48 protein-coding genes, 1 rRNA gene and 1 pseudogene (1 of these 50 running past the window's edge) are annotated in these 57,671 nt (G+C 45.1%); 19 read left to right on the top strand and 31 right to left on the bottom strand.

Features of this window, described 5'->3' with window-relative positions; translation table 11 throughout:
- Positions 1-2,184, top strand: the 3' portion of a protein-coding gene (locus ACYTPF_RS18380) for a hybrid sensor histidine kinase/response regulator (protein ID WP_461853215.1). Its footprint begins 936 nt before the window's first position; 2,184 of the gene's 3,120 nt are visible here — the last part of the coding sequence; its start codon lies off the left edge, out of view; it ends in the stop codon at positions 2,182-2,184.
- A gap of 29 nt (positions 2,185-2,213) precedes the next feature.
- Here ACYTPF_RS18380 and ACYTPF_RS18375 read toward each other — a convergent pair whose 3' ends face one another.
- The 3 genes from ACYTPF_RS18375 to ACYTPF_RS18365 form a co-directional block, all read right to left on the bottom strand.
- Positions 2,214-2,921: a DUF2982 domain-containing protein gene (locus tag ACYTPF_RS18375; RefSeq protein WP_461853214.1), complete on the bottom strand. Its 708-nt coding sequence runs from the start codon at positions 2,919-2,921 to the stop codon at positions 2,214-2,216.
- A gap of 164 nt (positions 2,922-3,085) precedes the next feature.
- Positions 3,086-6,232 (bottom strand): efflux RND transporter permease subunit, encoded by a 3,147-nt coding sequence (locus tag ACYTPF_RS18370; protein ID WP_461853213.1) that lies wholly within the window; start codon positions 6,230-6,232, stop codon positions 3,086-3,088.
- Positions 6,232-7,371: an efflux RND transporter periplasmic adaptor subunit gene (locus ACYTPF_RS18365; RefSeq protein WP_461853212.1), complete on the bottom strand. Its 1,140-nt coding sequence runs from the start codon at positions 7,369-7,371 to the stop codon at positions 6,232-6,234. The genes ACYTPF_RS18370 and ACYTPF_RS18365 overlap by 1 nt, the downstream gene beginning before the upstream one ends.
- 129 nt (positions 7,372-7,500) lie before the next feature.
- On the opposite strand from ACYTPF_RS18365, the gene ACYTPF_RS18360 reads away from it, so the two are divergent.
- The 4 genes from ACYTPF_RS18360 to ACYTPF_RS18345 all read left to right on the top strand — a co-directional run bounded on the left by ACYTPF_RS18360 (position 7,501) and on the right by ACYTPF_RS18345 (position 11,846).
- Positions 7,501-8,154 carry a TetR/AcrR family transcriptional regulator gene (locus tag ACYTPF_RS18360; RefSeq protein ID WP_461853211.1) on the top strand — a complete coding sequence of 218 codons (654 nt, stop codon included), beginning with the start codon at positions 7,501-7,503 and terminating at the stop codon, positions 8,152-8,154.
- A 150-nt stretch (positions 8,155-8,304) separates the two neighbouring features.
- Entirely contained in the window at positions 8,305-9,318 is a 1,014-nt protein-coding gene (locus ACYTPF_RS18355; protein WP_179985120.1) for an aspartate carbamoyltransferase, read from the top strand.
- A gap of 4 nt (positions 9,319-9,322) precedes the next feature.
- Entirely contained in the window at positions 9,323-10,603 is a 1,281-nt protein-coding gene (hemL, locus tag ACYTPF_RS18350) for a glutamate-1-semialdehyde 2,1-aminomutase (RefSeq protein ID WP_461853210.1), read from the top strand.
- Positions 10,604-10,769: 166 nt separating this feature from the next.
- Entirely contained in the window at positions 10,770-11,846 is a 1,077-nt protein-coding gene (locus ACYTPF_RS18345; protein WP_179982139.1) for an adenylate/guanylate cyclase domain-containing protein, read from the top strand.
- Between the two features lie 87 nt (positions 11,847-11,933).
- Here the strand turns inward: ACYTPF_RS18345 and ACYTPF_RS18340 are convergent, their stop codons facing one another.
- From ACYTPF_RS18340 to glnK, 4 genes are all read right to left on the bottom strand, one after another.
- On the bottom strand, positions 11,934-12,860 hold the full coding sequence (locus tag ACYTPF_RS18340; RefSeq protein WP_179982138.1) for a Dyp-type peroxidase: 927 nt from the start codon (positions 12,858-12,860) through the stop codon (positions 11,934-11,936).
- Between the two features lie 182 nt (positions 12,861-13,042).
- The gene (gene ggt, locus ACYTPF_RS18335) at positions 13,043-14,734 is read right to left on the bottom strand and encodes a gamma-glutamyltransferase (protein ID WP_461853209.1); all 1,692 of its coding nucleotides are present in this window, start codon (positions 14,732-14,734) and stop codon (positions 13,043-13,045) included.
- Positions 14,735-14,953: 219 nt separating this feature from the next.
- A complete protein-coding gene (locus ACYTPF_RS18330; RefSeq protein WP_118490503.1) occupies positions 14,954-16,201 on the bottom strand; it encodes an ammonium transporter in 1,248 nt (415 codons plus the stop codon).
- Between the two features lie 32 nt (positions 16,202-16,233).
- Positions 16,234-16,572 carry a P-II family nitrogen regulator gene (gene glnK / locus ACYTPF_RS18325; RefSeq protein WP_012516988.1) on the bottom strand — a complete coding sequence of 113 codons (339 nt, stop codon included), beginning with the start codon at positions 16,570-16,572 and terminating at the stop codon, positions 16,234-16,236.
- 215 nt (positions 16,573-16,787) lie between these two features.
- Between glnK and ACYTPF_RS18320 the strand changes: the two genes are divergently transcribed.
- A complete protein-coding gene (locus tag ACYTPF_RS18320) occupies positions 16,788-17,657 on the top strand; it encodes a hypothetical protein (RefSeq protein WP_461853208.1) in 870 nt (289 codons plus the stop codon).
- A gap of 72 nt (positions 17,658-17,729) precedes the next feature.
- Here ACYTPF_RS18320 and ACYTPF_RS18315 read toward each other — a convergent pair whose 3' ends face one another.
- The gene (locus ACYTPF_RS18315; RefSeq protein ID WP_461853207.1) at positions 17,730-18,509 is read right to left on the bottom strand and encodes a helix-turn-helix domain-containing protein; all 780 of its coding nucleotides are present in this window, start codon (positions 18,507-18,509) and stop codon (positions 17,730-17,732) included.
- Positions 18,510-18,637: 128 nt separating this feature from the next.
- On the opposite strand from ACYTPF_RS18315, the gene ACYTPF_RS18310 reads away from it, so the two are divergent.
- Together ACYTPF_RS18310 and ACYTPF_RS18305 are read left to right on the top strand one after the other, a co-directional pair.
- Positions 18,638-19,561, top strand: coding sequence for a DUF808 domain-containing protein (locus ACYTPF_RS18310; protein ID WP_461853206.1), 924 nt, complete (start codon positions 18,638-18,640; stop codon positions 19,559-19,561).
- 413 nt (positions 19,562-19,974) lie between these two features.
- On the top strand, positions 19,975-20,259 hold the full coding sequence (locus ACYTPF_RS18305) for a hypothetical protein (protein WP_269918149.1): 285 nt from the start codon (positions 19,975-19,977) through the stop codon (positions 20,257-20,259).
- A gap of 283 nt (positions 20,260-20,542) precedes the next feature.
- On the opposite strand, the gene mrcB is transcribed toward ACYTPF_RS18305, so the two are convergent.
- On the bottom strand, positions 20,543-22,894 hold the full coding sequence (mrcB, locus tag ACYTPF_RS18300) for a penicillin-binding protein 1B (RefSeq protein ID WP_461853205.1): 2,352 nt from the start codon (positions 22,892-22,894) through the stop codon (positions 20,543-20,545).
- 268 nt (positions 22,895-23,162) lie between these two features.
- On the opposite strand from mrcB, the gene ACYTPF_RS18295 reads away from it, so the two are divergent.
- Positions 23,163-24,437, top strand: coding sequence for a lytic murein transglycosylase (locus ACYTPF_RS18295; protein WP_461853204.1), 1,275 nt, complete (start codon positions 23,163-23,165; stop codon positions 24,435-24,437).
- Positions 24,438-24,525: 88 nt separating this feature from the next.
- On the opposite strand, the gene ACYTPF_RS18290 is transcribed toward ACYTPF_RS18295, so the two are convergent.
- Positions 24,526-25,338 (bottom strand): DUF4198 domain-containing protein, encoded by an 813-nt coding sequence (locus tag ACYTPF_RS18290; RefSeq protein ID WP_461853203.1) that lies wholly within the window; start codon positions 25,336-25,338, stop codon positions 24,526-24,528.
- 179 nt (positions 25,339-25,517) lie between these two features.
- Positions 25,518-28,241, bottom strand: coding sequence for an ATP-dependent RNA helicase (locus ACYTPF_RS18285; protein WP_461853202.1), 2,724 nt, complete (start codon positions 28,239-28,241; stop codon positions 25,518-25,520).
- Positions 28,242-28,426: 185 nt separating this feature from the next.
- On the opposite strand from ACYTPF_RS18285, the gene thpR reads away from it, so the two are divergent.
- The gene (thpR, locus tag ACYTPF_RS18280) at positions 28,427-29,080 is read left to right on the top strand and encodes an RNA 2',3'-cyclic phosphodiesterase (protein ID WP_461853201.1); all 654 of its coding nucleotides are present in this window, start codon (positions 28,427-28,429) and stop codon (positions 29,078-29,080) included.
- Between the two features lie 224 nt (positions 29,081-29,304).
- Entirely contained in the window at positions 29,305-30,159 is an 855-nt protein-coding gene (gene purU / locus ACYTPF_RS18275) for a formyltetrahydrofolate deformylase (protein ID WP_179982126.1), read from the top strand.
- A 77-nt stretch (positions 30,160-30,236) separates the two neighbouring features.
- Here purU and ACYTPF_RS18270 read toward each other — a convergent pair whose 3' ends face one another.
- Together ACYTPF_RS18270 and ACYTPF_RS18265 are read right to left on the bottom strand one after the other, a co-directional pair.
- Positions 30,237-30,674: a hypothetical protein gene (locus ACYTPF_RS18270; protein ID WP_461853200.1), complete on the bottom strand. Its 438-nt coding sequence runs from the start codon at positions 30,672-30,674 to the stop codon at positions 30,237-30,239.
- 105 nt (positions 30,675-30,779) lie between these two features.
- Positions 30,780-31,298, bottom strand: a complete 519-nt coding sequence (locus ACYTPF_RS18265) for a YgjV family protein (RefSeq protein WP_179982124.1) — start codon at positions 31,296-31,298, stop codon at positions 30,780-30,782.
- Between the two features lie 255 nt (positions 31,299-31,553).
- On the opposite strand from ACYTPF_RS18265, the gene ACYTPF_RS18260 reads away from it, so the two are divergent.
- Positions 31,554-33,743 (top strand): M3 family metallopeptidase, encoded by a 2,190-nt coding sequence (locus tag ACYTPF_RS18260; RefSeq protein WP_461853199.1) that lies wholly within the window; start codon positions 31,554-31,556, stop codon positions 33,741-33,743.
- A gap of 361 nt (positions 33,744-34,104) precedes the next feature.
- Complete coding sequence (locus tag ACYTPF_RS18255) at positions 34,105-36,015, top strand: methyl-accepting chemotaxis protein (RefSeq protein ID WP_461853198.1); 1,911 nt, start codon at positions 34,105-34,107, stop codon at positions 36,013-36,015.
- Positions 36,016-36,070: 55 nt separating this feature from the next.
- Here ACYTPF_RS18255 and ACYTPF_RS18250 read toward each other — a convergent pair whose 3' ends face one another.
- Both ACYTPF_RS18250 and ACYTPF_RS18245 read right to left on the bottom strand, forming a co-directional pair.
- Complete coding sequence (locus tag ACYTPF_RS18250) at positions 36,071-36,658, bottom strand: hypothetical protein (protein WP_179982121.1); 588 nt, start codon at positions 36,656-36,658, stop codon at positions 36,071-36,073.
- A gap of 189 nt (positions 36,659-36,847) precedes the next feature.
- The gene (locus ACYTPF_RS18245; protein ID WP_461853197.1) at positions 36,848-37,702 is read right to left on the bottom strand and encodes a hypothetical protein; all 855 of its coding nucleotides are present in this window, start codon (positions 37,700-37,702) and stop codon (positions 36,848-36,850) included.
- A 213-nt stretch (positions 37,703-37,915) separates the two neighbouring features.
- Here ACYTPF_RS18245 and ACYTPF_RS18240 point away from each other — a divergent pair, with 213 nt between their 5' ends.
- Positions 37,916-39,724 (top strand): cation:proton antiporter, encoded by a 1,809-nt coding sequence (locus ACYTPF_RS18240; RefSeq protein ID WP_461853196.1) that lies wholly within the window; start codon positions 37,916-37,918, stop codon positions 39,722-39,724.
- A 273-nt stretch (positions 39,725-39,997) separates the two neighbouring features.
- Here the strand turns inward: ACYTPF_RS18240 and ACYTPF_RS18235 are convergent, their stop codons facing one another.
- Entirely contained in the window at positions 39,998-41,308 is a 1,311-nt protein-coding gene (locus ACYTPF_RS18235; protein WP_461853195.1) for a 3-deoxy-D-manno-octulosonic acid transferase, read from the bottom strand.
- Positions 41,309-41,437: 129 nt separating this feature from the next.
- Between ACYTPF_RS18235 and ACYTPF_RS18230 the strand changes: the two genes are divergently transcribed.
- Together ACYTPF_RS18230 and ACYTPF_RS18225 are read left to right on the top strand one after the other, a co-directional pair.
- On the top strand, positions 41,438-42,511 hold the full coding sequence (locus ACYTPF_RS18230; RefSeq protein WP_461853194.1) for a glycosyltransferase family 9 protein: 1,074 nt from the start codon (positions 41,438-41,440) through the stop codon (positions 42,509-42,511).
- A 1-nt stretch (position 42,512) separates the two neighbouring features.
- Positions 42,513-43,619, top strand: a complete 1,107-nt coding sequence (locus ACYTPF_RS18225) for a glycosyltransferase family 4 protein (RefSeq protein ID WP_461853193.1) — start codon at positions 42,513-42,515, stop codon at positions 43,617-43,619.
- Positions 43,620-43,651: 32 nt separating this feature from the next.
- Here ACYTPF_RS18225 and ACYTPF_RS18220 read toward each other — a convergent pair.
- From ACYTPF_RS18220 to rpsJ, 12 genes and pseudogenes are all read right to left on the bottom strand, one after another.
- A pseudogene (locus ACYTPF_RS18220) lies at positions 43,652-43,987 on the bottom strand (IS3 family transposase); the annotation flags it as partial.
- A 111-nt stretch (positions 43,988-44,098) separates the two neighbouring features.
- Positions 44,099-44,356 (bottom strand): 30S ribosomal protein S17, encoded by a 258-nt coding sequence (gene rpsQ / locus ACYTPF_RS18215; protein ID WP_012516966.1) that lies wholly within the window; start codon positions 44,354-44,356, stop codon positions 44,099-44,101.
- Positions 44,356-44,547 (bottom strand): 50S ribosomal protein L29, encoded by a 192-nt coding sequence (gene rpmC / locus ACYTPF_RS18210; RefSeq protein WP_012516965.1) that lies wholly within the window; start codon positions 44,545-44,547, stop codon positions 44,356-44,358. The genes rpsQ and rpmC overlap by 1 nt, the downstream gene beginning before the upstream one ends.
- Complete coding sequence (rplP, locus tag ACYTPF_RS18205; protein WP_012516964.1) at positions 44,547-44,957, bottom strand: 50S ribosomal protein L16; 411 nt, start codon at positions 44,955-44,957, stop codon at positions 44,547-44,549. The genes rpmC and rplP overlap by 1 nt, the downstream gene beginning before the upstream one ends.
- Before the next feature lie 2 nt (positions 44,958-44,959).
- Positions 44,960-45,664 (bottom strand): 30S ribosomal protein S3, encoded by a 705-nt coding sequence (gene rpsC, locus ACYTPF_RS18200; protein ID WP_014947978.1) that lies wholly within the window; start codon positions 45,662-45,664, stop codon positions 44,960-44,962.
- A gap of 9 nt (positions 45,665-45,673) precedes the next feature.
- Positions 45,674-46,006 (bottom strand): 50S ribosomal protein L22, encoded by a 333-nt coding sequence (gene rplV, locus ACYTPF_RS18195; RefSeq protein WP_012516962.1) that lies wholly within the window; start codon positions 46,004-46,006, stop codon positions 45,674-45,676.
- Positions 46,007-46,017: 11 nt separating this feature from the next.
- Positions 46,018-46,293, bottom strand: a complete 276-nt coding sequence (gene rpsS / locus ACYTPF_RS18190) for a 30S ribosomal protein S19 (RefSeq protein WP_012516961.1) — start codon at positions 46,291-46,293, stop codon at positions 46,018-46,020.
- A 15-nt stretch (positions 46,294-46,308) separates the two neighbouring features.
- A complete protein-coding gene (gene rplB / locus ACYTPF_RS18185; protein ID WP_012516960.1) occupies positions 46,309-47,133 on the bottom strand; it encodes a 50S ribosomal protein L2 in 825 nt (274 codons plus the stop codon).
- A 14-nt stretch (positions 47,134-47,147) separates the two neighbouring features.
- Positions 47,148-47,447, bottom strand: coding sequence for a 50S ribosomal protein L23 (gene rplW / locus ACYTPF_RS18180; protein WP_012516959.1), 300 nt, complete (start codon positions 47,445-47,447; stop codon positions 47,148-47,150).
- Positions 47,444-48,049, bottom strand: coding sequence for a 50S ribosomal protein L4 (gene rplD / locus ACYTPF_RS18175; RefSeq protein WP_118490523.1), 606 nt, complete (start codon positions 48,047-48,049; stop codon positions 47,444-47,446). Before rplD ends, rplW begins: the two co-directional genes overlap by 4 nt.
- An 18-nt stretch (positions 48,050-48,067) precedes the next feature.
- A complete protein-coding gene (gene rplC, locus ACYTPF_RS18170) occupies positions 48,068-48,706 on the bottom strand; it encodes a 50S ribosomal protein L3 (protein WP_014947975.1) in 639 nt (212 codons plus the stop codon).
- Positions 48,707-48,724: 18 nt separating this feature from the next.
- Entirely contained in the window at positions 48,725-49,036 is a 312-nt protein-coding gene (rpsJ, locus tag ACYTPF_RS18165) for a 30S ribosomal protein S10 (protein WP_010179497.1), read from the bottom strand.
- A gap of 430 nt (positions 49,037-49,466) precedes the next feature.
- Between rpsJ and ACYTPF_RS18160 the strand changes: the two genes are divergently transcribed.
- Positions 49,467-51,683 carry a GspE/PulE family protein gene (locus ACYTPF_RS18160; RefSeq protein ID WP_179982114.1) on the top strand — a complete coding sequence of 739 codons (2,217 nt, stop codon included), beginning with the start codon at positions 49,467-49,469 and terminating at the stop codon, positions 51,681-51,683.
- 66 nt (positions 51,684-51,749) lie between these two features.
- On the opposite strand, the gene acnA is transcribed toward ACYTPF_RS18160, so the two are convergent.
- Positions 51,750-54,467 carry an aconitate hydratase AcnA gene (acnA, locus tag ACYTPF_RS18155; protein ID WP_461853192.1) on the bottom strand — a complete coding sequence of 906 codons (2,718 nt, stop codon included), beginning with the start codon at positions 54,465-54,467 and terminating at the stop codon, positions 51,750-51,752.
- A 475-nt stretch (positions 54,468-54,942) separates the two neighbouring features.
- Between acnA and ACYTPF_RS18150 the strand changes: the two genes are divergently transcribed.
- Both ACYTPF_RS18150 and gpmA read left to right on the top strand, forming a co-directional pair.
- Positions 54,943-55,404, top strand: a complete 462-nt coding sequence (locus tag ACYTPF_RS18150) for a cupin domain-containing protein (RefSeq protein WP_461853191.1) — start codon at positions 54,943-54,945, stop codon at positions 55,402-55,404.
- 176 nt (positions 55,405-55,580) lie between these two features.
- Positions 55,581-56,327, top strand: a complete 747-nt coding sequence (gene gpmA, locus ACYTPF_RS18145; protein WP_012516952.1) for a 2,3-diphosphoglycerate-dependent phosphoglycerate mutase — start codon at positions 55,581-55,583, stop codon at positions 56,325-56,327.
- A 70-nt stretch (positions 56,328-56,397) separates the two neighbouring features.
- Here the strand turns inward: gpmA and ACYTPF_RS18140 are convergent, their stop codons facing one another.
- Positions 56,398-57,399, bottom strand: coding sequence for a branched-chain amino acid aminotransferase (locus tag ACYTPF_RS18140; protein WP_461853190.1), 1,002 nt, complete (start codon positions 57,397-57,399; stop codon positions 56,398-56,400).
- Positions 57,400-57,587: 188 nt separating this feature from the next.
- A 5S ribosomal RNA gene (rrf, locus tag ACYTPF_RS18135) occupies positions 57,588-57,671 on the bottom strand; the annotation flags it as partial.

Genomic DNA, 57,671 nt, shown 5'->3' with positions numbered 1-57,671 from the left:
CTGGTAGCGATTTTGAGCTATATCTACGCAGGGGTGGAAGCCTTCCTCAATAATTTCAGACCCGCACGCTACTTTATTTTTGCATGGGGTATGCTTGCTACCGGTGCCATTATTGGCATGTTAAGCCTTATCGGTGTGCTGCCCTCAAACGACTTTACTACCTACTGCTTCCAAGTTGGCGTTTTCCTAGAAGCTGGACTTTTTTCTTTTGCACTCATGGAGAAAAGTCGAAGCCAGCTTGAAAGTGAAGTAGAACAAGCAACAGATGATTTACGCAATAATGTTGAGCTTATTGAAGAGCAAAATGCACGCTTAGACATTGCGCGAAAAGACGCCATAAAGGCCAGTAACGTAAAGTCTCAGTTCCTTGCCAACATGAGCCATGAGATACGCACGCCGCTAAATGCAATATTGGGGTTTAGCAAAGAACTCAATAACGCATTGCTACCTACGGACCAGCAAGAGCAGGTTCGGATCGTTAATACTGCAGCTGAAAACCTGCTCACCATTGTTAACGACGTACTCGACTTTTCAAAAATTGAAGCGGGCAAACTTCAAATAAACAACCAACCTTTTTCACCTAATAAACTGCTCGAAGAGATGGTCACCATTATGGCTAAATCTTCGCACAGCAAGCGCATCGAGTTCGTTTTCGACTTAAATCCGCTGCCTGAAAAACTTATTGGCGATGTATTTCGCATCAAGCAAGTACTTAACAACTTACTCAGTAACGCGCTTAAGTTTACTTCTAGTGGAGCCATTACATTCTCAGCAAGCGGGCGCTCGCTTCCGCACGGTATCCACGAATTAAATATTGTCGTTGAAGACACGGGAATTGGCATTAGTCGTCAAGACAGGAAAAAGCTTTTCAGCGCTTTTTCACAGGTAGACGATGCACTAAATCGAAATTACCAAGGTACGGGCTTAGGTCTTGTAATTAGCAGGGAACTCGTTCGCCTGATGAACGGAGACCTTTCGCTTAAGAGTGTGCTGGGCCAGGGCTCTACGTTTAGCGTTTCTCTTCGTATGAATCAGCTAAGCCAAAAGTATTCATTAACGAGTAGCGAAGATTGGAAAGAGAAAAGCGTTGTTATTTTCGACCCCATTCCTGCAACACGCCGCTCAAGCGCTAATATGTTGTCGATATTAGGTGCCAAGGTTACCTCAGTGGAATCGTTAGATTATTTAGCTACGCTAAACGGTCAATATGACTTCTTCATGGCAACGGTACCGGTAAGTAAAATGGCATCGCGCGATACTTACCTAAGCCGGTTTGTACAGTTTCCAGCCACAAAACGAATTCTCTGGTACTCTGGCCCCGAGCCGTACGCTCAATATCCAAGCCTATCGCAGCACTTTTACTCTCAGATACGTATGCCAATAACCTTGACTAAGTTAGATAGCTTGGTGAACCAGCACGCTACGCCTGCGAAAAATGCCATGCAAGAGAAGATCAGCAGTTTGCCTAACGTGAAAGTATTGGCTGTTGATGACATGGAAATGAATTTGAAACTTCTACATACATGGCTTGACCATTCACCTGTAGAGCTCATTACAACGATTAGTGGGCAAGATGCGGTAAATCAGTGTCAGACACAAGAGTTCGACCTGATTTTAATGGACGTTCAGATGCCTGGGATGGATGGTGTACAAGCAACTAGGGAAATTCGCAAATCTCCTGTAAATATGGGTACGCCTATTATTGCTGTCACCGCTCACGCATTTAAGGAAGAACAGGAGCGACTACTCGCATCAGGTATGGATGATTATCTCCCTAAGCCTATCGAAGTAGAGTTACTTATTAACCTGATCAAATCTTGGTGCCATAGCATTGAACCAGGGGAAATAGAGCTTCCCTCAGTTGATTGGCAGCTTGCGCTAAAACGTGCCAATCAAAACCAAGACACCGCGAAAGAAATGTTAGACGGCTTTATAGAGTTGCTCCCTGAAACCATTGAATTACTTTCAACGCTGTGGGAAGAAAAAGATTATAACGAGCTAAAAACCGAGGTACACAAGCTTCATGGAGCGTGTTGTTATACTGGCTTGCCGCGCATGCAACATCTGGCGAATGATACTGAAAGCGCGCTCAAGTTAGGCCAGCATAAACTTGTTGATGAGCATTTACCTGCACTTATCGCTGAAGCAGAGAAAGTGTTACGGGAGAGCAAACCCAGCGTATAACAAATTATTGGCCACGCATATAGCACTGGTTATTGCGTGGCATTTTGCTCTTGAAAAAACTTCCGTGATTGCTGACATTCAGAGATTAACCTAGCAAATTCGCTGGCGTCTCTATCTAACTCTGAGCTTGCGATAAAAATATCAAAACCGAGTCGTTTTCGAAGCTCTACCATACGATGAGCTAACATGGCTTTTATTCCTTTAATGATAGTACCGTCTTCCATAACGTATTGCTTATCGTCAAACATTGATTGTTCGTAACAACTTCCCGACGCGCAGTTTTCGTCAGTATTTTGCATTAGCAGAGGTCGCTGCTCCATCAGTAAGTGTGTAGCAAGCCTTGGTGATATTGTATTTAGAAAATCAGTATAGCTTTTTATTTTGAAGCCGACTGTTTCTAAGGGAACGTGATCCAACCCATGGCGCACACGTGGGCAATCTGCACGCTGTAGGTTGTCCCAGTGAATTCGCCAACTGCCAAGACGGTGGCGATAGGTGATGTAATCTCTGGCTATTTCTAAGCTGAAGTCTGGCTCGCGTATCTTAAAATAACCAACTAGCAAACACACCAGTGCCGCACTTGTCAGAAAAATACCGGCTAAAAACAACCAATCTGGCAAAAAGACCAGCCACAAGGCTGCGACGAACAGCCCTACACAGCCCAATACTAGGCTAGTAATGCCGTTACTTTTTGACGCAGCTCGAATATAGATAGGTTCAACACTAGTGCCAGACATACAAGTACACCACCAACATAATTATGGCCCAAACGATATAGAGTCTGACACGTTTACATTTCACGCAGTCAGTCTGCCACCAGCGCACTATTGGATGAGATTTTCGCATACGCTGATACACCCTTATTATACGCTCATTAGAAAGGGATAGTTTAACCGCAAAATTAAGCTAATGTATGGTTTCTATAACGATATCGTTGAAATGCCGCCACTATAGTTGGCGTAAATACTAACGACAAGATAACCGAAAAACCAACTCCACCTGCAAGTACAACAGCCAATGGCGGCCAGAAGCTTCCCTCGCTAAATAACAACAGTGGAATTAAACCGCCCACCGTTGTAAAGGTTGTCGATAGTATGTGGCGGCTACAACTCATGGTTTCTTCAACAATGGCCTTGGTATCGCCTTTCTTTGCTTTGGGATTGGCATTGATTGCAGCAATGACCACTATCGAACCGTTAATTGCAACACCAATAAGCCCTGCACAGCCAAGTAAAGGGTTAAATCCTACTGGCAAGCCTGAAATCCACAAACTAAACATTCCCAACCCCACCGAAAGTATCGCGACTAGAGCAATAACACCTGCCATACGCAAACTTGTGAATGTCAGTATAAGCGTAGTTATCATAAGAACTAATAAAACAGGTGCATAAGTAGCAAGTTTACCTAGTGCCTGCTGCTGTTCATCTGCATCACCCGCCAAGTGAATTCTATAGCCCTCGGGTAGTTCAAGATGGCTTTCAAGCAAGTCTCTTAACTGATTACTGGCATCAACGGCCGGTACACCAGGCAATAAAAACGCCTGAATGCGGTTAAGCCTTTCTCCGTCAACACGGGTAATGCTGCTAGTTGCAGGCTGTAGCGTTAAATTAGTAACCGCGGCAAGGGGCGACCACGAGATTGCATTATCACCCGCAACAGGTATTGGCATAGCGTCCACACTAGTGACGTTTTGTCTGTAAGCCTCATCAAGCCTTACCCTAACCGGAATTTCTTCTGTGCTCTCTAGTACCGAGCCACCGGTGATCCCCGAGAAGTTAACCTGCATTTGATTAGCAAGCTCAGAAAGGGTTAAGCCGAGGTAAGATAAGTTATCACTATCGGCATTGATTTTAAGTTCAGGCTCGCCCATAGAGATACTGGTGATGGACTGAGATATGCCGTCAACTTGTGACATCAACATACGAACTTTATCGCCTAGGTCATTCAGTATATTAAGATCTGGGCCAAATATTTCGACTTCTACAGGCGCGGCAATGGGTGGACCTTGTCCAAACGCCCGTACTACAATTTGTACTTCTGGGTACTCGCTATCAAGAGAATGTTGTAACTCGCCCACCAGCGCTACCGCCTCTTCTACCGTGTGGGTAGAAACCACGGCATTGGCGAAATAAGGCATGTTGTCGCGGGTCATCATTTGATTGTAATACACCGAAGGGGCAGAGCCGCCCACCAACCAGCTAACCTGCTTCACACCTTGCTCTAAGCGAATAGCGGCATCAATTTCTTTAACGTAATGGGTGGTGTTGTCAATGCTGCTTCCTTCTTTCGTCCACAGATAAACTTCAAACTGGTCTCTATCTGCGCTTGGGAAGAACACATTGGCCAGTGTCGAAGACAGCACAAAGCCAGACAGGCAAAGTATGGCAACCACCGGTAGCACGAAAATGGGCTGTTTTATCCAACGACCTAACTGCCTTTTAAAAGCTAGGCTTAACTGCGGCGCTTGAAGACCAACTTTCCACCACGAATTGGATATGGCTTTACCTTGCGAAGCATTATCGTGCTTTGGTAAAAATCGTGCGGCTAGCGCGGCAATAATAGTCAGTGAAATAAACAAAGAGCCAATGAGCGCCATGACCACGCTTATCGCTATTGGCCCTACGAAATCACCTATATTTCCATCAAGAAGAAAGATAGGCATAAAGCCCAGAATAGTCGTAAGTGTTGAAGCTAAAAGTGGCGCAAATAAGTGAGAAACACTTTTTGCCATAGCCCCTACCCGCGTTAGGTTAGGGTCTTGTAAGTTAATGCGTATTTCATCGGTAATTACGATAGCGTTATCAATAAGCAGGCCGATGGCGATGATCATGCCAAAGATTGACATTTGGTGTATTTGCTCGTTGTAAAAGCTCAATGAAAACAACGCAAAAGCGGCGCACAATGGCAGTGCTAACCCCACAATCCATGCTGCGCGAAACCCCATGAAAAGTAGAATTACCATCATGACAACTGCACATCCCATCAATAAGTTCATCGATAGGTCGGCAAGGCGCGTGGCAGTATATTCATTTTGCTCAAATGCCACCGTCGCGGTTAATGTTCCGCTGAAATCTTTATTAAACTGCTCTACCACCGCTAATGCATTTTTCGTCCATACGTCAGAACGCAATGACGGCTGCATGCGGGCGGCTACAAAGATAGACTCTTCACCATTTAAAAAGGCTATTTCGCTTCGTGGAGTGGTGTAACTGCGTTCTACCGACGCAACATCTTCGACTCTCAAATAGCGCCCTTGTTCATTAACAAGAGGAATAGACGCTATCATGTTTACACCATTTAAGCCCTCTCCCACCGTAAAGCGCAGGTTACTTTGTTCGGTATTCAGTATACCTGCAGGCAATTTGGGGTCAGCACGACTGATTGTATTGCTGACCTGCTGCAATGTAAGGCCTGTAGCAGCTAGCTTGATAGGGTCTATGTTGACACTAATTTCTTCCTGCGGTGCGCCGTATACACGCACTAACTCAGTACCGTTAACATTGCGAAGTCGGTCGGTAAGTTCTTGAGCCAAACGAGCGGTGAGCGTGATAGGTGTATTATCAAAGTGTTCAGCGCGCACAGAAAGCAACAAGGTAAAAGCAGTCGCGCCGCGTTTTTCATCAAATATCGGCGCCATTGCGCCTTCTGGAAATGACTCAGCGGCAGCACCTATTGCATCGCGGGTCTCACTAAATAGCTGTTCGTTACTTGTGTTGTCTATCCAGTCCTGTGTTTCAATCAATATGATGGAAATCCCTGCACGAGAGGTAGATTTCACTTCCTTAATCTCAAATATTTCCCTTAACCTGTCTTCAAGTACGTCGCTGACTAAGGCTTCAACTCGCTCAGCTGATGCGCCAGGATACTGGGTAATAATTAGCGCGTTTCTTGTATCAATTCGAGGGTCTTCTATTCGTGGTAATGAGCCCAAAGCTGATAACCCTGCGGTAATCAAAATCAATAGACTTAAAACCAGCAAGTGACCCCGACGATAAAAAAGCGTGTACCACGGGTAGGGTTTATCGGTATCGAAGTTAAATGACTTCATTAATGGGCCCCAGCATGTTGTTCACTGGGTATAGCTACCATTTGCCCTGGCGCTAATTTATGGGTGCCCTCTTTAACATAAACATCACCGTTTTTGAGCGCGCCGCGAACAAACGCTTTATTTCCATCGGTATATACCACCTCGACAACGCGCGCTTCTATGGTGGCGTTTGACTCACTAGATAAAACGAAAACACGCCACAAGCCTCTAAGGCCATTACTTAGCGCGTTTACAGGAAGCCAAGCACCTGTTTCAGAATGAGAGCGGAAGGCAGACAGAATTGCCATATCGCCAGGACGAACCTGTTCGTTACTATTAAGTGTGACCAGAATATCTACGGTTCGAGTCTGCACGTTACGTACTGGAAGCCGCTGAGATACCGTTCCAGCAACATCAATATCGCCAACACGCACAAGTACGGGTTCATTAACATCAAACTGCTCTACGACGTCAGCAGGTACCGCAAAGCGGGCTTGATAATTGTCGATACTTGTAATGCCAAATACAGGGCTTCCTGCACTCACCACACTGCCTTCATCAAAAAATCGGCGATTAACAACACCATCAAAAGGCGAAACGAGCGTAGTTTTTGCTATCTCTACATTGAGAGATTCGAGCGCAGCCTGCATTTCGCTAACCTGCGCTTTCGCTACGTTTAAATTCGCTTTTGCTTCATCCAGTCGTTGTGCTGACTCTAGCTTTCTTTCCACCAATGAGATGGTTCTATCACTGTTAACTTTAGCAAGTGCAAGATCAGCACTTGCTCGCTCAAGCGCTGCTTGTAGCTCTCGCTTTCTTGCATTTAAGCGCTGCAAATCTTGGTGAGCAAGTATATCGCCTTGACTGACTACATCGCCTTCTTCTACAAGCATTCGGGTAACTTGACCAGCGACATCAAAGGATAAAGATGTGGCCTTAGGTGATTCAACTAAACCAAATACGTTAATAGGCGTTTCAAAGCCTGATTGAATGGTAACCGTACCTGTTGAAACCGCAACGGGTAGTCTTGCCTCTGGCGTTTGCGTTGCGTTCCCCAAACCAGCAGTCATCAGTAATACCACCAGTGCTGCTGTAAAAACGGCAATTGAAATAAGTAACGTGAACTTGCCACTTTTAGACGGTGTATTTGCAGCAGTCATAACGGTTCCTTTAACCAATTCGGCGTGTGCTTTAGGCTATATTTGCATACTTATTGTGCTATGCTAGTATATAAATACTAGACCGTCCAGTTTGATATTTAAATATTCTGCAATAAAGTGAGAACGTACGTGGCTACCATCAAAAAGCAAGGCCGTCCCAAAAGTGAAGAAAAATATCACCTCATATTACACGCTGCGTCTTGCCTATTTTTAAAAGAAGGGTTTGCTAGCACGTCAATGGACACCGTGGCTAAGGCCTCTGGAGTATCTAAACAAACGGTTTACTCTCATTTTGAGAGTAAAGATGCCCTGTTCAAAGCCGCAATCTCTTCAAAATGCCGCTCTTATCAACTCGACACTCAGCAGCTTATTGACGCCTCCTTAGGCTCGCTTTCACTGTTTGAATGCTTGCAAAAAGTGGGGTGTCAGTTTGTTCGTCTATTACAAGACCCTGAAGCTATCGCTATATTTCGCGTCATTGTTGCCGAAGCAGTAAATAGCCCCCACGTAGCCACATTGTTTTATCAAGCAGGTCCTGAGGCATCACTCGCCACACTTAGCACAGTGATAGAGAAATTTGGACAAGGTAGCTTAAGTGCTGATGTAGCGCAGCAGCTAGCCGTGGATTATTGCGCACTACTTAAAGGTGAGTACCACACCATGATGTTATGCGGCATACAGCCTCCGCTGACAGACGACGAAATCACAGCGCATGTTGATTGCGCCGCTGAAAAAATTCTGCTGCTTTTTACTCATTACACGCAGCAAAGTGGTGAAAACTGAACATTGTTCGGGCCATTTCAGACAGCACAAATACCATTTAACCAGTTGGTCAAACTGGCAAAAACGTAAAGCAAGATTAACCTTGTCCTAATGACTTAACACCTTCGGTATTATAAACTAGCGGCGTTTTCGTTGATGATTGAGAAGCGCATGTCTGACTTTACGGGTAACCACATTCTTTCGGTTGATCAATTTGATCGCGAGGCCATTGAGAAAGTCTTCTCAGTCGCCAATTCCATGAAGCCTTATGCGAAGCGGCAAAAGCGCACTACCGTACTAGACGGCGCTATTCTCGGAAATCTGTTCTTCGAACCAAGTACGCGTACCCGCGTGAGCTTTGGTACCGCTTTTAACCTTTTAGGCGGCGAAGTAAGAGAAACTACCGGTATGTCTAGCTCTGCACTTGCTAAAGGCGAATCACTTTATGATACTGCTCGAGTGCTCAGCGGCTACTCTGATATTATCGCCATGCGACACCCTGCAGCCGGCTCCGTCGCTGAGTTTGCAGAAGGTAGTAGAGTGCCTGTAATTAATGGGGGAGATGGCGCAAACGAACATCCCACACAAGCACTGTTAGACCTATTTACCATTAAACGTGAGCTTGAGTACAACGGTCACGGTGTTGATGGTTTACACATCGCAATGATTGGCGACCTGCGATACGGCCGAACGGTACACTCTTTATCACGCCTATTATGCCTGTTTAAGAATATTCGCTTCACGCTGATATCCCCGAAAGAGCTGGCCATGCCTCAGCCAGTTATTGATGCAATTGAGAACGCTGGACACCAGCTTACTATTACCGATACGCTCGAAGGAAATATGGATGCGGATATATGCTACCAGACTCGCATTCAAGAAGAGCGCTTCCCTTCTCAAGAAGAAGCGAACAAATACCGAGGTAAGTTCCGCTTAAATCAGTCGATTTACACAAAACACTTTCAGTCGAAGACCGTTATTATGCATCCACTTCCTCGTGACTCACGTATGGAAGCCAACGAATTAGATAACGATCTAAACCTTAACCCAAACCTCGCTATCTTTAGGCAAACCGACAATGGTGTGCTTGTAAGGATGGCTCTGTTTGCGCTAACGCTTGGTGTAGAGAACCTTCTGACCAAATACGAGCGCGATGTCGTTTGGTACAGCAATAAGAGTAAGTAATTACATGCAAAAATCTGAAGCCCTATTTACCCGCGCCCAAAAAACCATTCCTGGTGGCGTAAACTCACCTGTTCGCGCATTTAAAGCCGTAGGCGGCACACCCCGCTTCATTACCAAAGCTGACGGCGCTTATATGTGGGATGCGGATGGTAAGCAATACATTGACTACATCCAGTCTTGGGGGCCGATGGTACTAGGTCATAACAATGCAAAAATCCGCGAAGCAGTGATTGAAGCATCATACAGCGGCCTTTCATTCGGTGCGCCAACCGAAGCGGAAGTGATCATGGCCGAACTTGTTAGCGAGTTGGTGCCATCTATGGAGATGGTACGCATGGTTAACTCTGGCACAGAAGCCACCATGTCAGCCATTCGACTAGCTCGCGGCTACACTAGCCGCAACAAAATAGTTAAGTTTGAAGGCTGCTATCACGGTCATGCCGATTCACTTTTAGTGAAAGCAGGCTCTGGCGCATTAACCCTTGGTGTGCCTAGCTCTCCGGGCGTACCTTCCAACGTAGCCGAGCATACGCTAACGGTTGAATACAATAACCTAGATAGCGTAAAAGAAATTTTTGAAGCCCACGGCGATGATATTGCATGTATTATTGTTGAGCCAGTCGCTGGCAACATGAACTGTATCCCACCGGTGGAAGGTTTTCTTGAAGGGCTTCGCGCTATCTGCGATGAGTACGGCAGCGTACTTATTTTTGATGAAGTAATGACAGGGTTCCGCGTATCTCGCGGCGGAGCTCAGGAACGCTACAAGGTTAAACCAGACCTAACTTGCTTGGGTAAAGTTATCGGTGGCGGTATGCCTGTGGGCTGTTTCGGTGGTCGCCGCGACATCATTACTCATATTGCTCCAACCGGCCCTATCTACCAAGCCGGCACACTTTCCGGTAACCCTGTGGCTATGGCGGCAGGACTTGCTGCGTTAACCCAAATCAAACAGCCTGGTCTTTACGATTCTATATTTGAGAATACACAAAAACTCGTTGATGGATTTCAGGCACTAGCAGACAAACACAATATTAGCCTAACTACTAATATTGCTGGCAGTATGTTTGGGATATTCTTTACAGACGTAGAGAAAGTCACTAACTACAAGCAGGCGATTAACTGTAATACCGAGCAATTCAATAAGTTTTATCACGGTATGCTAGAACAAGGGGTTTATTTGGCTCCGGCTTCCTATGAAGCAGGTTTTGTCTCGAAAGCACACGATGCTGAGGTCATTGAAAAAACATTGGCTGCGGCAGATAAAGTGTTCTCAACCCTATAAGTTAATTGCCCCTTACCGTTTATTAAAAATCGGCGCTAACACTCTTTGTAAATGTAATCAAAAGTAATGTGTTAACGCCGAATTATCCTTTATACTTTCTTGGCAGCATAATTATTGACCGCATTTTTGCTGTTTTTCTGTAGGAAATTAAAAGGTGTAATTAACAATGGACTGGCAAATAAGCGCGCTTGTTGCACTTACTGTTTATAGCACTGTTATCAGTATTCTTTATGTAAGGCGAAGCAGGCGCTTCAAGTATCGACTTAGAACGGCCCTATCCCGCAACACGAGTAAGTATGAAGCAACACTGCAGGCTGCAGACGAAGCCCGGTTTCAGGCCGCTGCTGATGAAGCCTTAAAACTTACCCAAACTTTCCAGAAATTTGTACCACGCCAGTTCGTAGAACATATGGCTACCACCGATGTAGATTCATTGGAGCTTGGCTATGCTGCTGAAAACGATGTGGCCATCATGTTTTGTGATATTCGTGGCTTTGCAGGTTTTTCCGAGCGTATCACCCCACAAGAATTGATGAACTTCCTCAATTCGTATTTCACGCGAATGAATGACCCTATTCACCAAAACCGAGGCTTTATCGACAAGTTTATGGGTGACGGCATCATGGCGTTATTCGACCATCAAGGTGGCACGCCTAAAGAAAAAGCATTGGATGCGGTACAAGCTGCATTAGATTTACGTAAGGCATTAACGATTTATAACGGACATCGGAAAAACTGCGATTACGAAGCTATAAATATGGGGATAGGTATTCATTTCGGCCAAGTCATTATGGGGACCGTGGGCTCGGAAGATAGAATGGATACCACAGTTATAGGCGATAGTGTAAATATAGCCTCTCGACTAGAAGCTCTAACGCCTAAGTATCAAGCCGACATTATTGTGAGTGCTCAGGTGCTTCAAATTATCGGCCCTAACGATTCTCTTAGAACCCGCCTACTTGACTGGGTTCGAGTTAAAGGGCGAAAAGCGCCAATAGAGATATACGAAATTCTCAGCCACCTGCCAGAAAAAGAGCAGGAAAAGAAACTTGCGGTGCAAACGAAAATAGCCGCGGGTTTGGCATGTAGAATTAATCAGCAATGGGATGAATCTATTGCATACTTTGAAACGGCCTTAGCAATAAGCCCCAATGATTCACTTGTACATCACCACCTGGATGTGTGCCGTATCTACAAAAACTTAGATCTTGCCTCTGACTGGGACGGTGCTTTGGTCCTATAGTATTTATCGCGCTAACACCTTCAAGCGACTAACATCCTGATGGATGTATTCCAGCTTCTAATGAAGATGGGCATTAACTCAACACTCTCAGTTTTCCGAAAGCTTCGCTTGTTGCCGAATAAATGTCACAGAGGGTGCAAAGAAAGCAGCACCTGTTTCGGCACTGGTGAAATCTAGCCAGCGGTCGTAGTCGCCTTCTCCGTTGCCGTATATCTGACTATGCAGCATTTGCTTAAAAGGCCGCGCGCTCGCACTACAACTTACAAAGAATAACCCCTGGGAAATCATATCGCCGTAAGGCATGCCTTGCTTTATTAGTCTTGGTTCATCGCCATCAGGGGCAACCGTACTTGCTCTGACATTATGTGACGACTCTGACTGCTCACTACTGACTAAGTTATGCTCTTGCGTTGTGCCCATAACTTGCTCTTGCTGGCGGCTAGACAGGCTGTTCCATCGCCTTAAATCATGGCGATAACGCTGGACGTGAACATAGCTGCCACCGCTAAAATCAGGGTCATCTTCTCCGATAATCCCCACCTTTCTGCGCTTCATGCCACGAGGGTTATCCGCGCCATAAAGATACCCATTGAGGTCTCGCCCATCTAAATATCTAAACCCTCTTATCTGTTCAACAAGCTCTACGTGAATGCGCAATAGGTCCATCACTTCAATGCCAACGGCGTGGCAGATATCTAGCCTATCAGCGCGAATTTGAATAAAGAGATCACAGGGCATGGTGGGCGCACTTCGGTCTTCGCACTGCATATCGGGAAAGGGGGCAAGTTCAATGGGTATCAAACCCGGGTAGACTTCTGCCCAATAACCAGTACCTATGGCTACTACTCCTGTAACCATAGCCTCGTAATGCTCATTTTCGAAGTGCTCAAAAATATCCAGCACGCGAGACAATTTTGCGCGCACGGCTTGGCTATCATCGTCAATTACGTTCAGTAACAAATACTGTGCATGTAAGTTGGGCTCAGCGCAGAGGCCTTTTTGTGGTTGTGTCATTGCCGCTCTTTTTGTTATTAACGTCTTACTATGACGCTTCGCTGCTGACGAACATTCGTCACGCTTTGTATTGCGAACCTTTTTATCAATTGTAGCAACTACTTCAAACTTAAAAACCTTTTCAAGTAAAGCTAAGTTTTATTGAGCAGATAATCTATCGCTTAATATTTACTCTAGTGTGCTTAATAGCCCGCTGCTTGTCCATCTTTTCGCGTTTCTGACGCGCCAAAATAGACACCTTTTTGCTCATCCCAAGCAATGGCTTGGTAACCGCCAAATGCGCCTACAACGCGCTGTAGCTTATGCCCTCGCTCCATGAGCTCTCGTTGAACGGTTTCACTAAAGCCAGACTCTAAGCTCACATAGCCGCCATCGGTCATAAGCGCCCCAGTTGGGCTACTTGAACCACTGTGCAGTATGCGGGGAGCATCTCCCGCTTCTTGTAAATTCATACCGAAGTCGAGAATATTCACAATAATTTGTGCGTGCATTTGCGGCTGTGTCCCGCCGCCCATCACCCCAAAGCTCATTACGGGGTTGCCGTTTCTTGTTATGAAAGCAGGAATAATAGTGTGGAAAGGACGCTTGCCTGGGCGGTACTCGTTAAAGTGCCCTTCTTCAAGCGTAAACATCTCGCCTCTATTTTGAAGAATAAAACCAAGTCCAGGCGGCGTCATTCCTGACCCCATACCGCGATAGTTGCTTTGAATCAAAGACACCATATTGCCCTCTTTATCAGCAACGGTAAGGTAAATGGTATCTCCTTCATAAATGCCCGCATCAACACGATTTGCAGCGCGTTCGCTGTCAATCAGCTTTTGGCGCTCAGCGGCATATTCTTTTGAAATCAGCCAATCGACGGGAATCTCATTAAAATCTGGATCAGCGTAGAACTTAGCGCGGTCTTCAAAGGCAAGTTTTTTGGCTTCGACAAAGGTATGTATGTAGTCAGCTGAATTAAACCCCATTCCTTCGATATCGTAACGTTCTAGCACATTAAGAATCTGTAGTGCTGCGATGCCTTGTCCGTTTGGCGGAAGCTCCCATACATCGTAGCCGCGGTAGTTAGCGGAAACAGGCTCTACCCACTCAGAGGTATGTGAAGATAAATCCTGGTATGACAAAAAGCCCCCTTGGGACTTCATATAAGCATCGATAGTACGGGCGATATCCCCTTTATAAAAGGCATCACGCCCCCCAGTTGCTATCTTTTCATAGGTCACGGCTAATCCGGGGTTTTTAAAAATGTCACCCTTCTGCGGTACCTTACCATTGATAAGAAAGGTCTCTGCAAAACCATCGTAATGGCCAATTCGTTCTTGATTCATCTGCCAGTAGTAAGCAATGACCTCGGAAACTGGAAAGCCCTCACGGGCATATTTGATAGATGGCGTGAGCAACGCTGACATAGGCAGTTTGCCAAACTTCTCGTGTAGCGCAAACCAACCGTCTACAGCACCAGGGACAGATACGGGCAGAGGACCAAATTTGGGTATTTGATGAAGACCGCGTTCAGCAAAGACTTTTTTGGTTAGCTGTCTTGGCGAGCGGCCAGAAGCATTTAAACCCACCAGCTTTTCTTCTTTTGCATCCCACACAATGGCAAATAAGTCGCCGCCAATACCGCTACCTGTTGGCTCAACCAACCCCAACATGGCGTTGGCCGCAATGGCTGCGTCAACCGCGCTACCACCTTGTTTTAAAATATCCAAAGCCACTTGCGTGGCTAATGGTTGGCTAGTGGCCGCCATGCCGTTCTTTGCAATAACTTCTGAGCGACTTGCAAAGGGATGCCCCGTTATTCTGTCATAGCCTAAACAATTGATACTGAAAAAAGCCAATATCAAAGGTAGTAGTCGCACACTTTCAGTCATAACTATCCTTTTACAAAAACGTTGCCGTTGATAAATCTAGCCTAAACCCTTTAAAACATAGTGTAGCGTTATTGTCACATTACGCCTAGGGCCTTTTCTTTAGTCTTATAGCAACTAAAAAGTACATGACTTTAAACGAAAAAAGCCCCGCAACTGCGGGGCTTAAACGAAGTAATAAGGCATTATTATTGTTATTTCATTTGCCTAATCGAGACTCTCTTACGAGCGGCCGCTTGTAAAGTCTGGGTATGCTTCCAGACCACACTCGCTCATGTCTACGCCGTCGAACTCTTCTTCTTCGCTCACACGTACACCCATTACCGCTTTAATCACTAGCCATACCACTAGGCTTACTACGAATACCCATACAAAGATAGTCGCGGCGCCAATAAGCTGACCAGAGATGCTTGAACCGTCATTTGTGAAAGGTACAAGGATTAGACCTAGTAGACCAACCACACCGTGAACTGAAATTGCGCCCACTGGATCGTCAATCTTAAGTTTATCTAGTGCAACAATGCTAAGCACTACTAGGATACCGCCTAGGCCACCAAATAGAGTAGCTTGAAGGGGGGTTGGTGTAGACGGCTCGGCTGTGATTGCCACAAGACCAGCTAGCGCACCGTTAAGTACCATAGTTAGGTCAGCTTTACCGAATAGAATGCGTGCTACGATAAGTGCAGCAATTGCACCACCTGCAGCTGCAGCATTCGTGTTCATAAATACGATTGCTACTGAGTTTGCACTTTCAACAGTTGCAGTAGCCAGTACTGAACCACCGTTAAAACCAAACCAACCCATCCAAAGGATGAATGTACCTAAAGTTGCCAGCGGTAAGTTTGCACCTGGAATCGCGTTTACTTTACCGTCAGCAGTGTATTTACCCTTACGAGCACCAAGCACAAGCACGCCAGCAAGCGCCGCAGCCGCACCAGCCATGTGAACAATACCAGAGCCAGCAAAGTCAGAGAAACCTAGGTCGCCAAGCGTATACATACCGAATACGGCTTCGCCGCCCCATGTCCAAGCACCTTCCATTGGATAGATGAAACCTGTCATAACAACTGCAAATGCTAAGAATGCCCAAAGCTTCATACGCTCAGCAACCGCACCAGATACGATAGACATTGCTGTAGCAACAAAAACTACTTGGAAGAAGAAGTCAGCAGAAGGTGCGTATGTTGCTGGATCTTCAGCTACACCTGTTGCGCCGTCACCCATGATACCGCTTAGGAATGGACCCCAGTCGCCACCGCCATACATAATTCCGTAGCCGCAGATCATGTACATGGTGCAAGCAATTGCAAATAGTGCCACGTTTTTAGTTAGAATTTCTGTGGTGTTTTTCGCTCGAACTAGACCAGCTTCAAGCATCGCAAAACCTGCAGCCATCCACATAACCAGTGCACCGCAGATTAGAAAATAAAAGGTATCTAGCGCATACCCAAGTTCAAAAGTGATTTCCATTATGGTTTTCTCCGCAAATATATCGTTGTGGCTTACAGCGCGTCGCTATCCGACTCACCAGTTCGAATACGAACGGCGTGTTCAAGGTCATAAACAAACACCTTGCCGTCTCCAATTTTGCCTGTTTTGGCAGCGCCAACGATGGCTTCTACCAGGCGCTCTACTTGATCATCCTGAACAGCAATTTCCAGTTTGACTTTAGGTAGAAAATCCACCTGATATTCCGCTCCGCGGTAAAGTTCAGTGTGTCCTTTTTGACGTCCAAAGCCCTTCACTTCGGTCACGGTCAGACCGTCGATACCGATTTCTGAAATGGCTTCACGAACATCATCTAGCTTGAACGGCTTGATGATCGCTGTGACTAGTTTCATGAGTTGCTCCCAGTTTGTTTTGGTTATTCTGTGATTTATGGTCGTGTTTCCAACTACGGGAAGATAAACCAAGAGCCATGCCACAAATGTTTTCATATAAAAATCATATATATAGCCACAAACAAGCGGACCTTGCACAAAAATAATGCACATTAATGGTGCACGAGCTAAAAATTGCCCAACAATGAAGCGGCCGAAGAAAATACTGAGGTAAGGTGTCTAAAAAGAGCGATGAAATTAGGATGGAACTATTCGATAGCGTGAATGGTCTGTTGTTTACTATGACAACTATCACTCCTACTTTCTTTGCGCCTGAACGCAGCATCGAACACCATGCCCTTGCTAAAAAAACGGCGTGGCGGCCGCTATTAATTTCAGGCGGTGTACACGTATTTGGGGTGATTTTGGTTGTCTTACTTTCTCAGTTGAGTATTGATGATCAAAAAGCACGTGTAAACATTTTGGAGCGAACAGCCGAGATAAAAGCTCGCCTGTATTACCCTCCCATGCCACGACCTCAAATGACAGAAGATAAGCAGGTTGAACGCCTTAATGAAACACGTAATAACGAGCTTAAGCCTGATGTGTTTAAGAGTCCGCAAGCGACTGATAGTAAAACCAAACCATCAGAAAAAGTAGAAGCCCATCAAGAGATAAACCCAGCGACTGAGGAACAGCTAGCACCGGTTGAAAGTAAGCCGGATAAAACGCCGCCGTCCTCGAGTCTTTCCAATGATGTAAATCGACGGGCGGGTTCGTTAAACCTATCGGTTAAAGACGGGGCTGCACGCTATTTTGAAGAATATAACAACAACAAACTCGCTGAAGACGCTAAACAAGCAGCAAGAGAATTTCAAGAACAAAAAAACAGCCCTATATTAAGCGGGCCAAGCACACAGCAAATACAAGCAAAAGAAAATCGACGCCCTTCAAAGCGCGTAAACTGTAGCAGTACGACCAATAAAACCTTGGCGATATTGAGTGGGATTGCGGGTGGTAGCCTGAAATGCACCAAAATGGACGATCACAAACGTTTTATAGACGCTAGAGTGAAAAAATTACCCCAAGATGAAAATAAAAACTAGGGCGTGTTGATTATTGCTTTGCTTTTTTATAGTAGTCCGTAGCTAACGAGTGCTCCCCTTTAGCAAGGCGTATCACTTTCTCTTAAAAGTCTTTGGTGGTTGCCCGAAATACGTTTTAAACCGACGGCTGAATGCCGCAACGTCTTCATACCCCGTGGTTTGAGCTATGCTCGACATAGGCGTATCGGTATTTCTAAGCAGCGCTTTGGCTTTCTCCATCCTTATCTTCACTAGGTAATCACGTAAGCTAAGCCCAGTGGCTTGTTTAAAGCGAGTTTTGAACTGTGTGGTTCCCATACAGGCCATCTCTGAAAGCAACTGCAACGTATGCGATGCCCCTAAGTCACCATGTATATGGCTTATTACTTGGGTGATTCGCTTGTCTGCTCCCGCGCCCACCTCACTTTTTGCCAGCAATACCTGAAATAACGCAGTCATTTCATCGTGCCCGTAAAAAGCGTAATTGGTTAACTGCACTTCGACAAAACTTAAGAAAGCTTGAAGGGCGGTATTAACCTGGAAAATAGGGTTGTGTTTGTCTTGCAACTGTACTGGTACTGAACGTAAGTCGGCAACCACAAACTTTGCATTTTCGTTTGCACTAAAACTATGTACTTCGAGGGGCGCAATACACACTCCCTCCCCTACACCGACGCTGCCTGTAAAATAGTCTTGCGCTATTTCTATATGCCCGTTTACAGGCAATACTAACTGATAAAAAGGATGTGCGTGACTACGGGCTTTTCTGGCATAAGAACGAACTGAAAGCGACGGTAATTGTGTTGCTTCACCTATTTCTCTGTCGTTACTCACACTGATTCCTGCCTTTTTCTCTGATGTCACGTTATTCATAAGTTGCCAAAGGTAAGATGCTGCGCGTATTCTTTGTATGCCGCAACTACTTATCGCTTGCCGATTTGCTATGTTAGTGAAACATAAAAACAGCACACTTTATAACAACGAATACAAGGAAAATCACTGTGGCCGCAGCTAACTTACTTGCCCTACTTGATGATATTGCAACGTTAATGGATGACATCGCAACTATGTCAAAAGTCGCAGCACAAAAAACAGCGGGCGTTTTAGGTGACGATTTAGCAGTAAATGCCGATCAGGTTCAAGGGGTTAAAGCAGATAGAGAACTGCCTGTTGTATGGGCTGTTGCAAAAGGCTCGCTTATCAATAAGGCCATCTTGGTTCCCGCAGCGTTAGCCATAAGTGCCTTCATACCTTCACTTATTACCGTGTTATTGGTGCTGGGCGGATTATATTTATGTTTTGAAGGCGCTGAAAAACTGCTTCATAAATATCTCCCCCATGAAGATGAGGAAGAAATACGAGAAGCCCGAATTGAAGCGCTCTCTAAAGACGATGTTGATATGGTGGCTTTTGAACAAGATAAAATCAAAGGCGCTATACGCACCGACTTTATATTATCTGCTGAAATCATTGTTATTGCGTTAGGTACCGTGACAGATGCAACGCTCACAACGCAAATTGGTGTGTTAGTGGCACTAAGCTTAGCCATTACACTTGGCGTATATGGACTAGTCGCGGGCTTGGTTAAAATGGACGACGTGGGCCTTTACATGCTTCGTAAGTCACTAACAGGCTCAATGAACACCCTTCAACGATTTATCGGCAGAGCATTGTTAGTTGCCGCGCCCGCGCTAATGAAAACCCTTGCGGTAGTGGGTACGGTGGCAATGTTCTTGGTGGGCGGCGGCATCCTTACTCACAGCATAGGCTTTCTACATATTTTTACCGACTGGTTTACCACACTTATCCCAAGCGCATCATTGGTTATGTCTATACTGGCAGATGGCGTAGTAGGTATTGTTGCTGGCGTTATCATTGCGCTAGTAGTGACAATGGTTTCCAAATTTAAAGGCAAAAAGTCCTAGGGCCGTGCTCTGTGCTTTATCTTTTTGTTTAGTCTTTTTTCTTTTTCACCTTCTCTCTTAAGGGAGGGCGTCGCGGTTTTCTGTACCGCTGACCTTCCCTATAGCACTTTATCTAACAAAAAATACCTTAGCTCACGCTTTCTAAATCGTTGCGTTAGTCATTTTGACCACACTCATATGAAAAGCACTAAATTTTAGTATTTTTGTAATAGGCAATCTTTTTACCTACTTTCCCAAGAAAAACAAAGTTCAACAATTTCAAATACATAGACTTTTTTAACGAGTTGGCACACCCCTCGCTATAAACTAATTGTTAATTGATAACGACTTATTATCGAAACCTTTAGCAACATGATAGCTGCCACGCAGTATGTTCAAGTGCAGTGTCTAACTTACTTTTTTAGGAGATTACTATGTTTATCGGTCGCAAAACTTTCACTGCACTAACTTTAGCAACTAGCGTATTGAGCGCAGCAGCATTCGCTGACGAATCTCAGAACAACATTGTTTCACATACAGATTTTATCGTTGAAAGCGCCATGAATGACGTAAAGCAGAACTTAGCGCTGGATGTGACCTATGACGTGTTAACTACAAGTCACACATTTGAACCAGAAGTAGAAGAAGCGCGCTCATTGGTTGCAGAGATAACTATTACACCAATTGAGTCAGTCAGCTCGGACGATAACGACGCATAAGGAGAGTGCACATGTTAACCGCCGCAACCCTATTTATGATAGTACTCGGGCCGGTTATTGCGTTTGCTGTAAGTGCGCTAGTGTTTTCTACAGCGCGCCTATTCCTTCAGAAAGGGCATTGAAAACGCAATAAAAACAAATAGGTGCCGAACCGACTACCACAACTTGTTTTGCCTTCCCTGGGCCTTTTACTCCAGAGGGAGATAGAAAGCACGGACTGTACGCTAGCTATGCGTTCCCAGAGCCAAGTGATTGTGTTTTCTATCTTCTTACTGGAGTTTTTTTATCCGAATATGCGTTCCCACCAGCTTTTTTCGTCTTTATCGCTGTCCTTATCTACTGGGCGACCCGAGCAGTCTTGCTGAGGCGGAGGTAGTACATCCAAAATAGCCGGTACGCTTAAGCTTTCAGCACAACCTGCAACAACGACTGCACCGGTTTTTGCATCGAAATGCGCAATGCCCAAACCTTTCGGGAAACGTCTTGATAATGATTTAGGTGACTGAGACTTCATGTAGTTAATGAAAACGGGAAGCGCGCCACCTGCACCGGTTAAATTAACGGGTTTATTATCATCGTTACCTACCCAAACTGTGACCACATTATTTCTATCGAAACCGCTAAACCAGCTGTCGCGGTAATCATCTGTGGTTCCCGTTTTACCGGCCATGTTCACATTACCAAAGTTCCAGCCTATACGTTTCGCAGTGCCTTCTGTGGTTACTTTGTACAACGCGTAATTAAGCAGATAGGTGGCAGCCTCATCAGTTCGCTGACTAAAGAACTCCGCTTTTTTCCAAAGCAAAGCATTATCCGCTGTCACTACAGAGGTCACTGTATGAAGGGGTATATAGCGCCCGTCGTTAGATAGGGTTTGATACATTTGATTAGTGCTAAACGGTGTCAGTTCGAAGGCGCCTAGGGTTAACGACGGTACTTTATCTACTGGCGTAGTAATTCCTAAGCGCTCAATGGTATCGGCTAACGCATCTAAGCCTATCTGCATGCCTAAATTAACTGTTGGCACGTTCAAAGATTCGACTAACCCCTGAAGCAGAGGCACCTGCCCTCTGAACTCTTTATCGTAGTTTTGCGGCGACCATTCGGTGCCGTTTCTACTTTCAAGGGTGATTGGCTCGTCTTCAAGAGGTGTAGCCAGGTTAAACTGGGTGGGATCTTCTAAGGCTGTTAAATACACCGCAGGTTTAATCAAAGAACCTATTGGCCGCTTAGCATCTAGTGCTCGGTTGAAACCCTTAAATGCAAAGTCCTTACCGCCCACAATCGCGCGCACTTCACCACTTGCACTGTCGGTGACTACCATGGCACCTTGCAATGGTACGCTTCTATCTTTTTGTAGGCCATTTAGGGTGCCAGACAGTGCTTTTTCTGCCCTGCGCTGGGCGACAATATCCAATGTTGTAAACACCTTCACGCCCGAGTCTCTTAAGCTTGGCTCTGCTAAAATTTCATTCAGCTCTCGACGTACCTGCTCCATGAAAGCAGGGTGTTTGCCGCTTGCTAAACTCGCACCACTGGCAAGCCCTAACGGCATATTCACAAAACGTTCGTAGTCTTGACGACTTATTTCATTTTCATCGAACAACATGCGAAGTACTAAATCACGTCGCTCTTTTGTTCGCTCGGCATATTTGCGTGGATTGTAATAAGATGGGCCTTTAATAATGGCAACAAGCGTGGCTATTTCAGGCGTACTTAACTCGTTGGCTGGTCGGTCAAAGTAGAAATAGCTGGCAAGTCCAAAACCATGTACGGCCATGTCACCGTTTTGACCTAAAAACACTTCGTTCAAATAAGCTTCAATAATTTCTGACTTGCTGTAACGTGCGTCAATGATCACCGCCATGATAGCTTCTTTTGCCTTACGCACAATTGAGCGCTCACGGGTTAAAAACATGTTTTTAACCAACTGCTGCGTCAGCGTGCTGCCACCTTGAACCGTACGACCAGCAGCAATGTTTGCCATTAGGGCTCGCAATATTGAAAGTGGTGCAACACCATGGTGGTTATAAAAATTGCGATCTTCCACCAGCGTCAGCGCTTTAGGTAACATTTCAGGAATAGTATCGAGGGTCACAAGCATTCGATCTTCTTGCGAACCGCTTGTCATACGCGTTACTAACCAAGGTTCTAGTTTTACAGAACCATAAGGGCGCCCTTGCGATTTGTCATAGATTTCCCCAATGCGTACACCTTCCCACGTTATTACCAAGTGTCGAAGAGGCTCAGCGCCTTCAGGAAACTGAAACGCTCGGCGCTGCACGGTTAATACCTTGTTTTGATAGCTGTATTCACCGCTACTGTCAGCAAAAGTCACCTTGCGATAGCCCAGCAAATTGAGTTCATCAATGACTTCTTGTGGCGTGATCTCCTCGCCTTTACTTACTTCTAAAGGACGTGCGAAGATTTGCGCAGGCACTTCCCACTTGTTACCCGAGAACGCATGTTTAATTTGTGCGTCGAGATAAAACGCATAAGCCCCGAGCACCACTAAGCCTATTAAAGCGACTCGCCAGAATAGCTTGAAAAACCACGAGCGCTTGGCTGAGCTCTTACCCTTGTTGGTTGTTTTGCTTTTTGAAGATGATTTGTTTTGTGTCTGTTTTTTTGCCACGTGAAAACGCCATGAAGATCATTGAAGATGACATCGCATACTTTGCGATATAGGTTTAACGAACGTCGCTTAAAACGTTAGTTTTAATAGTATCAACATTACCATTCGGGCCGCCGCTCAACAACTGTTTCCAAATATGCACACCTAGAGCCCATTTACTATTGATGCGGGATAAAGTACTTCTGTACGCACTAGGAAAAGTGAATTTTACTCGCGTTTCACGGTCACAATGCGATAGCATGCTGGCAAGTAACACAGGAATCGTACTATGCGCTTAGCTTCATTTAAGTCTTCTTTTCTTTCTGATCATTCACCTAAGAAGGCCAAGTCTTACACCTCATTCATTCGTACATCTTTGGCTCTGCTTATTGCTAGTGCGTCGATTAACACCGCATATGCCAATGAACAATTTGCTAGCTGCACCGCCGTACTTGCAGATAAAGCAAAGCAAGAAGGGGTTAGCCAGCAAACCATTGATGATGTATTTCCTCACCTTGTTCATCAAGACCGTGTGATTGAGTTAGACCGAAGCCAACCTGAATTTGTACAAACCTTTCCAGGGTACTTTAGTAAGCGCGTTACCGATTGGCGCACTCAGAAAGGCAAAGAGATGTACGCTAAGCACGAAGCGCTTTTGCACAAACTCAGTGATAAGTATGGCGTGCCTCCTCACTACCTGCTCGCTTTCTGGGGCTTAGAAACAAACTTTGGCTCTTACAAAGGCAAAATGCCGGTACTTGATTCTCTTGCCACGCTGGCTTGTGACAAACGAAGAAGTAAATACTTTACCCAAGAGTTCCTTGTGGCCGTGAAGCTGATGGAACGGGAAAAGCTTCAAAAAGAAGACATGATTGGTTCGTGGGCTGGCGCTATGGGTCACACTCAGTTTATGCCTTCAGCCTATACACACTATGCCATTGACGGCGACGGCGACGGGCAAATTAATTTGTGGGCAAGTGAAGAAGATGCGTTATCTTCTGCCGCAAACTTCCTTGCAAGCCTAGGTTGGGAGCGCAGCTTCCGCTGGGGTCGTGAAGTGCAGTTGCCTGAGAACTTTGACTATCAAGAGTCTGGTTATAAAAATAGAAAACCTCTTAGCGAATGGAACGCTCAAGGCGTGAAGAAAGCCGATGGCTCTGCGCTGGGCGAAGACGATACCACAGCTTATGTTATCGTGCCTGCAGGGCATAACGGCCCTGCCTTTATTGCTTACAAAAACTTCCGCGTTATTATGCGCTGGAACAACTCTGAGTTTTATGCCATCGCCGTAGGTGTATTGGCCGACCGCATCGCTGGGGCGTCTGGTATTAAAGCAACCTTACCCGATCTCCCCGCCTACAGCCGCAAAGACATTATTGCGCTTCAAAGTAAGCTAAATAATTTAGGCTTCGATGTGGGCAAACCCGACGGCATCATTGGCCCTGCCACTCGCGAGGGTATCCGCAACTACCAAATTAGCAATAATATGATCGCAGATGGTTTTCCAGGTTTGGAAGTAATGGCAGCCCTCAACATTGACCTGGCAAGCAAGGCTACCTCTTAATCTTGATTAAAACAGCGCCCTTTCAAGGGCGCATTAATCATTTGGTATTTTTAGTAATCGGTAAGGTAAACACCGTCCAGCTTATTGGTTACTGAACGTATTCGAACGTTAGGCTTGAAAAGTAAGTTTCAAAATCTGCTGCAGAACTATTTGTAAGGGGTACGCCCCAAACCGTATTTAGCATAACAGGCCCTTCGACATTAACTTTAAACGTCGCCTTTCCTTCACTGTCAGTTTTAACCGCTTGCACTTCCACGCTGTGATCAACTAGGGATGCAGCATCGATAAGTGCATTGCTTAAGGGCTTTCCTTTGAACAACACCTGAACAGATAGAGTGTTATCTGAGAGTTTATAAGGGTGTTCAAGGGGCACTATTTCTAACGTGTGGCCAATTGGTTTTAGGGCATTGTCGGTCATTGCCTCACCCACTTGTACAATGGTTTTTGCTTTCCTTGAATAAAGCTCTTTTCCGGCGATATCGTTTTGCCCTCTCGCCTCGCGATGGCTTAATATCTCGGTTAAACCTTCGTCTTTCGCATACTGATTAAACTTCTTCGCTTTTAGTACACTAGTCGCATGGTAGCTTTCAAACCCTATAACGTGGGTGCCAGGTGAAAGCTCAACCGTTTTAGCCATGCCGGGCAGCATTGACGTTTTAGGTACTACGCTGGCCGCCATATCACTCACGCCGTTAGAAGAATAAGTGCGCAACGCGACTATCCTATCCCATGACAGGTTCCAGTGAGAGGTATCTTCTTTATGGCCCACTTTGAACTGCAAGGCAACAGCACTTGGCTCTTGTGAACGGTAGCTTGCTGGCTCTAACCAAAAATCGTGAGCCTGAGCACTTAAAGATGTAGCAAACAGAAAGCTCGCGGTGGCTAAACTGGATAATTTCATAGTGTAAGGTTACCTAAATAAAAGTTTGTACTTGCTACCATCAAGTTAGCTTAGTTTTTATTGTGTAACCACTGTCGTTAAAAACAGACTGTGTAAGAGACTGGCGTATAAGCAATGGCTAGTGTTTGAAATACACAACAATCAAATGAAAACAATAAGAGGTATGGCCGCATCAACGGCTACATATGTTTTTTTGTCTTGCTGGTCGGCAATGCATTGGCAGGATCATCCGGCCAAAAGTGCTTGGGGTAACGCCCCTTCATTTCTTTTTGTATTTCTTTATAGCTGCCTTGCCAAAACGCACCTAAATCACTGGTGGTTTGCAGTGGCCTACCTGCTGGCGACAGCAGTTCGCACACAACAGTAACTCGCCCACCCGCTAAGGTTAATGGAGCGCTTTGCGAATACAATTCTGGCATTTTGACCGACAGCACCACATCCCCATTGTCGCGATAATCTAGGCTAGCCTCTCTGCCCGTAGGAATAGTCACGTGAGTGGGCAAAAGCGTGGCCAATGCGTCTTGCTGAGGCCAAGATAAGCCATTATTCAAGGCAGTTTTCCACGGTAACTGCTTAAGGCTTTTGATACTTTTACAGCTTTTTAAAACAGGCGCTAGGCTGTCTTTTGCCCTATGCACCAAGTCGCTTATTGACAATGGCCAGGGATCTGGTTCGTCAAAAGCTTTATCTTGCGGTAGATTGAGCTTTGCGGCCAACTGAACTCTTCGCCACCATCGCCAATCGGCATCCGACAGTGGCCAATTGGATAACGGCAAGGTATTGAGATAGGCAAACCAAGCATCGCACATTGCGCTATCCCAAAACGCTTTTTCGCGGCTTTTTTCCTGTCCGGATACTGGCGCACTATTTAGCGTTATGTCATAAAACCCCGTACTTACTCTGGCTTCCATTACGCCAGTGTCGCTGTTAAGAATAACGCTACGCTTTTCGCTAAATGCGTCAGGGAAAGCTAAACGCAACCAGCGCTCGGGGACACGCTCAGCTAGGCGTATTGCCACTGTGCTTTTGATTAGCTGCCCCTCAAGCACCGCTATCCAAGGTTCGTTATCTTTCTCGCTTTCATTGGAAAATGTACTACCGGCTGTAGCGGTTAGCTCAGCCCCCTTCCCACTCGCCAACTTGTACTCAATAATATGAGACTGTGAAGCACTGCTCCCCGTAGCCCCCTTCGTTGTAACTTTCGAATTACCAAAATTACCGCCATGGTTGCTAGGCGCATTTCGCCGGTAGCCCACCTGCAAAGGAAAGGCGATGGCGATACAAAGGCCAAGGGCGTGTTCGTCTAATGCGTTGATGTCAGGCTTAAAACTCTGCGTTTTTCCCTTCTCGCTTTGCACATAGCGCGCATAACGAGAAGCCTGTTGTATAAGCTGATTGCGAGTACTGCTATTAGCATGAAGCAGCGCATCCATTACGTTTGTCGCACCATTTACATTAATATTGCTTTCGCTTATAGCCACTACAAAAGGTGCTGCAAAGCGAAGCGCACTATTTTCATCAGCACTTAGCCCCTCTATACCTATTTTTGCCGTTAGCAATAAATGGGCTAAATGAGGCTGACATGGCAACTGGGCCAACGCTCTTCCATAAGGGGTAATGTTTGCCTTTGAAACAGCATTAACTCGGCAAAGCTTTTGCTGTGCGACCTGCAGTTGTGCTTGTGTAGGTTGAGTCAATAATGCCAACGTATCTGGGCTGCTACCCCACGCCAGAGTATCAAGCAAGAAGCTGCTTAAGTCCTCTTTCTCAATTTGCGCCGCATTATGTTTGGCCAAACGCTCGAAGCTGCTTTTACTGCATAACCTATAGCAGGTACCGGCCATTACCCGTCCTGCTCGCCCTGCTCTTTGCGTGGCAGATGCCTGCGAAATACGTTGCTGGGTAAGCGCAGTAATATCGCTTGAAGGGTGATACTGAGCGCTGTTCTCCCACAGAGTATCAATAACTACTGTCACGCCTTCAATGGTTAAACTTGTCTCTGCAATATTGGTAGATAATATGATTTTTCGCCTGCCCTGTGGGTCTGGCGCTATGGCTGCTTGTTGTGCTGATTTTCCTACAGCGCCATAAAGCATGTGAACGGCTATGTCCGCACTTTCAGCTAACCCTTTTATTTCTCTGGCAACAGCATTTATGCTTCCTCGGCCGGGAAGGAACACTAAAATATCACCATCGTGCTCGCTTACTGCCTGTTTTATGAGATTACTGGTTTTCGGTACCAACTCATAAGCCTGCACATCTTGGGTGTAGCGAACATCAACAGGAAACATACGACCTTGCGTTTCCAAGTTCGCTACTGGCAGTACGCTAAACCCATTGAGCAATGTTTGAAGTGGCGCAATATCCAAGGTTGCCGACATCACCACTAGGCGTAAGTCATCGCGAAGCCCTGACTGGACTTCAAGTGCCAGCGCCAACCCAAAGTCACTATGAATACTGCGCTCATGAAATTCATCGAAGACAATAGCATCTACACCGGTAAGCTCTGGGTCTTGCTGAATCATGCGCGTTAATACGCCCTCGGTTATTATCTCAAGCCGAGTAGCTGACGACGTTTTTGACTCGCCCTTTATACGATAACCGACTGTTTCACCCACGTTTTCATTTAAATGTTTTGCTAAGTGGTCAGCAAGATTTCTTACCACCACCCGGCGAGGCTGCATGAGCAAGATTTTTCCTTTTAGCGAAGATTGCAGCAGCGATAAAGGCAGCACAGTAGATTTCCCTGCCCCCGGAGGCGCCCCTATGATGATGTTGTTAGTCGCTACGGCTTCTTGTAGCGGCGTAACAAGTTCATAAGCGGGTAGGTGAGAAAACGGTTGTAACATAAAGGGCATAAAGGTGTTATAAGTTGGTGGGTATAGTGTACCTGATGTAAACAATGCACTCGAACATCACAGCTATTTTTTTAAATTTGGTAAATACTCAATACGCGGGACTTGTTTTGGAACTCGTCCACAGCGCCATGATAAACTTATTATCGTACAGACGTTGCTGCCTTCTTAAGCTTGTGGACAGCAATACTGTTTAATGTACATAGATAGGGCAAATTTAAAGGAGGAAAGCTATGCGAAGCTTTATTGGTTTAGATCTTAGCGCCACAGAAAAACTTGCTCTAGATAGCTGGCGTCAACAGGCGTTGCCTGAAGTAATGCCTCGTCAATGGGTGAAAAGCGAGGTAACTCGTACTCGTAAGTCTGGCAACAAGCGTAACGAGCACATCAACAGCCAAGGGCCCGCAGTACCTTATGCTGTGCCAGCAGCAAACTTTCATATAACGCTTTGCTTTTTAGGCGAGATAAATCACCGTCAGCACGAAGCGCTTGTGTATGAACTCGATCAGCTCGTCAGTGAACCATTTTCTCTGACTCTCAATGCCACTGGGTTATGGAATGGGCCTAAAATACTCTTTGCTGCACCTACTGATACGCCAAAGGCACTTAATGAGCTCGCTAAATTGTCGCGAAAAGCGGCCCGTAAAGCGGCAATCGAAGTAGAAAACAGAGAGTATAAGCCTCACGTCACTCTTGTGAGAAAGGCTACGTCAACATTGCCGCTACCGCTTTACAGCCCAAGCGTAGACGTTCACATCTCAGCATTTCACTTATTTGAGTCTGTAACTACGCCGCAGGGAGTGACCTACCCTATTCGTCAATCTTGGCCGTTGAAACATAATATGTCGGTAAGAGAGAAACTTCGCCGCGGTATTACAGACGAGTAAACCAGCTAAATAATGAATGGCGAACTAAGAAAAATGTACTGCCGCACCGGATTATCCGCACCTGTAAAACTATGACAAACGCCTTTTTATGGCTAAGCAGCTTTGATCTATGGGTGTGATTATGAGTTATAGCAATTTAAGCTTGTTTTAAATTGCCTATAGCCTTTACAACGCCTAGCGTCACGGGTAAAAAGATAGCCTGTTTTTTTATTCAAACTGCCCACATGCAACAAACATTTAGATTAGTTATAGACTGCCCTGACCAAATCGGGCTAGTTGCCAGCGTGTCGCAATTTTTAGCCGACCATAACGCTACCATCGTTGAGGCCAGCCATCATACCGATTTACAGACCGGCCGCTTTTTCATGCGCCATGAAATTAGTACAGATTCGCTAAAACTAGACCACCAAAGCTTTGTTAAAGAGTTCACCCCACTTGCTAACGAGTATCAGATGAACTGGAAACTCAGTGATTCAGACAAAAAACAGCGCGTTGCTTTGTTAGCGAGCCTTGAGTCTCACTGTTTAGTTGACCTGCTTCATCGCTGGCATACTGGCGAGCTGCACTGTGATATTCCAGTGATTATTGGCAACCACCCGCAAATGAAACAGTTTGCTGACTGGTACAAAGTACCTTTTCATTGGGTAGACTTTAAAGCCTTAGGAAAAGAAGCAGCATTTGCGCAAATCACCACCTTACTTCAAGAGTACAAAATTGATTTGACCGTGCTTGCCCGTTTCATGCAGATTTTACCTGATACGCTATGCCAAGAGCTGGAAGGTAAAGCCATTAACATTCACCACAGCTTCCTACCTAGCTTTGCCGGCGCTAAGCCATATCAGCAAGCTTATGATCGCGGCGTAAAATTAATTGGCGCAACGTGTCATTACGTCACCAAAGACTTAGATGAAGGTCCGATCATTGAGCAAAGCGTAAAACGTATCAGCCATAGCGACAGCGCAGCTGACATGGTGCGCAAAGGTAAAGACTGTGAAGTAACCGCACTGGCTCACGGTGTGCGCTACCATTTAGAAGACCGCGTAATTATTCACAGAAACAAAACCGTGGTATTCGCGTAAGCTTTTACAATTACCTAATAAAAAAGCCCGACAGTAACATTACTCTCGGGCTTTGATTTGGTCGACTCTCGCTCTATCTAGACATTCTTTTTCACGTTATTGAACCCATCTTCACCAAGTACTTCTTGAAGCCTAGCTTTTATTACGGCTTCCTTGTGTGGATAGTGAAAATCGAAACCTCTGCCATTCCTATCTAAAATTACTCCTAGATATTGGTGAGAAAAATTAAGCGCATAAATCGTGTCAGCATTCACTTTTAGTGGCTCGCGGTCATAACCGTGCAAATAGTGAAACACAACGCTCTCATTCTCTTTTTCTATTAAGCTTTCGATAGAATATTTCCTGCTAAGGCCCCTGCTTCTGAAATAGGAAACATAGCCAATAAGAAGCCCTACACTACTAATGGTCATTGCAAGCTTTAGATCGTCTTCTACATTTAAGCGCAGGACAAAAAGCGCCAATAGAAAAGCCGGAACAGCGAAAAATAGAGCTTTGTCGATGGATTTACGTTGCATTACCTTGCCTGTGGATTCAATTCCGTTTGACCATAAATACATCACAAAAAGACTATATATTCAACAGCGTAGCCTTCTTTTCGCCTATATTGGTTTAATCGTCAACTAAATTGGGCTAGTGCGCATGGCACGTCTAAGCTTCATGTAGTACCACAGGTTTGATACTGCAAATAGCGCTTCAGTAATAGCTAAGCCCCACGTTTGAGTAATCACACCGTATGCCGTGAAGTTGATTGAACCTATAATCATACATACGCGAAGGCCAGCCTCTTTACAATGCAGTTCGCCAAAGCGATAAGCCATAAAAGTTAACACAGGCATAGCCTCAATCAGCGAGGTTTTACCGGTTAAATTATTTACTGTCAGTACAATCACCATCATAGTGATTAAGGTAATGTAAGTTGCAATAGGCGACAGCAGCTTATTTTTTATTATGCGATAGCTGGTACTCATTCCTGCTACCGTTATAACTACAACTCCTCCCCATGCTTGCTCAAAAGCCAAAAGAGAACCAATAGCAATACATAAACCTAAATTCAGCAGCAGTAACTTGCGTTCAGTATTCGACCAAAAGGAGGCCAAGGCGAATGCTACGGGAAACCCGTGGAGAAGAAATTCAAACATGGTGATCACAGTAAATAAGTCAGTGGTTTACGCGCTGTGGAATACAGCTAATTCAGAACGCGCGCAGTGTAATTTCCAACCAGCGCAAAGCCAATCAAAATTTGTGCAATTTCGACGAATTGCATACCAGTACGATTTCCCCTCCAAACCGCTGTACTGCAAGGAATTACGTTAAAGAGCATTTAACTTATTTTTACATTATCTTAAGATGGTTTTTGTCAAAAAACCTATAGATAAAAACAGACAGGAAAACTCATGGGTAAATTTAAAACATCACTTACCGCTATAGCGGTTGTGGTTGCACTTGGTGCATGTTCACAGCAAAAGGCACCAGAAACGTCTAGCACAGAAGTGCAAAATACAACGGCATCTCAACAAGCACAGTTTGATAACGTGCTGCTTCAAGAGTTTAAAGGCCCCTATGGCGGTGTACCTGCGTTTGATAAGATGAATTTGGAAGATTTAAAGCCTGCGCTGGAAAAAGCTATGGAATTGAATCTTAAAGAAATTGAAGCCATCGCGAACAACGAAGCGCCACCAACGTTTGAAAACGTTATTGTAGAAATGGAGCGAGCAGGTGCTGAGCTTGGTCGCGTATTCACTTACTACGGCATTTGGAGTTCAAACAAGTCGAGCCCAGAATTCCGCGAAATTCAGGCAGAGATGTCGCCTAAGCTATCAGCTTTCTTCACGCAAATTACGCAAAACGAAAAGCTTTTTGAAAGAGTTAAAACGGTATATGAATCTGACGAGTTAGATTCACTTACGCCAGAAGAACAGCGTATAACATGGATGACCTACAATAGCTTCGCACGCAATGGTGCGACCTTAGATGGCGAAGCGAAGAAGCGCTATGCTGAAATTAACCAAGAGCTTGCTACGCTACACACTAACTTTTCTAACAATGTACTAGCAGACGAAGAAAACTACGTTACCTATATTACTGAAGACCAGCTTGACGGTTTGCCAGCCTCATTTGTTAAGGCAGCAAAAGCGGCAGCCGAGTCTCGCGGCGAAGAAGGTAAATATGCAATTACCAATACGCGTTCGTCAATGGACCCGTTCTTAACATACTCCACCAATCGAGAGCTTCGCGAGAAAGTATGGCGTACTTACTACAACCGCGGTGATAATGCTGACAAGTTTGATAACAACGACATTATTAAACGTATCTTAACTCTTCGTGACGAGCGCGTTGAGCTATTAGGTTACGAAAATTACGCTCAGTGGCGCTTAGAAGATCGCATGGCAAAGAACCCAGAAAATGCCATGGACCTTATGATGAAAGTATGGCCTGCCGCTATTGCTCGCGTTGAAGAAGAAGTGGCCGACATGCAAGCCATTGCAGATGAAGAAGGTGCAGACATTACTATTGCACCTTGGGACTACCGCTTCTATGCAGAGAAAGTACGCCAAGCGAAATACGACCTAGACTCAAACGAAGTAAAGCAGTACTTACAGCTTGATAAGCTTCGCGAAGCGATGTTCTACGTGGCTGGTCGCTTGTTCAACTTCAATTTCACGCCTGTTGAAGAAGGCAAAGTGCCGGTTTTCCACGAAGACGTGAAAGTATGGGAAGTAACCGACAAAGACAGCGGTGAACACATTGGTCTTTGGTATCTTGACCCGTTCTCACGTCAGGGTAAGCGCTCTGGCGCTTGGGCAACTACATATCGCTCTTACACCACGTTCGATGGTAAGAAGACCGTATTGTCTTCTAACAACTCGAACTTCGTAAAAGGCGCTGAAGGCGAAGCCACGCTTATTTCGTGGGACGATGCTGAAACCTACTTCCACGAATTTGGCCATGCACTTCACTTCTTAGCGTCTGACGTTGAATACCCGTCGTCGCATTCTGGCGTGCGCGATTACACTGAGTTCCAGTCTCAGTTATTAGAGCGCTGGTTAACTACTGATGAGGTCATCAACAACTACTTGGTTCACCACGAAACAGGTGAGCCTATTCCTGCTGAGCTGGTAGAAAAAATTAAAAAGGCTTCAACCTTCAACGAAGGCTTTAAAACTACCGAGTACATGGCTTCTGCCATTATGGATCTGAAGTACCACACTACCGACCCTAGCAAGATTGACCCTGATACTTTTGAGCGCGAAGAGCTTAAGAAGCTGGACATGCCGGAAGAAATTGTGATGCGTCACCGCTCACCTCATTTCGGCCACGTATTCTCAGGCGAAGGTTATGCGGCGGCCTATTATGGTTACATGTGGGCAGAAGTGCTAACTGCTGATGCTGCAGAAGCCTTTATGGAAGCACCGGGTGGTTTCTACGATAAAGAAGTGGGCGACCGCTTAGTGAAATACCTATTTGCTGTGCGTAACGCAATGGATCCAGCTGAAGCGTATCGCAAATTCCGTGGCCGTGATGCCAAAGTAGACGCACTAATGCGCGACCGCGGTTTCCCTATTCCTAAGGAAACGAAAGAGTAAGCGTTAGCTGATGCTCTAATAAGCATTGCTTAAACTAGCCCTCGGTTCTATGAGTAGCCCGAGGGCTTTTTCGTTTATCTTTACTACCAGTCCACATAGATAAAGTCTAATATTTTTTGTTGACCTGTTGGTCAATTATGCTTCACAATCGTTTTTACCTATTTATTAGCAAAAAGTATAAACTTTACAAACAATAGGTCGATAACTTCTCTGCGCTTTAAAAAATAATAAAAGCACGAGCGTAAGAATCATAAAGTAGTACTGGCCCGCCTAGGATTCAGTATCAGACGTTGCTGTGCCTGCAATGCCACGTCACCTTTAATCTATAAATTTTCAGCATTAACTTACGTGGTCGAAAGTCATGACTTTCAGTATTAAACAAAAACTCATTATCTCTCTTATTGTGGCAGTACTTGCCGCAGCTATTCTTGTAGGTTCAATTAGCCAATGGATTGCCCGTGATCTCGTTAAAGAGAACATGGAAGAACTACAGCTCCCTTCTTTACTGAAACAGGTTGGCAACCGCGTAGACAGAGAGGCCAGTGTAATGCTGACTGTGGCGCACAGCATTGCCTCTAACCCCGATATTCTCGCTTGGTCATCAGCCGGCGCCGATAGCGCTGGCGAACGGCGTTTACTGGGCTATCTAAATAATATAGTTGAATTTAACGATTTAACGGTAGCCTCGTTTGTAGACAGAAACACCTACAAATATTGGAACCAAGATGGCTTTTTGCGTGTACTTAAGAACGATGAGTTCGACGGGTGGTTTTTCGCTTACAAAAATAGTGGCGAACCCATCTCGCTGAGTTTGTACAACGAACCCGGACAGGGTTACCGCCTGTTTGCGAATTATCAGCAAGTAAACGGCAGAGGTATGTCGGGTGTCGCTAAATCGGTAGATGAGTTATTAGGTATTATCAATGCCGTTAAAATTGCACAAACCGGATTTGTCTTTCTTGTAGACGGTAGCGGTACTATTATCGCACACCCCAATACTGAGTTACTGGGCAAAGCCAAATTAGCGACAATAAGTGATTCGAACACAGCAGCACAACTGCTTAATCGTCAGGGTTTCGCTATGGCCACCAGCGACTCAGCAGGCGATACTCAGTTATTTGCCAGTACCTATGTGGAAAAGGCGGGTTGGTACGTAGTAGCGCAAGTACCCGAGCACGAACTTTATGCATCGTTAGATGCTGGTAGCCGCCAAATCATTATATGGGCGTTGATCATAGCCGGTGCTTTTGCATTCATCGGTATATGGCTAGCTGGAACCCTTACCAAACCACTTGAATCACTCGCTGATGTTTTCCAACAGCTCGGCAGAGGGCAAGGCGATTTACGTTCTCGAATTCCTATGCCTGAACAAAAAGAAATTGCCCGCTTAGTAGAAGGGTTTAATAACTTTATCGACCACCTTCACGGCACTATCTCTCAAGTGGCTAAAACAAGCCATGCATTAAAAGCATCGGCTCAGGATGTAGCAAAGCAATCTCATCAAACTGAAAACTCTACTAAAAACCAACGGGATCAGACGTTGCAAGCAGCTGCGGCATTAACGCAGATGGGCAGTACAGTAAATGAAGTGGCACAGTCAGCTACTCATGCCGCGCAAAATGCGAATTTAGCAACCACAAACTCGGCTCACGGTCGCGAAATTACTCAGCGTGCAGTGCATGCGATAAACGGCCTGTCAGAGCAAATTCAAGATGTATCACGAGTTATTCAGTCGCTAGATGAACACACTGCAGCCATTGGCGGTATCCTTGATACGATAAGAGGTATTTCGGAGCAAACTAACCTACTTGCGCTTAATGCTGCAATTGAAGCAGCGCGGGCTGGCGATCACGGACGAGGCTTCTCGGTTGTTGCCGATGAGGTTCGAACTTTGGCGCAACGTGCCGCCCAAGCGACTGATGAAATACAGGTTAAAATTGACAAGTTCCAGCAAGATTCTAAATCTGCGGTTTCGCAAATGGAGTCAAGCCGTACGCGCACCACTGATGTTGTAACCGCAACCACTGAGATTGACAAGTTGCTTCAAGATATCGCCGAAGAGATTGCTCATATCAATGATGTGAATACGCAAGTTGCCACTGCAACCGAAGAACAAGCGACTGTGGTTGAAGATATAAACCGAAACATCAACGATATTAGTGCATCTAGTGAAGAAACCTTAAATGCAACGCAAATATTGGTGAATGTAAGTGACAAACTTGACGAGCTGGCGCAGGAACTTTCGCTAGAAGTGAGCAGATTTAAGTTGTAAGAAGCTTATAGTGCTATACGCCAAACAGTTGGTAAAAAACCTTGTTCGCCATTATTTAGAAGGTAATGGCGTATTGCACTTTTACTTGATTATCACGGCTTGAGCGCCACGGTAGTTGAAGTGAGGCACCACCACTTTCCCACGATTCTCTCATGGCGCCTACAGTAAGTAGGTGCCTATCTTCGTTAAACGGAACTTCAACGTATAGGCCAGCCGTTGTGCTAGTTGGTAGTCTTATCGTATCAGCAACCGGGATACGCATTTCATGACGAGGGCGCACTTTATGGCTCAACCCTAAGCGGTAATCTCCTCTATCCCACCAGCTGACTACTTCGAACTCGTGGCTTTTCACGCGCTGAGATAAAACACCGTAGTCAAGAAGCCCTTTGTTGTAGTGCACAATGGCTTCAATGTTAAACATTGGCGCTATTTTTTGGCTGAATGCTAATTGGTACTGCTTCTGTTTACAGCCTTTGAATTTAATTTTGTTTTTGGTGAGAGTTAAAGAGAAGATATCATCGCTGTCTGAATACTTGTTTAGCCATTGTTGCGCTTTTTCAACCACGGAAGCATTAGCAGCACCTGCCATCATTAAACATGAGCAAGTGCACATTGCCAAAATAGCATGTACGAAACGTCTCATCTTCGCCCCTCTTAAAATGTGGTTTATTAAAACAAACGTAAACACAGTTTTAGTATAGGCAGGAAAGAGGGTAATTGGGTATTAGCCATTTTACTAACAACAGCTAAAAGATAACTTAAATAGAATTGTGACGAGTGATGAAAGCGCGCTTGCTCACAGTTGTTAACAAGCGTAACGACCGAATTTTGCTTATTTTTTTGTTATTTGAGCGCTAGACAATGACGCCTTGCGCCCTTCCGTTGCTTCTTCACTAAACCAATAGGTGCCCTTGTTATCTACGCATACACCTTCAACTTGCTTATATCGCTCTAACGGCCATATATCAAAAAGCGTATAGTCTTGTGAAATTTGAGCGATAAACGTTGCGAAATTGCCAAAGGGATCTGATTTATACCCTGTGATAACGAACATGCCTTGATGATGGTCGAAATCAACGCCAGTTACTACACCTGGTAGGCCTTCAATCGATGCAAAGGGGCTGATGGTTTGCTCTGTTTCCCCTTCGTTGACCTTGTAAACATGAGTAATGCCCGTTCTCCAGCTTTTTGAGAACAGAAGCAGTTCATTACCGTACTTGACCATCGCTTCTGAATCGAAATCGTGTGCGTAAGGAATATTGCTCGAAGCATTATTGCCTGCATATTTTAGCGTGAAGGTAGTTATTTCGTTTGTGTTGCGGCGATTTACTTTGTGAACTTCAACCTTCTCTCTTTTTCCTTTATTGTTTCCAACATCTGCAATGTAAAACGACGTGTCATCAGCGGTTATTGCTTCCCAGTCTCTATTAGTCAGTGGTAAACGCGTCCGCTCGGTTATCTCACCTTGGTAATTAATACGGTAAATTACCGGTGCGTTGCCTGAGTCATTAAGCGAATACATACTATCAATTTCACAAAACAAACCCGACGTTTCCGAAAGCTCTTCAGGCAATTCCACAACACTCTTAACGTTAAACGAAGCGCCCGAGGTAGGATATTGATTCGCGCATGCAGACGCTAGTAAAAGCGCTGACGTCAAAAGTGCAAGTTTAAAAAGAGAGTTCAAAAAAGTCGTTCCTAAAAGACCGGTAATCTCTTGTAATAATACCAAAGCTTTTAAACATCTAATATGTATTTAGCGCGCTAAAAATGGTCTATTGGTCTAAACTTCAAACCCAAGCGTATATCGCTATGGGCTAATGCTTGGCCTAAAGTCTCTATATGACAAATATTTAGGCTGATATAGGATGAATAAATAATAACGCGATAAGGATTCACTTTGTCAGACCCGCTTCTCTCACTCGTTGCAGTAGGACTGCTGTCAATTACATGCCAATACTTAGCTTATAAGGTAAGGCTTCCTGCAATTTTGCCGCTCTTAATAGTCGGTATTGTTGTCGGCCCGGTATTCGGTGTACTTAATGCGGACGACTTATTCGGCGATTTATTGTTTCCCGTCGTTTCTCTCTCTGTTGCCATTATCTTGTTCGAGGGCTCACTGACGCTAAAGTTTAGTGATATTGCAGGCCATGGCAATATGGTGAGGAACCTGTGCTCTATCGGTGTCTTAGTCACTTGGGTGGTTGCGGCGACAGCCGCACACTATAGCCTAGACCTTTCATGGCAGTTGTCCTTTTTGTTCGGTGCAATTGTTACTGTAACTGGACCTACCGTTATTGTTCCCATGTTAAGGACTGTACGACCTAAAACCAACCTAGCCAATATCTTACGTTGGGAAGGTATAGTTATCGATCCCATTGGAGCCTTGTTAGCGGTACTGGTATTCGAATTCATCGTAGCGTCACAAGAAACAGCTATTACACATACACTCATTGCCTTTGGAAAAACCGTTGGTATAGGCTCCGTATTGGGGCTTGCCTCAGGCTATTTACTGGGCCTATCTATTCGTAAGGAATGGATCCCCCACTATCTGCTTAATACCGCTGTGTTAACCGTTATTTTAGGTGTATTTGCAGCATCAAACTACGTAGCGCATGAATCGGGCCTTTTGGCGGTGACCATCTCTGGTATGGTGTTGGCCAACATGAAAGATGTTGATGTAGAAGACATCCTCGAATTTAAAGAAACCCTAAGCGTTTTACTTATTTCAGGTTTATTCATACTGCTTGCTACGCGACTGAACTTACAGTCTGTCATCGATGTAGGATGGGGATCGATTGTGGTGCTAGCCGCTATTATGTTTATAGCCCGCCCCCTGTCAGTATTAGCATCGTCCATTGGTACTGGACTTAAGCTAAATGAATTAGCGTTGCTAAGTTGGATTGCTCCGCGTGGTATCGTTGCTGCAGCAGTCTCAGCCCTTTTCTCTCTTAAGCTTGAAGAAATCGGTTATGAAGGAGCGGGTATTATCGTTCCTATCGTCTTTATGGTGATTATCGCGACGGTTGTAGTGCAAAGTCTTACCTCTCGCAGTGTTGCATCTCTTCTTAAGGTTAGAGCGCCGGCGCCTACTGGCTACCTTATTTTTGGAGGTAGCAAATTCAATCGCGCCCTTGCGTGTGAAATGTTGAATCAAAAGTTGGACGTGACTATTGCAGATACTAACTGGGATGCGATTAGAGAGGCGCGCATGATGGATATTCCGGTGTATTTCGGTAATCCTATGTCCGATCATGCTGCTCGACATCTCGATTTAAACACCTTTGGCACTGTATTGATAATGTCGCCTTACAAACAATTGAACCCACTTATTGCTTATCACTTTGAGTACACTATGGGTAAAGACAAAGTGTGGGCGCTAACCAATAATGAACAGTCTACGCGACCTAGTCACCAAGTTAGCGAGCAGTATGCTAAAAAGCTTACGTTATTTGATGAGGGTGTTACCTATGGCTATTTAGCGTCAGCCATTGCCCGTGAATCTGCGGTTAAAACGACCCGGCTTTCAGAAGAGTTTACCTTTGAGCAGTATACGAAGCAGTATGGTGAACGGGCTACGCCGCTTATTGCCATTAATGCCGAAGGTAAAAGCTTCACCTTTATTAACGGAAACAGCATTCAGCCTAAAGCTGGCTGGCGTATTATCAGCTTGATTGAGCCAGAGCTTGAACAAAAAATAGAAGAGTAAAAATAAGAAAACCTCCTGCCTTTCGGCAGGAGGTCTCTCCCTGGAGAACACGTAACACAGTGCCCTTTTTAAAGGTGCGTTTTTATTTGGATTTTACTGCCGATACGCTGTCGTAGCCTTTATAGCAAAGAGTAGACCAAATAAACAAATCCCATTATTTACAATAACTTACATTGTTTTGCACACCCTGGCTTTAACAGGCACATCATAAAAAACCCCATTAAAGTGCACAGTGCGCACTATTAAGGGGCCCACTTTTTAACCATAAAACAATTAGTTAACGTATTTTCGTATGCACTGAACAGTAGCTTCAAGAGCACCACTATTTTCTTCTAATACTTTACGGCCAGCTTGTCCTGCCTTTTCTCGCTCATTGGGTTTTAGAAGCCATCTATTCACAATCGCCGACATTGCTTCCCCACTCTCTACTTTTATCAGCGCGCCACACTCTTCTAAGTAACTGCAGATAACCGGATTATTATAAGTGTGAGGGCCCATTATTATCGGAATAGAAAAGCTTGCAGGCTCTAGGGCATTGTGACCCCCTCTATCAGCTATGGAGCCACCAACAAAGGCGAAAGAAGCCACCGCATAGGCATCATTTAATTTGCCCATCTCATCGAGTAACACCACATTGGTATCTTCTGGTACGGATTGCACCTGAGAACTTCGAACAAAGGGTAGCGATTTAGCTTCAATAAGCTTAGCTACCGTATCGAAACGCTCAGGGTGACGTGGAACAATAATTACTTTGAAGGAAGGGCTTTGTTGCCACAACTCTTTTGCTGCTTGAAGTACCGCTTCTTCTTCAAGGTCATGGGTACTCCCCGCTACAAGTATGGGGTAATCTGCTCGATTCAAACCTAAAAAAGGATGGTCCGGCGCGGTAGCAGAAGCTACCTGGTCGAACTTGATGTTGTTAGTAAGCGTAAGCTTTTTATCGGGCACCCCAAGCCATGCATAATTTTTGTAGTCGCGCTGCCCTTGGGCACAAATATGGTAAAGCTTAGCGAGCATAGGGTTAAACAACTTACCAATCTTTTTATAACGTCTGGCAGACCTATCGGTCATACGGGCGTTGACGACCATTACAGGTATATCCCGTTTCCAGCATGCGTGGATAAGGTTAGGCCATAACTCTACCTCGGTGATTAGCACAGCTTTGGGCTGAATTCTTTTAAGCATTCCTGCCATAGCCATATGCAGATCGTAAGGTAAGTAAAAGTGATGCACGCTGTCACCGAAGATTGCGCGCACCCGCGCAGAGCCCGTAGGCGTAGTGGTGGTCACCGTAATCTGGCAATCGGGCTCATCCGCCATGATACGTTTAATTAAACAAGAAGCCGCAACCACCTCACCCACTGAAACACAGTGAAATAAGTATCCGTCTTTTTTAGGTGCATGTGCGACGAACCCAAAGCGTTCAAACCTTCTCCGGTTATAGTCTTTGTTTCTGGTGGTACCTCTTAGCATTAACTGTAAAAAGGCGAAGGGAATAATGAACACTAATATCAGCGAATATCCCCATCGGCATATATCTTCAATAAGTGTGGGTTTGTAGCCGTTACGCTCGGCAGCAAACATAAATTGTCCTTAATGGTAAACATAAACGCATGCATAATCGTTAATACAATGTGCGTCATTAAAGTGTCGTCAAACTGTGATGATATTGCTAGCTAGTTAGCTTCACGTGAATTTTGAAAGCCTATTCTAATGCCTAAAAACGTACAACAAATTCTTTTTATCAGGCTTAGCGCAATTGGCGATATTGTAATGGCTTCTGGCCTACCGTCTAGCATAAAGCAAAGTTATTCCCAATACGGAGAGCCTGTTGAATTAACTTGGCTAGTAGAAGCTCCCTATGTCGCGCTAGTTAAAAGTCAGCCCTATGTAGACCACGTTATTGCGTGGCCTAAAAACGAATGGCGAGCGCTATTAAAGGCTAAAAAGTACTGGGCGCTTTTTAAAACTATAAAAGCGTTCAGAAAACAGCTCAGAGAAAAGAACTTCAAAGTAGCAATTGAAGCACAAGGATTGTTGAAAAGCGCCTTTTTCGCTTACGTCAGTGGTGCATCACAGCGCATAGGTTTTAAAAGCAAAGAAAATAGCCAAAGATTACTTACTCTCGCGCTAGATAAGCCAATATCACAACAGATTAGCAGCGAATATCGACACCTCGCTAAAACACTATATTCACTTTGTAGCGCTGAAAACAATAATAGCCAAGGCTATGAAATGTGCATCAGATCAAGTAGCGCTGCCATGCAGTCAGCGATATCGAAAACTAGTCACTTAGGCTTAACAGAACCCTTTATAGCCATCGCGCCCTTTACCACTCGCCCTCAAAAGCATTGGCCTTCTGAACACTGGCAAAATTTAATTCACAGGGTACGTAATCACTCTAGTTTACCTATAGCCATTTTAGGAGGTCCTGGTGATGCAGCAAAAGCCGAAGCCTTAACCTTTGAATGTAACGGCGTAATTTCGCTCGCAGGAAAAATTAGCTTAGAGGAGTCCGTGAGCGTGCTGTCACTTTGCCATGCGTTTGTTGGTGTAGATACGGGTCTTACCCATTTAGCTACAATTTATAAAAAACCTACTGTTGCCATTTTTGGTTCAACAAGACCCTACACCATAACCGACAATGCATATACCCATGTACTGTTTAAAGATATGCCTTGCGCCCCATGTAAACGAAAACCCACGTGCAATGGGCGCTTTGACTGCATGACGCTAGTTACACCTGAACAAGTCTTTAATCAGCTTAAAACATACATAAGCCACTAGTATGAGCAACAAGCATTCTTTCGACATTGACGTTTTGCATATCGAATTGGGAAGGCATTTATACGGTGGTGCGAAGCAAGTAACTTATCTTATAGATGCGCTAGATAAAGACAGTGGGTTTACCCAACAGCTTGTTTGTGCTGCTAACAGCGAAATCAGTCATTACAGTTTTGACCGCTGTAAAACTTTCTCTATTAACTACAAAGGCGATACCGACCTAATAGGCTTTAAGCGTTTACTTGACGTTGTAAAGCGCATTAGGCCCGACGTAATTCATGTACACAGTAGACGTGGCGCTGATGTCTGGGGCGCACTGGTAGCAAAATTCACGGGAATACCGGCAGTATGTACCCGACGTGTTGATAATACTGAAGGTAAATTGGCCCGCTTTAAATATCGAGAGTACGAAGCGGTAATAAGCATATCGGAGGGTGTCCATAATGTAGTCTCTAAGCATTGCGATAAAGTGAAATACCAAGGAATTATTCACTCTGCCGTTGATGAGGAAGAATACGGACAGCCTGCTGACCAGCAGTGGTTCAGAAATAAGTTTACTATTCCACAGCACCACTTCGTTATCGCTAATTTTGCACAATATATCCCCCGCAAAGGGCAAGCCGATTTAATACTCGCTATGCGAGAGCTAACAACGCAATTTAATAACCTAACTTGCCTTCTTTTTGGTAAGGGCTCCCAAGAAGAACACTATAAGTCGTTAATCGACAGGTATAAGTTGCACAGTAATGTAAAGCTGTGCGGGTTTACTAACGACGTTGCGAGCATTTTGCCTAATATAGACGTGCTGGTTCATCCCGCTTACGCTGAAGGGCTTGGCGTCATACTTTTACAAGCAGGGATAAGCAAACGTGCCGTTATATCAACCCCCGTTGGCGGAATTCCAGAAATTATAAAGCATAAGGAAACGGGTTTAATGGTGAGCCCTGGGGATATTAGTGGGCTGGTGCAAGCAGTAAGCTTATTGATAGCAAAACCCGAGGAAAAGATAGCATTAGGTAAAGCACTTCACCGGCATGTGAAAACACACTTTAGCATAGAGAATATGGCAAGAGAGTACGCTGCACTTTACAAACAGATTGTGAAAGCGTGAGTAAAACAAAGCGCGAACGCTTTTTAGGACAGGTCAGTTTCAAGAACATTCACGACGGCTTCAAAGAAATCAGCTTTCATTTTCGTATCAGCAAGCTCTTTCTCCAGAGCTTTAATACGCTGTTCTGGAGTGAGCTCTATTTTGGACTTATCCACGCAGTTACCTCGTTTAAGAAGCTTAGGTGTACCATCCGTCCAATTTAGACGACCATGCTTACGAAGCCAAACTAAAACCGTTGAACACCCCTGAATTCCGTAGTGGTCTTGTGCTTGTTTATATGTGAATTCGCCTTTTTCAACTTGGTCTACAACGGCCAGTTTAAAAGCGAGGGAATAATCGCGTTGCGTTCTTTTGCTATTTGATTTCATTACACTCTCCAAATTAAGTTTGAAAAGTGTCAACGTTATTTAGGATGGGTCAAAGAAAACAAAAAAGCCGCTCGAAAGCGGCTTTTTTAAGACTTTGAAAAAAGTTAGCGATTAAACGCCAGCTTTTTCAACAACGTCAACTAGCATCCAAGATTTGTTCTTAGATAGCGGGCGACATTCACGTACTGTTACTACGTCACCTTGGTTGCACACGTTGTTTTCGTCGTGGGCGTGAAGCTTAGTAGAGCGCTTGATGAACTTCCCGTAGATTGGGTGCTTAACAAAACGTTCAACTACAACAGTGATGGTTTTATCCATCTTGTTGCTAACCACACGACCTTGTACTGTACGAATTTTTTGCTCAGTCATTACGCATCAGCCTTTTGAGTCAGAATGGTTTTAACACGCGCGATGTTACGACGTACTTTTCTCAACTGATCAGTTTTTTCAAGCTGACCTGTTGTGTGCTGCATGCGTAGGTTGAACTGTTCGCGTAGCAGGTTAATCAACTCTGCGTTCAGCTCTTCTACGCTTTTGTCTTTCAGTTCAGTCGCTTTCATTACATCACCGTCCGAGTTACAAAGGTTGTTTTAAATGGCAGTTTAGCCGCTGCCAATTCAAACGCTTCGCGTGCAAGATTTTCAGGAACACCTTCCATCTCGTAAAGAACACGACCAGGCTGAATTTGGCATACCCAGTACTCAACGTTACCTTTACCTTTACCTTGACGCACTTCAAGAGGCTTCTCAGTAATTGGCTTGTCAGGGAAAACTCGAATCCAAATTTTACCTTGACGCTTAACGTGACGAGTCATAGCACGACGCGCTGCTTCGATTTGGCGCGCAGTCATTCGACCACGGCCAACTGCTTTAAGGCCGTAAGTACCAAAGGCAACAGTGCTACCCGCTGCGAAGCCGCGGTTGCGGCCTTTGTGCATCTTACGGAACTTCATGCGTTTTGGTTGTAACATGATTAGCCCTCTCGCTTAGCGTTGCGGCCTTTCTTCTTAGGTTGAGCAGCTGGTGCTTGCTCTTGAGTTGTAGGTAGACCACCTAGAACTTCACCTTTGAAGATCCATACTTTAACGCCGATGATACCGTAAGTAGTTGACGCTTCAGAGGTTGCGTAATCGATGTCCGCACGGAATGTGTGCAGAGGAACGCGACCTTCACGGTACCATTCAGAACGTGCAATTTCTGCACCGCCCAAACGGCCGCTAACTTCAACTTTAATACCTTTCGCGCCTAGACGCATTGCGTTTTGAACTGCGCGCTTCATAGCACGACGGAACATAACACGACGCTCTAGCTGGCTAGAGATGCTGTCAGCTACTAGCTGGCCATCTAGCTCTGGCTTACGTACTTCAGCGATGTTGATCTGAGCTGGCACACCGGCTAGCTTAGATACGTAGTTACGCAACTTCTCTACGTCTTCACCTTTCTTACCGATTACTACGCCTGGACGAGCAGTGTGAATAGTCACACGGATGCTCTTAGCAGGACGCTCGATCACGATTTTAGAAAGTGAAGCGTTCTTAAGTTGTTTAGTCAGATACTGACGTACCTGATGATCGTTATACAGGTTGTCTGCATAGTCTGCAGTATTAGCGTACCAGGTAGAAGTCCATGGTTTGCTGATACCCAGGCGTATACCTGTAGGATGTACCTTCTGTCCCATTATCTACTCCTAGTTATCCGCTACAACCACAGTGATGTGACTGCTGCGCTTAAAGATACGATCAGCACGGCCTTTAGCACGTGGCTTGATGCGTTTCATAGTTGGACCTTCGTCAACGAAAACCTTGGCAACGACTAGCTCGTCGATGTCCGCGCCTTCGTTGTGCTCTGCGTTAGCAATCGCAGATTCCAAAACTTTCTTTACTAGCGCTGCGCTTTTCTTCGGGCTGTACGCAAGAACTTCTAAAGCTTTCTCTACGTGTAAACCGCGAATTTGATCCGCAACCAAGCGTGCCTTTTGAGCCGACGTGCGGGCAAAACGGTGTTTAGCTAATGCTTCCATCTTCCTACCCCTTAACGTTTAGCTTTCTTATCCGCGACATGGCCGCGGTAAGTACGCGTTGGCGCAAATTCGCCCAACTTGTGGCCGACCATTTCGTCACTAATAATGACAGGTACATGTTGGCGACCGTTATGGACCGCAATGGTCAACCCAATCATATCTGGGATGATCATAGAACGACGAGACCAAGTTTTGATTGGTTTACGTTCGTTCTTTTCCACTGCAGCCTCTACCTTCTTCAGCAAGTGAAGGTCAATAAAAGGACCTTTCTTGAGAGAACGTGGCATGGTGAATCCTCGCTATTACTTGTTTCGACGACGTACGATAAGCTTATCAGTACGCTTGTTGCTTCGGGTTTTCTTACCTTTGGTAGGAACACCCCAAGGAGTTACTGGGTGACGACCGCCTGATGTACGACCTTCACCACCACCGTGTGGGTGATCAACCGGGTTCATGGCAACACCACGAACGGTAGGACGAATACCACGCCAGCGTGTAGCACCAGCTTTACCTAGTGAACGAAGCATGTGTTCTGCATTACCAACTTCACCAATGGTGGCGCGGCAATCAGAAAGAACTTTACGCATTTCGCCAGAGCGTAGACGTAGGGTAACGTAGTTTCCGTCACGTGCTAGGATCTGAGCGTAAGCACCAGCAGAACGTGCGATTTGTGCACCCTTGCCAGGCTTCATTTCAATTGCGTGTACAACAGTACCTACAGGGATGTTACGCATAGGTAGCGTGTTACCAGACTTGATCGGAGCACCCGAACCAGACTGGATTGCATCACCTGCTTTCATACCCTTTGGAGCCAGAATGTAACGACGTTCACCGTCTGCGTACAATACTAGTGCAATGTTTGCAGAACGGTTTGGATCGTATTCTAAACGCTCAACTTTGGCTGGAATGCCGTCTTTGTTGCGTTTAAAGTCGATTACACGGTAGTGTTGCTTATGACCACCACCAATGTGACGAGTGGTAATACGACCATTGTTGTTACGACCGCCAGATTTGCTGTTCTTTTCAAGCAAAGGTGCGTACGGTGCACCTTTGTGCAGGTCAGGATTTACGACCTGAACAACGTGACGACGACCGGCAGAAGTTGGCTTAGCTTTCAATAATGGCATTTCTAATCCCCTTCTTACTCAGCACCACCGACAAAGTCGATGTCCTGACCTTCTTTAAGAACCACGTAGGCCTTTTTCCAGTCGCTGCGCTTACCGAAAGACATGCCGTGACGCTTGGTTTTACCCTTAACGTTCACAGTACGAACACCTTCAACTTCAACTTCAAACAGTTTTTCAACTGCAGCTTTGATTTCAGCTTTGTTCGCGTCTTTAGCTACTTTAAATACAACTGTGTTGTTCGCTTCAGCAGCCATTGTAGACTTTTCTGAAACGTGAGGTGCTACTAGCACCTTCAGTAGACGTTCTTCTTTCATGCTAACGCCTCCTCAAGTTGTTTAACCGCATCAGCAGTAATTAGCACTTTTTCAAATGCAATCAAGCTCACTGGGTCGATGCCTGCTACGTCACGTACGTCAACTTTGTACAAGTTACGTGCCGCTAGGAACAAGTTCTCATCAACTTCTGGAGTAACGATTAGAACATCATTTAGTTCATATTCGTTAAGTGCAGAAATAAGAGCTTTAGTCTTAGGTGCGTCAACACCGAACTTCTCTACAACAACCAAACGGTCTTGACGGATTAGTTCAGACAGGATGCTCTTAAGCGCACCGCGATACATTTTCTTGTTAACTTTTTGGTCAAAGTCACGAGGCTTTGCTGCGAAAGCACGGCCACCGCCAACCCAAATTGGGCTACGGATTGTACCAGCACGTGCACGGCCAGTACCTTTTTGACGCCATGGCTTCTTACCGCCACCACGAACTTCAGCGCGAGTTTTCTGCGCTTTTGTACCCTGACGAGCGCCTGCACCGTAAGCTACAACTACCTGGTGTACCAGGGCTTCGTTGAATTCACGTCCAAAGGTCGCTTCGGATACTTCAAGAGCGCTTTGCGCGTCTTTCAATGTTAATTCCATCAGTTCACTCCCCAGACGTTACGCTTTAACAGCTGGCTTTACGATTACATCGTTGCCAGTTGCGCCAGGTACGGCACCTTTAACTAGGATAAGGCCGTTCTCTACGTCAACACGTACAACTTCCAAAGACTGAGTAGTCACTTGCTTGTTACCAAGCTGACCAGCCATTTTCTTGCCTTTGAATACTTTACCTGGTGATTGGTTTTGACCAATTGAACCAGGTGCGCGGTGTGACAAAGAGTTACCGTGTGTCATACGCTGTGAACTGAAGTTCCAGCGTTTGATTGCACCTTGGAAACCTTTACCTTTTGATGTACCAGTTACATCAATCTTTTTAGTGTCGTTAAAGATTTCAACAGTGATTTCACTGCCTACTTCAATATCGGCACCTTCGTTTTCTTCTAGGCGGAATTCTACTAGAGTGCGTCCAGCTTCAACACCAGCTTTAGCAAAGTGACCTGCTTCAGCTTTGTTGATGCGGTTAGCTTTCTTAGTTCCAGCAGTAACCTGAAGAGCGCGATAACCGTCAGTTTCCTCAGTACGAAGCTGAGTAACGCGGTTTGGGGTCGCTTCAATAACAGTCACAGGGATAGACGTACCATCTTCAGTGAAGATGCGAGTCATACCCACTTTACGACCGACTAGACCAATCGCCATTGTTATAACCCTCTCTTATTAGCCCAGGCTGATTTGAACATCAACGCCAGCAGCCAAGTCCAAACGCATCAACGCGTCAACTGTTTTATCAGTTGGCTCGATGATGTCTACCAAACGCTTGTGAGTACGGATTTCATATTGATCACGCGCGTCTTTGTTAACGTGCGGAGAAATCAGAACTGTATAGCGTTCTTTGCGAGTAGGTAGAGGAATAGGACCACTTACCTGAGCACCAGTGCGTTTCGCAGTTTCAACGATTTCAGCCGTAGACTGATCGATCAACTTGTGATCAAACGCTTTCAAACGAATGCGAATTCTTTGATTTGGCATCGATTAAGCTCCAATCGAAAGAACAAAAAAATTCACCTTTTCTCTTCCATTAATTCCGGAAAGAAAAGATGTGCGTAAACCGATGGTTCCCTATCGGAACCCTGTTCTTTTTTCTAGCACGCCAGCAACAGGCTAATCAGTAATGATGAATCCGTTACTTCGGCAACCACCCTAAAAACAGTGAGGTTGCGGCTAAAAACTTCATACCCTAATTGGGCAGTGGGCGCGAATTATACAGAAAGCAGAGGGCAATGCAAGAGGCAGTTTGCTTTTTATACACATATTTTTACGCTAAAACAGTGTATGTAACTGTCTAGAAGTAGTATTGTTGCTTTTATGGTAACAGTATATCTTGATACCCTAGCGTAAAACATGCTTATAGCGTCAAAAGCGTAAAGGACTAGGCGCCAACATTATTAGTAGTGAGAATATGGAAGTAGTAAATAACCAGCAAACATTTGCACAAATAAAACGCATCTTAAATAACCACTCTACGTTGTTAGATGCCTACAGCCTATTAGAACCTATGATACTTGGCTTGTTTGACGCCACACGCATGAGTATTTTTCAACGCCGTCGTCAACACCAAGACCTGGTCGCCCGATTTAAAACAGGTAAAGAAACCCTAGAGATAAAAGTACCGATTAGCCCCATGTCTATTGCTGGCTACGTTGCGCTTTCACAAAAGCCTGTTGTCATTGATGACCCGTACAATCCTACCCTACTTCAAAGCATTCACCCTCGACTTCGCTTTGCCGATAAATTCGATAAAGACAATGACTTTAGAACTCAAAACATTCTTTGCGTACCAATAATGAACGCTGGCGTGTTAATGGGTGTTATTCAGATCATCAATAAGGCAAGCGGCGGTTTTACCGAAGAGGACCTCAAGCGTGGGAATGCATTAGCGCTTATTCTTGGTGATAAATTCAGATTTGAATTAGGCGGCACCAATAACCCGTTTGACCTGTTAGTACACAAAAGCTTGCTAGAAGAGGCCACCCTCGCCGATATACAAGCGACAACCCCAGATATACGAGCCTTAGTTCAACGGTTAATTTCTGAACATCGCATATCGGAAGATGAAATTGGCAACTCTCTTTCAATCCACTATCAAGTGCCGTTCATTTCTTACCTGCCGGAAAAATATCACAGGTTCGAAAACGAAAGTCGTCTAAACGTTTCTTACCTCAAGCGAAACTATGTTGCAGTTATCGCCGATGCACACGATAAACCCATTGTGCTAATGGCTGAGCCAAACAATGCCGCGCTCTTAATGGAAATTGAAAGCGCTATGGGCATAGATAGCTACGAAATCGCGGTAAGTTTACCTAACCTTATTCTTCAGTATTTAGGGGAGAATAGCGGTGGCGGCGGCCCTGGTGAAATGAGCGACATCCTCGATGAAATTGGCTCATCCAGCGACGACAATGAAGACCAGATTGATGAGCTTTCAGACGATGCGCCAGCAGTTGTCCGCTTAGTAAGTCGTATACTGCACGATGCTAAACGTTTAAACGCCTCAGATATTCATATAGACCCTGAAAAGAATGCGCCTACTCGTGTTCGCATGCGCGTGGATGGCGTGTGCCGCGATATGAACCAGGTACCTCATTCGCATCATAACGCGGTGATTGCGCGTATTAAGATAATGTCGAATCTTAATATTGCAGAGAAGCGCGTACCGCAGGATGGCAAGCTCGCATTTAGAATGAACGGTAAACTCGTAGAAGTGCGTGTGGCTACTATTCCCACCGTCGCCGGTGAAGGTGTAGTAATGCGTATTTTGGCATCAGGCGGTGCGATGCCTATCGACAAGATGAACCTGGCCCCCACCAACCGTACAAGATTGGAAGAAATGATTAAAAAGCCTCACGGCATCTTGCTTGTTGTAGGCCCTACAGGTTCCGGTAAAACCACTACGCTTCACGCTATATTGGGATATTTGAATACGCCTGAAAAGAAAATTTGGACGGCTGAAGACCCGGTAGAAATTACTCAACCTGGTCTGCAACAGGTTCAGGTAAGCCCTAAAATTGGCTTTAACTTTGCGGCAGCACTTCGGGCATTCTTGCGGGCAGACCCAGATATCATTCTTATTGGTGAGATGCGTGATAAGGAAACCGCTCACGCGGGTATTGAAGCGTCATTAACTGGTCACTTAGTACTTTCAACGCTGCATACTAACTCAGCGCCAGAGACCATCACCCGTTTACTTGACTTAGGCCTTGATCCGGTCAACTTCTCAGACGCATGCGTGGGAATATTGGCCCAGCGTCTTATAAGGACCTTGTGTGGGAACTGTAAAGAGAAGTATGTAGCAGGCGAGAAAGACATGGCGTTTATTGAGCGCCAATATGGCAAAGAGCACCTGTCAGAACTGAACATTCAGGCCCCACTTGAACTCTACAGAGCCAAAGGTTGCGAAGAATGTGGAAACACAGGTTATAAAGGCAGAACAGGTGTGCACGAATTACTGGGGATGACACCAGAGCTTCGCTCAATGGTATATAAAGAAGCCAGCGTTTCAGAAATGAAATCACAAGCGGCCAAAGATGGTATGCGAACCCTTGTGCAAGATGCTATTTTCAAAGTATTAAAAGGCGATACTGATATAGCACAAGTCCAAATTATTGGCGGAGAGTAAATGCCCTTGCCGGGTGCCATAAATAAAAAGGCTGCGAACTAACCGCAGCCTTAATCTTATAAACGCTTATCGTTTTAAATACTCTCGAATAACGTAGTGAAGTATTCCTCCGTTTTCGAAGTAAGTAAACTCGTTAGATGTATCGATTCTGATGTCCATCATAAAGGTAGTTGTTTGCCCCTCGTCTGATACAGCTTTCACTTCAACCTCGGTCTGCCCGCGTTCAACTGCATCGATAGAGAACGACTCGTTACCTTTAAGCTCCAAAGAGCTCGCGCTGTCACCTGACTTAAATTGGAGTGGTAGAATACCCATTCCTATTAAGTTGGAGCGGTGAATACGCTCGTAGCTTTCCGCTAGCACAGCCTTCACGCCCATAAGAGAAGGCCCTTTAGCTGCCCAGTCTCGACTTGAGCCAGTGCCGTACTCCTTACCACCAATGACAACTGCTGGAACACCGTCATCTTTATAACGCATAGCAGCGTGGAAGATAGACATGCTGTCGCCGCTCGGATAGTGGGTTGTCGCACTGCCTCGTGTACCCGGCGCCAGTTGGTTTTGAAGACGAACGTTCGCAAACGTTCCTCTCATCATCACCTCATGGTTACCGCGACGAGAGCCATAAGAGTTGAAGTCTTTTGGCTCAACACCTTGTGCCTGCAGGTACTCTCCCGCTGGGCTATCATTTGCGATGGCCCCTGCAGGTGAAATATGGTCTGTCGTGATTGAGTCACCAACTTTCACTAGGCATCGCGCATTTTCGATTGCCGTCAAGGCTTTCGGCTCTTTACCCATCACTTCAAAGAAAGGTGGATGCTTAATGTAAGTCGACTCTGGCCAGTCATAAACTGATGTTTTACTCACTTCCAGTTCATTCCATTCGCCTGCGCCTTTAAACACATCCGCATATTTTTCTTTAAATAGGTCACCCGTTACGTTTTCAGCAATATATTGCTGAATTTCGTCTTCAGTAGGCCAGATGTCTCTTAGGTAAACAGGTGAACCATCACTTGCCTGACCCAATGGCTCTGTAGTGATATCTACATTCATGTTCCCTGCTAGCGCATATGCGACTACTAAAGGCGGTGACGCAAGATAGTTTGCCGCTACATCAGGATGAATGCGACCTTCAAAGTTACGATTACCGGATAGCACCGAAGTAACAGTAAGTTTCGCCTTTCTAATAGCATCAGTAATGGCATCAGGTAGTGGACCAGAGTTGCCGATACAGGTTGTACAGCCATATCCCACCAAGTTAAACCCAAGTGATTCAAGCGGGTCCATAAGACCAGCATCTTCTAAATACTGAGTAACAACCTGTGAGCCTGGTGCTAATGACGTTTTAACCCAAGGCTTACGAGTTAAGCCTTTTTCCGCAGCTTTCTTAGCCAGCAGGCCCGCGCCAACGAGCACTGACGGGTTTGATGTATTGGTACAGCTTGTAATGGCAGCAATCACGATTGCGCCATCTTCTAAGTTGAACTTGTTACCTCTGAACTCAACAAAGGAGTCATGGTCTTCATCAACATCATCAGTGGTACCCAGCCCAGCCTCGGCAATTAAATCGGTTTCTTCATCTAGCACTTTCACATCAATTTGCGAACGATGCCATTCATTGAATGCTTCTGCTGCCTTGTCTAGGGCAATGCGATCTTGTGGGCGTTTCGGCCCGGCAAGTGACGGCACTACTTCGCCCAAATCGAGTTCAAGTGTTTCATGGTACTGTGCATCTTTTGAATGGTCGTCATGCCATAGGTGACTGAATTTAGCGTACTGTTCGACAAGTGCTATTTGGTCTTCATCTCGACCTGTAAGTCTCAAATAATCTAACGCCACATCGTCTATTGGAAAGATACCACACGTTGCACCATATTCTGGTGCCATGTTTGCAATTGTTGCGCGATCTGCTGTGGTTAAGTGTTTAAGACCTGGACCGTAAAACTCGACAAATTTGCCAACAACGCCGTGTTCACGCAGTTGCTGTGTGATGGTAAGCACCATGTCAGTAGCAGTGACGCCAGCAGGTAATTTCCCTGACAATCTAAAGCCTACTACTTTCGGCAGTAACATAGTAACGGGTTGACCTAGCATTGCCGCTTCCGCTTCAATACCACCCACACCCCAGCCAAGTACGCCAAGGCCATTAATCATTGTAGTGTGAGAATCGGTACCTACAAGGGTGTCTGGATAAACCAAGGTCTCACCATCTTGCTCTTTGGTAAAAGCACAGCGGGCCAGATATTCTAAATTAACTTGGTGCACAATACCGCGACCTGGAGGAACAACTTTAAAGTTATCGAAGCTAGACTGCCCCCACTTTAGAAATTGATAACGCTCTTTATTGCGCTCAATCTCTATATCGGTATTCTTTTCTAATGCATTCTCTTCAGCGAAATGATCCACCATTACAGAGTGGTCAATGACCAGTTCTACCGGGTTTAAAGGGTTAATTGCTTGTGCATCGCCCCCTAAGCGATTAACTGCATCTCGCATTGCAGCTAGATCGACTATGGCAGGAACGCCAGTAAAGTCTTGAAGAATAACCCGCGCAGGAACAAATGATACTTCGTGATCAGCGTGGTTGTCAGTGTCCCACTTAGCCACTTGCTCAATGTCACTACTAGAAACGAACTCTTCATCCTCATGTCGGATTAGGTTCTCGAGAAGAATTTTGATACAAAAAGGTAGCCGGTCGAGCGCATACTGATTACCTATACTGTCAAAATTGACCGCCTTGAAGTTTTTGCCGTTTACTTCAAGCTGCGAAAAAGACTTATATGTCATACGCTCTCATCCTTCTTTGCCTGTTCATGAATATTGTCTACGTTTCGATTTTTGCCAATGCAAGAAACGAGCGACGTGTTTAATCCGTCGCGTTATTTTCAAGTTTGTACGGCATAAACATGAAAAAAAGTTCACCTATTATTAGTTATTCGTATCGCCGCTTTTCGTCTCAACATATGCTTCTAAAGAGGTAGGCAGAAAAAGTGTTTCCTATCGGCGAAAAGCAACCAGTTAGAATAATTGGCCTTTATGCACGAGTAGAAGCTTTTGGCCTAGGCTGACAAGGAGAGAGTTATTACGAATGAAGTGTCACATACCTCATTCATTTACAAATATGCAACATTATTATTTTCTTATAATCTTGCAAGCGGTATGCTTATTACCACGCTAAACGCCTAATGCCTTAATACATGCTCAGAAAGTCATTGAAGGACGAGCACCAGTAAAAAAGCAATAACAAGAATACGAAGTTATCATGACCCATCCGCTTATTAAGAAGTACAACCTTGAACCTCATCCCGAGGGAGGTTTTTATCGTCAAGTTTTTCGTTCAGAAAATAAGACTACATCCTATGTCCATGGTGCCAGCCGTCCAGCACTCACCCATATCTATTTTCTTTTACTTAAGGGCCAAGTCAGTCGCTTTCATCGCGTTTTACATGATGAGGTATGGAATCACTATGAAGGTGCTCCTTTACAGCTATTCCAAATTCAGAAACAGCAGTTATGGGAACGCCGTATAGGTGGTGGCAACAACGATTATGTTGAAGTGATTGAGGCGGGCAATTTTCAGGGAGCTGCAACTATGGGTGACTACTCACTTGTAGGTTGCACAGTCGCGCCAGGGTTTGATTTTGAAGATTTTAGCTTTATTGAAGAACCATCAATGAAAGAGTGGATAAAAGTTGCCCATCCAGACCTGACACGGTTTATTTAATAAATCTCTTATCTGAACGGCAAAGACACGTCTTACCTGCGATTTTATACCCGCTTAAACTGGATTTTTAAGCGCCAATCAAGGATGATAACAGCAGTTTTTAAATATACGTCTGAACGTCCAATTTCTGGAATTATCTCAGACTATTTCACTCTAACGCCGCAGGTAACCCAACTATGTATAAATTGGTACTTATTCGTCATGGAGAAAGTCAGTGGAACTTGGAAAACCGTTTCACGGGCTGGCACGACGTTGACTTGACCGACACTGGTGTAGCACAAGCAAAGACCGCAGGCCAGCTTCTTAAAGATGCTGGATTTACATTTGATCAGGCATATACGTCTGTACTCCTTCGCGCAATCAAAACGCTTAATATTGCCCTTGAAGAAATGGGTCAACACTACCTTCCAGTTGAGCGTCACTGGCGTCTGAACGAGCGTCACTACGGTGCTCTAACCGGTCTAGACAAAGCGGAAACTGCTGCTAAGCACGGCGAAGAGCAAGTGAAAATCTGGCGTCGTAGCTTCGATATTCCACCTCCGGCAGTCGAAGACGACAGTGAACACTTCCCAGGTCACGACCCACGTTATAACAATGTAGATGCTGATATTTTGCCACGTGGTGAAAGCCTCAAGCTTACTATCGAACGTGTATTACCTTACTGGCATGATGTTATTCGTCCAGACATCCAAGCTGGTAAGCGTGTAATTATAGCGGCACATGGCAACAGCCTTCGCGCGCTTGTTAAGTATTTAGATGGTATGTCAGACGAAGAAGTATTAGGTCTTAACATCCCTACAGGTGTGCCACTAGTATACGAACTAGATGAAAACCTTAAACCAATCTCTAAAGAGTATCTTGGCGATGCTGATGCAATCAAAGCAATGATGGATGCAGTTGCTAAACAAGGCCAAGCGAAATAAGCGTAAACCTTTTAAATACTAAAAAGCCTGCTGAAGCAGGCTTTTTTATGGGTATCTAACTATGACTAGTTTAGTTTGGCACTTTGACTAGCCAGTTATGTGTATCTTCGGCTTTACCCCATTGGATATCATTTAACGCCTGTCTAAGTTTCATAGTGACCGGGCCAGCTTCGCCGCTTCCAACCTGATACTCTTTGTCGTTATGAATAAAAGTACCCACTGGCGTAAGCACAGCCGCTGTACCAGATAGCGCCGCTTCTGTATTTGGTTTTGCTGCGCGTTCTAATAGCTCTTCAACTGTAATATCACGCTCACTTACTTTCATGCCGTGATCTTTAGCAATTTGAAGAACGGTTGCACGGGTTACGCCGTGCAAAAAGCTAGAGTCCAACCCTTTTGTAATGATCTCGTCACCGTCAATAAGTAAGAAGTTTGCTGCACCGGTTTCTTGAACGTCACCATTAGGACAAAACAGTATTTGATCAGCCTGAACTTCTGCGCGGGCTTTGAGAATAGGTGGTAATGCACTGGCATAATTACCGCCACTTTTTACCATTCCCATATGTGGTGCACAGCGCATCCCTGTTTCGTCTAGTAACAAGCGAAGCGGCTTTGCTCCGCCCGCAAAGTAATCACCCACTGGAGACAATAATACGTATAGCATCGAATCTGCTGACGGTGCTGCTGCTTTGCCAATAGACGCTTCTGTACCAATGTGAGTAGGACGAATGTACATAGAACCAGGAGGCTCTGGAACTTCAGAGGCATACTTTGCAACAATATCGATAATCATCTTTTCAACTTGCGCTTTATCTATTTCAGGCAAATTTAAAAGGCGGCTACTTTGAGCAAAGCGCTCAATGTTTTTATCCATTCTAAATATATTGATGCTGCCATCTTCATGTTTAAATGCTTTTAAACCTTCAAAGCATGTACTTGAGTAGTGAAGTACATGTGCACCAGGATGAAGTGAAATACTGTCTGCACTGACAAATTCGGTGTCAGTCCACTTATCGTTGACAAAGGTAGCAAGCGCCATTTGTGGCATGAATACTGTACCGAATACGGCCATTAGTTCGTCCTATTTACTTCGACTAAAATGTTATTCGCAAGAGTTTACCAAAAAACCTGCACATTGCTAAAAGTAAGTCGATTCTATTAAGGCTTTTATCGAATAAGAATGTCTAGAAATACTGACAACACACAAATAATGGTGCAGAAAGCAAAAAACCCGCCGTTAGGCGGGTTTCTTTTAATGGGACCTGGCAGTGTCCTACTCTCACATGGGGAAACCCCACACTACCATCGGCGCTAATACGTTTCACTTCTGAGTTCGGAATGGAG

The organism is Alteromonas sp. HB246098, from assembly GCF_054890645.1.
Note: the sequence above shows the minus strand (reverse complement) of the source record. Positions and strands in the feature narration are given on the sequence as shown.

Coding starts and splice junctions, on each gene's coding strand:
- ACYTPF_RS18375 (WP_461853214.1), bottom strand. CDS start 2,921: ATGTCTGGCACTAGTGTTGAACCTATCTATATTCGAGCTGCGTCAAAA.
- ACYTPF_RS18370 (WP_461853213.1), bottom strand. CDS start 6,232: ATGAAGTCATTTAACTTCGATACCGATAAACCCTACCCGTGGTACACG.
- ACYTPF_RS18365 (WP_461853212.1), bottom strand. CDS start 7,371: ATGACTGCTGCAAATACACCGTCTAAAAGTGGCAAGTTCACGTTACTT.
- ACYTPF_RS18355 (WP_179985120.1), top strand. CDS start 8,305: ATGTCTGACTTTACGGGTAACCACATTCTTTCGGTTGATCAATTTGAT.
- hemL (WP_461853210.1), top strand. CDS start 9,323: ATGCAAAAATCTGAAGCCCTATTTACCCGCGCCCAAAAAACCATTCCT.
- ACYTPF_RS18345 (WP_179982139.1), top strand. CDS start 10,770: ATGGACTGGCAAATAAGCGCGCTTGTTGCACTTACTGTTTATAGCACT.
- ACYTPF_RS18340 (WP_179982138.1), bottom strand. CDS start 12,860: ATGACACAACCACAAAAAGGCCTCTGCGCTGAGCCCAACTTACATGCA.
- ggt (WP_461853209.1), bottom strand. CDS start 14,734: ATGACTGAAAGTGTGCGACTACTACCTTTGATATTGGCTTTTTTCAGT.
- ACYTPF_RS18330 (WP_118490503.1), bottom strand. CDS start 16,201: ATGGAAATCACTTTTGAACTTGGGTATGCGCTAGATACCTTTTATTTT.
- glnK (WP_012516988.1), bottom strand. CDS start 16,572: ATGAAACTAGTCACAGCGATCATCAAGCCGTTCAAGCTAGATGATGTT.
- ACYTPF_RS18315 (WP_461853207.1), bottom strand. CDS start 18,509: ATGAATAACGTGACATCAGAGAAAAAGGCAGGAATCAGTGTGAGTAAC.
- ACYTPF_RS18305 (WP_269918149.1), top strand. CDS start 19,975: ATGTTTATCGGTCGCAAAACTTTCACTGCACTAACTTTAGCAACTAGC.
- ACYTPF_RS18295 (WP_461853204.1), top strand. CDS start 23,163: ATGCGCTTAGCTTCATTTAAGTCTTCTTTTCTTTCTGATCATTCACCT.
- ACYTPF_RS18290 (WP_461853203.1), bottom strand. CDS start 25,338: ATGAAATTATCCAGTTTAGCCACCGCGAGCTTTCTGTTTGCTACATCT.
- thpR (WP_461853201.1), top strand. CDS start 28,427: ATGCGAAGCTTTATTGGTTTAGATCTTAGCGCCACAGAAAAACTTGCT.
- purU (WP_179982126.1), top strand. CDS start 29,305: ATGCAACAAACATTTAGATTAGTTATAGACTGCCCTGACCAAATCGGG.
- ACYTPF_RS18270 (WP_461853200.1), bottom strand. CDS start 30,674: ATGCAACGTAAATCCATCGACAAAGCTCTATTTTTCGCTGTTCCGGCT.
- ACYTPF_RS18265 (WP_179982124.1), bottom strand. CDS start 31,298: ATGTTTGAATTTCTTCTCCACGGGTTTCCCGTAGCATTCGCCTTGGCC.
- ACYTPF_RS18260 (WP_461853199.1), top strand. CDS start 31,554: ATGGGTAAATTTAAAACATCACTTACCGCTATAGCGGTTGTGGTTGCA.
- ACYTPF_RS18255 (WP_461853198.1), top strand. CDS start 34,105: ATGACTTTCAGTATTAAACAAAAACTCATTATCTCTCTTATTGTGGCA.
- ACYTPF_RS18250 (WP_179982121.1), bottom strand. CDS start 36,658: ATGAGACGTTTCGTACATGCTATTTTGGCAATGTGCACTTGCTCATGT.
- ACYTPF_RS18235 (WP_461853195.1), bottom strand. CDS start 41,308: ATGTTTGCTGCCGAGCGTAACGGCTACAAACCCACACTTATTGAAGAT.
- ACYTPF_RS18230 (WP_461853194.1), top strand. CDS start 41,438: ATGCCTAAAAACGTACAACAAATTCTTTTTATCAGGCTTAGCGCAATT.
- ACYTPF_RS18225 (WP_461853193.1), top strand. CDS start 42,513: ATGAGCAACAAGCATTCTTTCGACATTGACGTTTTGCATATCGAATTG.
- rpsQ (WP_012516966.1), bottom strand. CDS start 44,356: ATGACTGAGCAAAAAATTCGTACAGTACAAGGTCGTGTGGTTAGCAAC.
- rpmC (WP_012516965.1), bottom strand. CDS start 44,547: ATGAAAGCGACTGAACTGAAAGACAAAAGCGTAGAAGAGCTGAACGCA.
- rplP (WP_012516964.1), bottom strand. CDS start 44,957: ATGTTACAACCAAAACGCATGAAGTTCCGTAAGATGCACAAAGGCCGC.
- rpsC (WP_014947978.1), bottom strand. CDS start 45,664: ATGGGACAGAAGGTACATCCTACAGGTATACGCCTGGGTATCAGCAAA.
- rplV (WP_012516962.1), bottom strand. CDS start 46,006: ATGGAAGCATTAGCTAAACACCGTTTTGCCCGCACGTCGGCTCAAAAG.
- rpsS (WP_012516961.1), bottom strand. CDS start 46,293: ATGCCACGTTCTCTCAAGAAAGGTCCTTTTATTGACCTTCACTTGCTG.
- rplB (WP_012516960.1), bottom strand. CDS start 47,133: ATGCCATTATTGAAAGCTAAGCCAACTTCTGCCGGTCGTCGTCACGTT.
- rplW (WP_012516959.1), bottom strand. CDS start 47,447: ATGAAAGAAGAACGTCTACTGAAGGTGCTAGTAGCACCTCACGTTTCA.
- rplD (WP_118490523.1), bottom strand. CDS start 48,049: ATGGAATTAACATTGAAAGACGCGCAAAGCGCTCTTGAAGTATCCGAA.
- rplC (WP_014947975.1), bottom strand. CDS start 48,706: ATGGCGATTGGTCTAGTCGGTCGTAAAGTGGGTATGACTCGCATCTTC.
- rpsJ (WP_010179497.1), bottom strand. CDS start 49,036: ATGCCAAATCAAAGAATTCGCATTCGTTTGAAAGCGTTTGATCACAAG.
- ACYTPF_RS18160 (WP_179982114.1), top strand. CDS start 49,467: ATGGAAGTAGTAAATAACCAGCAAACATTTGCACAAATAAAACGCATC.
- acnA (WP_461853192.1), bottom strand. CDS start 54,467: ATGACATATAAGTCTTTTTCGCAGCTTGAAGTAAACGGCAAAAACTTC.
- ACYTPF_RS18150 (WP_461853191.1), top strand. CDS start 54,943: ATGACCCATCCGCTTATTAAGAAGTACAACCTTGAACCTCATCCCGAG.
- gpmA (WP_012516952.1), top strand. CDS start 55,581: ATGTATAAATTGGTACTTATTCGTCATGGAGAAAGTCAGTGGAACTTG.
- ACYTPF_RS18140 (WP_461853190.1), bottom strand. CDS start 57,399: ATGGCCGTATTCGGTACAGTATTCATGCCACAAATGGCGCTTGCTACC.